Annotated in this window: 47 protein-coding genes (2 of these 47 cut by a window edge); 31 read left to right on the top strand and 16 right to left on the bottom strand. The window is 63.0% G+C overall.

Going from position 1 to position 57,671, the window contains the following annotated elements; all coding sequences use genetic code 11:
* Window positions 1-895 carry the 5' portion of a glucose-1-phosphate adenylyltransferase gene (gene glgC, locus HWX91_RS28040; RefSeq protein ID WP_030103571.1) on the bottom strand. The gene continues 371 nt to the left of window position 1, outside the view, so 895 of the gene's 1,266 nt are visible here — the first part of the coding sequence; it begins with the start codon at window positions 893-895; its stop codon lies off the left edge, out of view.
* A 468-nt stretch (window positions 896-1,363) separates the two neighbouring features.
* On the opposite strand from glgC, the gene HWX91_RS28035 reads away from it, so the two are divergent.
* Window positions 1,364-2,500, top strand: a complete 1,137-nt coding sequence (locus HWX91_RS28035; protein WP_102857383.1) for an alpha/beta fold hydrolase — start codon at window positions 1,364-1,366, stop codon at window positions 2,498-2,500.
* Window positions 2,501-2,640: 140 nt separating this feature from the next.
* Here the strand turns inward: HWX91_RS28035 and HWX91_RS28030 are convergent, their stop codons facing one another.
* A complete protein-coding gene (locus HWX91_RS28030) occupies window positions 2,641-3,636 on the bottom strand; it encodes an LLM class flavin-dependent oxidoreductase (protein WP_102857384.1) in 996 nt (331 codons plus the stop codon).
* Between the two features lie 1,107 nt (window positions 3,637-4,743).
* On the opposite strand from HWX91_RS28030, the gene HWX91_RS28025 reads away from it, so the two are divergent.
* From HWX91_RS28025 to HWX91_RS28005, 6 genes are read left to right on the top strand one after another with little or no spacing between them, the layout of a single operon-like run.
* Window positions 4,744-5,823, top strand: coding sequence for an LLM class flavin-dependent oxidoreductase (locus tag HWX91_RS28025; protein ID WP_102857385.1), 1,080 nt, complete (start codon window positions 4,744-4,746; stop codon window positions 5,821-5,823).
* 11 nt (window positions 5,824-5,834) lie between these two features.
* Complete coding sequence (locus HWX91_RS28020; protein ID WP_244144154.1) at window positions 5,835-6,698, top strand: class II aldolase/adducin family protein; 864 nt, start codon at window positions 5,835-5,837, stop codon at window positions 6,696-6,698.
* Between the two features lie 14 nt (window positions 6,699-6,712).
* Window positions 6,713-7,096, top strand: a complete 384-nt coding sequence (locus HWX91_RS40920) for a type 2 periplasmic-binding domain-containing protein (protein ID WP_244144153.1) — start codon at window positions 6,713-6,715, stop codon at window positions 7,094-7,096.
* Window positions 7,093-7,767, top strand: coding sequence for an ABC transporter substrate-binding protein (locus HWX91_RS40915; protein WP_244144152.1), 675 nt, complete (start codon window positions 7,093-7,095; stop codon window positions 7,765-7,767). The genes HWX91_RS40920 and HWX91_RS40915 overlap by 4 nt, the downstream gene beginning before the upstream one ends.
* A gap of 33 nt (window positions 7,768-7,800) precedes the next feature.
* Entirely contained in the window at window positions 7,801-8,409 is a 609-nt protein-coding gene (locus HWX91_RS28010; protein ID WP_102857386.1) for a cysteine dioxygenase family protein, read from the top strand.
* Window positions 8,406-10,007, top strand: coding sequence for a rhodanese-related sulfurtransferase (locus HWX91_RS28005; protein WP_030102573.1), 1,602 nt, complete (start codon window positions 8,406-8,408; stop codon window positions 10,005-10,007). The genes HWX91_RS28010 and HWX91_RS28005 overlap by 4 nt, the downstream gene beginning before the upstream one ends.
* 9 nt (window positions 10,008-10,016) lie before the next feature.
* On the opposite strand, the gene HWX91_RS28000 is transcribed toward HWX91_RS28005, so the two are convergent.
* Window positions 10,017-10,928, bottom strand: coding sequence for a LysR family transcriptional regulator (locus HWX91_RS28000; RefSeq protein WP_102857387.1), 912 nt, complete (start codon window positions 10,926-10,928; stop codon window positions 10,017-10,019).
* A 271-nt stretch (window positions 10,929-11,199) separates the two neighbouring features.
* Here HWX91_RS28000 and HWX91_RS27995 point away from each other — a divergent pair, with 271 nt between their 5' ends.
* The 14 genes from HWX91_RS27995 (at window position 11,200) to astE (ending at window position 27,236) form a co-directional block, all read left to right on the top strand.
* Window positions 11,200-12,111, top strand: coding sequence for an ABC transporter substrate-binding protein (locus HWX91_RS27995; protein ID WP_244144159.1), 912 nt, complete (start codon window positions 11,200-11,202; stop codon window positions 12,109-12,111).
* 25 nt (window positions 12,112-12,136) lie between these two features.
* Window positions 12,137-13,327 (top strand): acyl-CoA dehydrogenase family protein, encoded by a 1,191-nt coding sequence (locus tag HWX91_RS27990; RefSeq protein WP_102857389.1) that lies wholly within the window; start codon window positions 12,137-12,139, stop codon window positions 13,325-13,327.
* Between the two features lie 540 nt (window positions 13,328-13,867).
* Window positions 13,868-14,419, top strand: coding sequence for an outer membrane protein assembly factor BamE domain-containing protein (gene bamE / locus HWX91_RS27985; RefSeq protein ID WP_102857390.1), 552 nt, complete (start codon window positions 13,868-13,870; stop codon window positions 14,417-14,419).
* A gap of 21 nt (window positions 14,420-14,440) precedes the next feature.
* Window positions 14,441-15,394, top strand: coding sequence for a patatin-like phospholipase family protein (locus HWX91_RS27980; RefSeq protein WP_030102578.1), 954 nt, complete (start codon window positions 14,441-14,443; stop codon window positions 15,392-15,394).
* A gap of 1,098 nt (window positions 15,395-16,492) precedes the next feature.
* Window positions 16,493-17,182: an ABC transporter permease gene (locus HWX91_RS27975; protein WP_102857391.1), complete on the top strand. Its 690-nt coding sequence runs from the start codon at window positions 16,493-16,495 to the stop codon at window positions 17,180-17,182.
* Window positions 17,183-17,186: 4 nt separating this feature from the next.
* On the top strand, window positions 17,187-17,900 hold the full coding sequence (locus tag HWX91_RS27970; protein WP_030102580.1) for an ABC transporter permease: 714 nt from the start codon (window positions 17,187-17,189) through the stop codon (window positions 17,898-17,900).
* Window positions 17,901-17,980: 80 nt separating this feature from the next.
* A complete protein-coding gene (locus tag HWX91_RS27965) occupies window positions 17,981-18,772 on the top strand; it encodes an ABC transporter ATP-binding protein (RefSeq protein ID WP_046565842.1) in 792 nt (263 codons plus the stop codon).
* 37 nt (window positions 18,773-18,809) lie between these two features.
* Entirely contained in the window at window positions 18,810-19,859 is a 1,050-nt protein-coding gene (locus tag HWX91_RS27960) for a GlxA family transcriptional regulator (protein ID WP_030102582.1), read from the top strand.
* 156 nt (window positions 19,860-20,015) lie between these two features.
* Entirely contained in the window at window positions 20,016-21,251 is a 1,236-nt protein-coding gene (locus HWX91_RS27955; RefSeq protein ID WP_102857392.1) for an aspartate aminotransferase family protein, read from the top strand.
* 28 nt (window positions 21,252-21,279) lie between these two features.
* A complete protein-coding gene (gene aruF, locus HWX91_RS27950; protein ID WP_030102584.1) occupies window positions 21,280-22,338 on the top strand; it encodes an arginine/ornithine succinyltransferase subunit alpha in 1,059 nt (352 codons plus the stop codon).
* Window positions 22,335-23,372: an arginine N-succinyltransferase gene (gene astA / locus HWX91_RS27945; RefSeq protein WP_030102585.1), complete on the top strand. Its 1,038-nt coding sequence runs from the start codon at window positions 22,335-22,337 to the stop codon at window positions 23,370-23,372. The genes aruF and astA overlap by 4 nt, the downstream gene beginning before the upstream one ends.
* A 2-nt stretch (window positions 23,373-23,374) precedes the next feature.
* Window positions 23,375-24,838: a succinylglutamate-semialdehyde dehydrogenase gene (astD, locus tag HWX91_RS27940; RefSeq protein ID WP_102857486.1), complete on the top strand. Its 1,464-nt coding sequence runs from the start codon at window positions 23,375-23,377 to the stop codon at window positions 24,836-24,838.
* Between the two features lie 9 nt (window positions 24,839-24,847).
* Window positions 24,848-26,188 (top strand): N-succinylarginine dihydrolase, encoded by a 1,341-nt coding sequence (gene astB, locus HWX91_RS27935; RefSeq protein ID WP_102857393.1) that lies wholly within the window; start codon window positions 24,848-24,850, stop codon window positions 26,186-26,188.
* Window positions 26,172-27,236: a succinylglutamate desuccinylase gene (astE, locus tag HWX91_RS27930; protein WP_244144151.1), complete on the top strand. Its 1,065-nt coding sequence runs from the start codon at window positions 26,172-26,174 to the stop codon at window positions 27,234-27,236. Before astB ends, astE begins: the two co-directional genes overlap by 17 nt.
* Before the next feature lie 69 nt (window positions 27,237-27,305).
* Here the strand turns inward: astE and gstA are convergent, their stop codons facing one another.
* Window positions 27,306-27,926: a glutathione transferase GstA gene (gstA, locus tag HWX91_RS27925; protein ID WP_102857395.1), complete on the bottom strand. Its 621-nt coding sequence runs from the start codon at window positions 27,924-27,926 to the stop codon at window positions 27,306-27,308.
* 126 nt (window positions 27,927-28,052) lie between these two features.
* On the opposite strand from gstA, the gene HWX91_RS27920 reads away from it, so the two are divergent.
* Window positions 28,053-28,961 carry a LysR family transcriptional regulator gene (locus tag HWX91_RS27920; protein WP_102857396.1) on the top strand — a complete coding sequence of 303 codons (909 nt, stop codon included), beginning with the start codon at window positions 28,053-28,055 and terminating at the stop codon, window positions 28,959-28,961.
* 257 nt (window positions 28,962-29,218) lie between these two features.
* Entirely contained in the window at window positions 29,219-30,013 is a 795-nt protein-coding gene (locus HWX91_RS27915) for an ABC transporter substrate-binding protein (RefSeq protein ID WP_046565831.1), read from the top strand.
* Between the two features lie 112 nt (window positions 30,014-30,125).
* Here HWX91_RS27915 and HWX91_RS27910 read toward each other — a convergent pair whose 3' ends face one another.
* Entirely contained in the window at window positions 30,126-30,884 is a 759-nt protein-coding gene (locus HWX91_RS27910; RefSeq protein ID WP_030102592.1) for an acetoacetate decarboxylase, read from the bottom strand.
* A 298-nt stretch (window positions 30,885-31,182) separates the two neighbouring features.
* Here HWX91_RS27910 and HWX91_RS27905 point away from each other — a divergent pair, with 298 nt between their 5' ends.
* Window positions 31,183-32,559: an EAL and HDOD domain-containing protein gene (locus tag HWX91_RS27905; protein ID WP_102857397.1), complete on the top strand. Its 1,377-nt coding sequence runs from the start codon at window positions 31,183-31,185 to the stop codon at window positions 32,557-32,559.
* Between the two features lie 129 nt (window positions 32,560-32,688).
* Here the strand turns inward: HWX91_RS27905 and HWX91_RS27900 are convergent, their stop codons facing one another.
* Both HWX91_RS27900 and HWX91_RS27895 read right to left on the bottom strand, forming a co-directional pair.
* Window positions 32,689-34,146 carry an HDOD domain-containing protein gene (locus HWX91_RS27900; RefSeq protein WP_030102594.1) on the bottom strand — a complete coding sequence of 486 codons (1,458 nt, stop codon included), beginning with the start codon at window positions 34,144-34,146 and terminating at the stop codon, window positions 32,689-32,691.
* Between the two features lie 91 nt (window positions 34,147-34,237).
* Complete coding sequence (locus HWX91_RS27895) at window positions 34,238-36,052, bottom strand: putative bifunctional diguanylate cyclase/phosphodiesterase (RefSeq protein WP_102857398.1); 1,815 nt, start codon at window positions 36,050-36,052, stop codon at window positions 34,238-34,240.
* Window positions 36,053-36,349: 297 nt separating this feature from the next.
* On the opposite strand from HWX91_RS27895, the gene HWX91_RS27890 reads away from it, so the two are divergent.
* From HWX91_RS27890 to HWX91_RS27880, 3 genes are all read left to right on the top strand, one after another.
* Window positions 36,350-37,684 (top strand): EAL and HDOD domain-containing protein, encoded by a 1,335-nt coding sequence (locus HWX91_RS27890; protein WP_046565824.1) that lies wholly within the window; start codon window positions 36,350-36,352, stop codon window positions 37,682-37,684.
* Window positions 37,685-37,830: 146 nt separating this feature from the next.
* On the top strand, window positions 37,831-38,394 hold the full coding sequence (locus HWX91_RS27885; RefSeq protein WP_046565823.1) for a peroxiredoxin: 564 nt from the start codon (window positions 37,831-37,833) through the stop codon (window positions 38,392-38,394).
* Window positions 38,395-38,531: 137 nt separating this feature from the next.
* Window positions 38,532-38,996 (top strand): hypothetical protein, encoded by a 465-nt coding sequence (locus tag HWX91_RS27880; protein ID WP_102857487.1) that lies wholly within the window; start codon window positions 38,532-38,534, stop codon window positions 38,994-38,996.
* A gap of 953 nt (window positions 38,997-39,949) precedes the next feature.
* On the opposite strand, the gene HWX91_RS27875 is transcribed toward HWX91_RS27880, so the two are convergent.
* The 6 genes from HWX91_RS27875 to HWX91_RS27850 form a co-directional block, all read right to left on the bottom strand.
* The gene (locus tag HWX91_RS27875) at window positions 39,950-43,261 is read right to left on the bottom strand and encodes an efflux RND transporter permease subunit (RefSeq protein ID WP_102857399.1); all 3,312 of its coding nucleotides are present in this window, start codon (window positions 43,259-43,261) and stop codon (window positions 39,950-39,952) included.
* 3 nt (window positions 43,262-43,264) lie between these two features.
* Window positions 43,265-46,387 carry an MdtB/MuxB family multidrug efflux RND transporter permease subunit gene (locus HWX91_RS27870; protein ID WP_102857400.1) on the bottom strand — a complete coding sequence of 1,041 codons (3,123 nt, stop codon included), beginning with the start codon at window positions 46,385-46,387 and terminating at the stop codon, window positions 43,265-43,267.
* Between the two features lie 18 nt (window positions 46,388-46,405).
* The gene (locus HWX91_RS27865) at window positions 46,406-47,815 is read right to left on the bottom strand and encodes an MdtA/MuxA family multidrug efflux RND transporter periplasmic adaptor subunit (protein WP_082094258.1); all 1,410 of its coding nucleotides are present in this window, start codon (window positions 47,813-47,815) and stop codon (window positions 46,406-46,408) included.
* 375 nt (window positions 47,816-48,190) lie between these two features.
* Window positions 48,191-49,039, bottom strand: coding sequence for an IclR family transcriptional regulator (locus HWX91_RS27860; RefSeq protein ID WP_102857401.1), 849 nt, complete (start codon window positions 49,037-49,039; stop codon window positions 48,191-48,193).
* 495 nt (window positions 49,040-49,534) lie between these two features.
* Window positions 49,535-50,188, bottom strand: a complete 654-nt coding sequence (locus HWX91_RS27855) for a BON domain-containing protein (RefSeq protein WP_102857402.1) — start codon at window positions 50,186-50,188, stop codon at window positions 49,535-49,537.
* A 245-nt stretch (window positions 50,189-50,433) separates the two neighbouring features.
* On the bottom strand, window positions 50,434-51,000 hold the full coding sequence (locus HWX91_RS27850) for a phosphate-starvation-inducible PsiE family protein (RefSeq protein WP_028200681.1): 567 nt from the start codon (window positions 50,998-51,000) through the stop codon (window positions 50,434-50,436).
* 473 nt (window positions 51,001-51,473) lie between these two features.
* Here HWX91_RS27850 and HWX91_RS27845 point away from each other — a divergent pair, with 473 nt between their 5' ends.
* From HWX91_RS27845 to HWX91_RS27835, 4 genes are read left to right on the top strand one after another with little or no spacing between them, the layout of a single operon-like run.
* Window positions 51,474-51,716, top strand: a complete 243-nt coding sequence (locus tag HWX91_RS27845) for a hypothetical protein (protein ID WP_030102603.1) — start codon at window positions 51,474-51,476, stop codon at window positions 51,714-51,716.
* Window positions 51,717-51,743: 27 nt separating this feature from the next.
* On the top strand, window positions 51,744-51,896 hold the full coding sequence (locus HWX91_RS41250; protein WP_341809983.1) for a DUF6566 family protein: 153 nt from the start codon (window positions 51,744-51,746) through the stop codon (window positions 51,894-51,896).
* A gap of 7 nt (window positions 51,897-51,903) precedes the next feature.
* Window positions 51,904-53,139 carry an NAD(P)/FAD-dependent oxidoreductase gene (locus HWX91_RS27840; protein WP_102857488.1) on the top strand — a complete coding sequence of 412 codons (1,236 nt, stop codon included), beginning with the start codon at window positions 51,904-51,906 and terminating at the stop codon, window positions 53,137-53,139.
* Window positions 53,140-53,197: 58 nt separating this feature from the next.
* Window positions 53,198-53,470, top strand: a complete 273-nt coding sequence (locus tag HWX91_RS27835; RefSeq protein ID WP_025495870.1) for a UBP-type zinc finger domain-containing protein — start codon at window positions 53,198-53,200, stop codon at window positions 53,468-53,470.
* Window positions 53,471-53,521: 51 nt separating this feature from the next.
* On the opposite strand, the gene HWX91_RS27830 is transcribed toward HWX91_RS27835, so the two are convergent.
* The 3 genes from HWX91_RS27830 to HWX91_RS27820 all read right to left on the bottom strand — a co-directional run.
* Complete coding sequence (locus HWX91_RS27830) at window positions 53,522-56,353, bottom strand: ATP-dependent Clp protease ATP-binding subunit (protein ID WP_102857403.1); 2,832 nt, start codon at window positions 56,351-56,353, stop codon at window positions 53,522-53,524.
* Between the two features lie 225 nt (window positions 56,354-56,578).
* Complete coding sequence (locus HWX91_RS27825; RefSeq protein ID WP_025495872.1) at window positions 56,579-57,211, bottom strand: Hsp20/alpha crystallin family protein; 633 nt, start codon at window positions 57,209-57,211, stop codon at window positions 56,579-56,581.
* A 150-nt stretch (window positions 57,212-57,361) separates the two neighbouring features.
* Window positions 57,362-57,671, bottom strand: the 3' portion of a protein-coding gene (locus tag HWX91_RS27820; RefSeq protein WP_102857404.1) for an HdeD family acid-resistance protein. The gene runs 266 nt beyond the window's last position; 310 of the gene's 576 nt are visible here — the last part of the coding sequence; its start codon lies beyond the right edge, outside the window; it ends in the stop codon at window positions 57,362-57,364.

The following is a 57,671-nucleotide window of genomic DNA, read 5'->3' as shown; positions in this document are numbered from 1 at the left end:
GCCAGTTGCGGTCGTACAGGTCGAGCGTCGGGATGGTGGAGGCGAGGTCGAGGTTGGCTGCCCAGTAGGCGTCGATCGTGCCGACGTCGCGCCAGTAGGGCTCCACGCTCGGATCCGACGACACGCAGGACATGCTGAACGGATGCGCAATCGCCGTGCCTTGCGTGACGACTCGCGGCAGGATGTCTTTGCCGAAGTCGTGATCGGTATCGACGCTCGAGATGTTTTCTTCGAGCAACGTGTACAGATAATCTGCGCTGAATACGTAGATGCCCATGCTGGCCAGCGCCACGTCCGGACGGCCCGGAATGGAGGGCGGATCGGCGGGTTTCTCGACGAAGCCGGTCACGCGCCGGTTTTCATCCACATGCATCACGCCGAAGGCCACAGCGTCCATGCGCGGCACCTCGATGCAGCCGACCGTGCAATCCGCGCCGCTTTCCGCATGATCCGCGAGCATGCGCGTGTAGTCCATCTTGTAGATATGGTCGCCCGCTAGCACCACCACGTACTTCGGCCGGATCGAGCGGATGATGTCGAGGTTCTGGAACACGGCGTCGGCAGTGCCGCGGTACCAGTGAGCGCCTTCCACACGCTGCTGCGCCGGCCACAGATCGATGAACTCACCGAATTCGCCGCGCAGGAAGCCCCAGCCGCGCTGCAGGTGGCGCAATAGCGAATGCGCCTTGTATTGCGTGACGACCGCGATACGGCGGATGCCGGAGTTCAGGCAATTGGAGAGCGCGAAGTCGATGATCCGGTACTTGCCGCCAAAGTGCACCGCCGGTTTGACGCGCTTGTTGGTGAGCGGCCCGAGCCGCGTGCCGCGCCCGCCTGCAAGGACAATGGCGAGGGTAGTGCGTTGCAGATCGTTCAGCCGTGCCGGAGTTTCCATGTCTGTCTCCTTTGTCGGCCAGAGTTGGCGTGTTAGCGCCTGCTTTGAGCCGATGCAACATAGTTGCTGATTAGTATGCCCCGGATGGTCTTGTGCTTTTTTCGCTCCGTGCGATTGATTCGTGCTGCCAGGCGGCCCTGTTTTTGCGAGCCTGTCTGCTAGTTCTAGCACCGATTTGCCGTGAGCGAATAGTGTTGATTGTGCGGATGCCTCTCATGCGACCGCTTTGCGAACGATCAACCCTTGCACCGGCCGCATCCGTGCGCCACGACACATAGAACGCAAGGTGAGCCTCCGCAATATGCGTGCCAAACCGGCCGATGCCGTGGCGGATTTGCGCGCGCGGCAGCAAAGTCCGGCGGCGCGTCGTAGAATCGTCCGCTCTGAACGGGGTGCGGACCCTGGTTTGCCGGCGTGCGCGACCCGCATGCTTCCTCCCGCCGATTTCTCCTTGCAAGAAAACTATCGATGAATGCCCGCCGCCTGTCTTTGTTTGCCATCGTGAGCGCCTGCGTGCTGGCTGCCGCGCCCGGTGTTTTTGCCGCCACGCCGGCCAGCGCCGCGCTTGCCGGTGGTTCGGGCGGTTCCGGTGTTCCGGCTACCCCGCCGGCTTCTGCCTCTGCCGGGGCCGCTCCGGTTGCCGCCGCCGACAACAGCGGTCCGGCGTACGGCCCCGAGTTGCAGGGTTTCAACTATCCGGAGCCGGTCGGACAATACGACTTCACCTCGCAAGGCGTGGCGCTGCATATGGCCTACATGGATATCAAGCCGGTCCATGCGAATGGCCGCACGGCCGTGTTGCTGCACGGCAAGAACTTTTGCGCGGCGACGTGGGACGCTACGATTCATCGTTTGAGCGACGCTGGCTATCGGGTGATCGCGCCGGACCAGATCGGTTTTTGCAAATCGAGCAAGCCGGAGCACTATCAGTACAGTTTTCAGCAACTGGCGCGCAACACGCATGCGTTGCTCGAATCGCTCGGCGTGACAGACGCGACGATCATCGGCCATTCGACTGGCGGCATGCTCGCGATCCGCTATGCGCTGATGTATCCGCACGAGACCGAACAACTGGTGCTGGTCAATCCGATCGGCCTCGAGGACTGGAAGGCGAAGGGCGTGCCGTCCTTATCGGTCGACCAATGGTACGAACGCGAGCTGAAAACGACTGCGGACGGCATTCGCCGTTACGAACAGGCCACCTATTACGCCGGCCAGTGGCGCGCGGACTACGAGCCGTGGGTACAGATGCTGGCGGGAATGTACCGCGGCCCCGGCAAACGGATCGTCGCGTGGAATTCCGCGTTGCTGTACGACATGATCTACACGCAGCCGGTGGTGTACGAACTCGGCCACCTGAGCATGCCGACGCTGTTGCTGATCGGCCAGAAGGACACGACCGCGATTGGCAAGGACGCGGCGCCGCCCGAGGTGCGCGCGAAGATCGGCCATTACCCGGAGTTGGGCAAGGCTGCCGCGAAGGCGATTCCGCATGCGACGCTGGTTGAATTCGCCGAGTTGGGGCACGCGCCGCAGATGCAGGATCCGCAGGCGTTTCATAAGGCGCTCCTCGATGGGCTGGCGGCGGTGTCGGCTAATCGGTGAGTTGTTGCTGGGTAGTGGACTCGAACGTCACCCGGCCATGCGCTATGCAAAAAAAGGGGCGGTCCTTTGCTGAGGGGCCGCCTTTTTTACCTGTTTCCGGCGTTCTCAGGCGCCGGTCGGATTATTCGTTGCCGCTGCGGCTACTTGCCCGCGCTCAATTCTTCGCGTACCTGAGCGGCAATCTCGAACGAGCGCAAGCGGGCCTGGTGGTCGTAGATCTGTGCGGTCAGCATCAATTCATCCGCGCCGGTCTGGTCGATCACCGACAGCAGTCCTTCGCGTACCGCATCGCGATCGCCGACGATGGAGCAGGCGAGCGAATGTGCGACGCCGTTCATCTCCATCTCCGACGCTTCGAGCCGCTCCACGGGCGGTTGCAACTGGCCGGGCGTGCCGCGCCGCAGGTTGATGAACTGCTGCTGCAGCGAGGTGAACAGACGCCGCGCTTCGTCGTTGCTATCGGCGGCGAACAGATTGACGCCGACCATTGCGTAGGGTTTATCGAGTGTTGCCGACGGACGGAACTGTTCGCGATAGACCTTTAGCGCGGTGAACATGTGGTCGGGCGCGAAGTGCGACGCGAACGCGAACGGCAGACCGAGTGCCGCGGCCAGTTGTGCGCTGTACAGCGACGAGCCGAGCAGCCATAGCGGCACGTGCAGGCCGGCACCGGGGACGGCGCGAATACGCTGGCCCGGCACGGGGTCGGCGAAATAGCGTTGCAACTCGACGACGTCGTCGGGGAAGGATTCAGCGCTATTTTGCAGATCGCGGCGTAGTGCGCGGGCGGTGCTTTGATCGGTGCCGGGTGCGCGACCGAGGCCCAGGTCGATGCGGTCCGGATAGAGCGAGGCGAGGGTGCCGAACTGTTCCGCGATGACTAGCGGTGCGTGGTTTGGCAGCATGACGCCACCGGAGCCGACGCGGATTGTTTTCGTGCCACCTGCGACGTAGCCGATGACCACTGAGGTGGCTGCGCTGGCGATGCCGGTCATGTTGTGGTGTTCCGCCAGCCAGAAGCGGCGGTAGTGCCAGGTTTCCGCATGCTGCGCGAGGTCCAGGGTGTTTCTGAACGCGTCCGCGGGGGTGGCGCCGGCGATGACGGGCGAAAGGTCCAGCACTGAGAAGGGGATCATTTTCTGTTCATTTGGTGTTTTGGGCGCTTTCGCGCGATGGGGCATTTTGGCAAAGGTTTTGGTTTTGTGCTGACGGGTCGGCGATTTCCATGTTTGTAGAAGGGTTTGGAGGGGGGCCTGCTCGGCGGGGTTTGGTGGCTGTTCTTTTTTGGCGTTGCCTTTCTGGGGTTGGTCTTTTGGCCTTTCCTTGCTTTGTTATTGGTCTATTAGCGTTCCCCCTGTGCGGGGGGGCACCTACTTTTCTTTGCCTGCCGCAAAGAAAAGTAGGCAAAAGAAAGCGGCTCAAACCGCCAGCTCATAAGCGGGTCCCCCGCACAGCCGCGGTAGTGGTGCATCTGGAATCCGTGCCCCCGCACACTCCGCGTTAGCGACAAGGCGCTCATCAGCTCCCACTCCGCACTGCGTGCGTCGCGGACGGGTCTGCCAGGGAAACCAGTGGGTTTGATTCGCGTAGCGAGCAAGCCCCAGAGGCCTGCGCTGTTAAATATTCGTACTTCGAATGAAATGATGCCGGCGATAACGGTCCACCAGGTGCAGCCAGCCCCTACGCCCAGCGGGCGTGTGGGGGAAACGCGGGGACGGTTTTATGAATGGGGTATCGGCGCGCGCAGCGCCGCCGGAGGTATGACTGCCTTGTCACTGAGGCGGAGTGTGCGAGAAGACAGATTCCAGATGCACCACTCCCTCCTCCAAGCCAGGGGACCCACTTATGAGCTGGCGGTTTGAGCCGCTTTCTTTTGCCTACTTTTCTTTGCGGCAGGCAAAGAAAAGTAGGTGCCGCCCCGCACAGGGGCAACGCTAATAGACCACTAACAAAACAAGGAAAGGCCAAAAGACCAACAAGAGAAGAACGGACCACAAACACAGCAAGAAAAGGCCAAAGAGTCAGATCAACAAAAAAAGCGCCGCAACGCCCCACCTGCCAGGCAGGCAAAAAACACCAAACTCCATTACATGCAAACCCGATATAGATATGTCCGATCAATATTTAACAACCGCATGTAGCGCTGCTACCTTAACCCCCTCGAACAGAGCAACAGATCCAGCCAGAAAAGAAAAGCCACCGCCCCGCCGGGCAAAAAGACCTCACTTAGGGAGACACCCACCGTGTCCATCGAATTCATCGGCATGATCCAGACCCGCAAGGTGTCTGAAACCCACCTACCGCAAGGTCCGGTCATCGACATCGAATACGTGGAGCAATTCGCCCGCGCACACGAAGCCGCGGGCTTCGACCGCATCCTCGTGCCGCATCATTCGACCAGCCCCGACGCGCTCCTCACCGTCGCCCACGCGGCCAGCGTCACCAGCAAAGTGCACTTCATGCTCGCGCATCGCCCAGGCTTCGTCGCCCCCACGCTCGCCGCGCGCCAGTTGGCAACCCTCGACCACTATTCGGGCGGACGCCTCGCCGTCCACATCATCTCCGGCGGTGACGACGCCGAACAACGCCGCGACGGCGACTACCTGTCGCATGACGAACGCTACGCCCGCACCGACGAATACCTGCACATCCTGCGCCGCATCTGGACCGAGGCCAAACCCTTCGATCACAACGGCCAGTACTATCGCTTCGAACAAGGCTTCTCCGAAGTGAAACCCGTGCAGCAACCGCATATCCCCGTCTACTTCGGCGGCGCATCGGCGCCCGCACTCGAAATCGCCGGACGTCATGCGGACGTCTACGCACTATGGGGCGAATCGAAAGCGCAAGTCCGCGAGCAGGTCGCCCGCGTGCGCGCGGAAGCAGCCAAACACGGTCGTACCGTGCGCTTCTCTGTGTCGTTCCGGCCGATTCTCGCCGCGACCGAAGCGGCCGCGTGGGAACGCGCGGAACACATCCTCGAAGAAACGAAACGCCTGCGCGCGGCGCAGGGACTCGGTGTGGGCGGCCCGGCACAAAGCGAAGGCGCGCGGCGGCTGCTCGCGGCATCCGGCGAATCGGATCGCGTCGATGAACGTCTGTGGACCGGCGTGGCCAAGGAAATCGGCGGACGCTCGAATTCGACCGCGCTGGTCGGCACGCCCGAACAGGTCGCGGACACGCTCGCGGAGTATTACGCGCTCGGCGTCTCCACCTTCCTCGTGCGCGGCTTCGATCCGCTCGAAGACGCCATCGACTACGGCCGTGAGCTGATTCCGGCCACCCGCGAACGCATCGCGCGCGTCGAGCGCGTGGCCGCCTGAACGGAGTCACGATGACCGATCTGTCCACCGCGCTGCAAAACGCCCCGGCGTCGCAAAGTGCACCCGCGCTGTATCGCGCCCCGGATACGGCGCCGCTCCAGCGTCACGCGCCAATCCGCAAATTCTGGTTCGACGACGTTGCGCCGCGTGAAAGCATCGCGGCGGAGCGGCGCTATCGGCAGGAGCGGCTCGCTGTAGCGTTCCGCCTGTTCGCGCGCTATGGCTTCGACCAGGGGCTCGCCGGCCATATCACCGCGCGCGATCCGGAGTGGCCCGACCACTTCTGGGTCAATCCGTTCGGCAAGCACTTCAGCCGCATCCGCGTGTCCGATCTGCTGCTGGTGAATGCACAAGGGGAGATCGTGGTCGGCGAAGGCCCACTGAATCAGGCGGCCTTCGCGATTCATGCGGCAATTCACGAGGCGCGCCCCGATGTGGTCGCCGCCGCCCATACGCATTCGCTCTACGGCAAGGCGTGGTCGACGCTCGGCCGCACGCTCGATCCGCTCACTCAGGATTCGTGCGCGTTCTATCAGGACCACGCGCTGTTCGACGACTTCCGCGGCGTCGTGCTTGATACCGATGAAGGCGCGCGTATCGCCGCGGCGCTGGGCGAACGAAAAGCGGTAATCCTGAAGAATCACGGCATCCTTACCGCAGGCCCGACAGTCGAGGCGGCGGCCTGGTGGTACATCGCGCTCGATAACGCCTGCCATGCGCAATTGCTCGCTGAAGCCGCCGGCACGCCGCAGCCCATCCCGCCCGATGTCGCCGCACTCACGCACGAACAGGTAGGCCGCCCGGGCGGCGCATTGTTCGCGTTCCAGAGCTTGCTGGAAGGGCTGGTCGAAGCCGAGCCCGACGTCCTCAACTGAACAGCCCCCATAAGATGACCCAACGTTCTGATTCGCCGGTTTCGCTCCGGCGCCGCCGGCTCGTGTCCGCGCTGCCGGCGGCTGCGTTGCTCGGCGCCGCGGGCACCGGCGCGATGTCGGCAATGGCCGCCGCCAACACGCCCGCGGCCAGCGAGAAAACCGATCCGCACGTCGATCTCAGCAAGGTCCGTTTGCGTGTTGCGACCTACAAAGGCGGCGACGCTACGCTGCTGAAAGCCGCCGGCCTGGCGGATACGCCGTACACCATCGACTGGTCCGAGTTCCAGTCGGGCAACGCGATGGTCGAAGCAATGAACGGCGGCTCGCTCGACATCGCCTCGGGCAGCGAGATCCCGCCGATCTTCGCGCGTCTGCAGAACGCCCAGGTGCGTGTGTGATCGCCGTCTACAAGGACGATGTCAACAACCAGGTCGTGCTGGTCCCGAAGGGCTCGACGATCCGCTCGATCGCCGATCTGAAGGGCAAGCGCGTCGGCTACCTGCGCGCCACCACGACGCATTACTACCTGCTGCGCATGCTTGAAGAGGCAGGGCTTTCGTTCAACGACATTCAGGCCACCTCGCTCGCGCCACGCGACGGCTTCGCGGCGTTCAACGCGGGGTCGCTCGATGCCTGGGCGATCTACGGCTACAACGTGCCGCTGGCGATCTCGCAAGCGGGCGCGCGCGTGCTGAAAAACGCCAACGGCTATCTATCCGGCAATTACCTGTATTACGGCCATCCGTCGGTGCTTGCCGATCCGCAGCGGCGGGCAGCATCGGCGGATCTGCTGGTGCGGCTGCAACGTGCGTGCGCGTGGTTCGGCCAGCATCAGGATGTGTACGCGAAGGTGCTGTCCGCCGAGTTGCGCGTACCCGAGGAGGCAATCCGCTCGTTGTATCGCAATCAGAGCCAGCCACGCCGCGTCACCGGCGTCACGGCGGCGGATATCGCGAGCGAGCAGCAGGTTGCCGATACGTTCACGCGGGCGGCGGTGATCGACCGCCACGTCGACGTCGCGCCCTTGTGGACCGACACCTTCAACGCCGCGCTAGCCCACGGCGTCTAAGCGGTTCAGCTCAACTTATCTTCTGATCATTCGATGACTCAAACCTTGAGGCCGGACCGGCTGCGCGCATTCGTCGGCCGGATTGCGTCGCTCGTCGACGAACGTGCGCCCGAAGCACAGTTGCTCGACGCGGGCGGTGCCGCATTGCGCGAACTGATCGCGCACGACGACTGGTTGCCCGACGCCTTCGCGCAGCCCGATCTCGAGCGCTATCAGCAATTTCTGCTGCATGCCGATTCGCAGCAGCGTTTTTCAATCGTCAGTTTTGTATGGGGACCGGGCCAGTCGACGCCGGTGCACGATCACACCGTATGGGGTTTGATCGGCGTGTTGCGTGGTGCGGAAATTGCTCAGGGATATCGCATCACGTCAGGCGGCACGCTTGAAGAAGAGGGGCTGCCAAAGCGCCTCGACACCGGAGCAGTGGATGCCGTGTCGCCTGCCATTGGCGATATCCATCGTGTGAGTAATGCTTTTCGTGACCGTACGTCGATCAGCATTCACGTGTACGGTGCAAATATTGGCGCGGTGACACGTTCTGTCTATCCTGCCGGCGGTGGGCGCAAAACTTTTATCTCCGGTTACTCGAACGACGTGTTGCCGAATATCTGGAATGTTGCGAGGGAGTCCCTGATCTCATGAGTTTCGCTAAAGAGTTCCGTATCCGATCATTCAAGGACGTGCGCCGTGCGCTGCTCGAACGCGAGGAAATCGCGCTCGTCGACGTGCGCGAGGAAGATCCGCACGCACGCAGTCATCCGCTGTTCGCGGCCAATCTGCCGCTGTCCCGGCTCGAACTGGACGCGCCGGTGCGTCTGCCGCGCCGCGACGTGCCGCTCGTCGTATTCGACGACGGCGAAGGGCTCGCCGAGCGCGCCGCGAGCCGTCTGAGCGAGCTGGGTTATACCGACGTGGCATTGCTCGAGAATGGTTTGCAAGGCTGGCGCGAGGCGGGCGGCGAACTGTTCCAGGACGTCAACGTGCCGAGCAAGGCATTTGGCGAACTGGTCGAAAGCGAGCGCCATACGCCGTCGCTCGGCGCGCCGCAGGTGCAGGCACTGCTCGATCACGGCGCGGATGTGGTGGTGCTCGACGCACGCCGTTTCGACGAATACCAGACCATGAATATTCCGGGCAGCATCAGCGTGCCGGGCGCCGAACTGGTGCTGCGTGCACGGCAGCTTGCACCGAACCCTGCCACGCGGATTATCGTCAACTGCGCGGGGCGTACGCGCAGCATCATCGGCGCGCAGTCGCTGATCAATGCGGGCGTGCCGAATCCGGTGGCGGCGCTGCGCAACGGCACGATCGGCTGGACGCTGGCCGGCCAGGCGCTCGCGCATGGCAGTTCGCGCCGCTTCGATCCGATTGTCGACGACACACTTCGTCTTGGCGCCGCCGATTCCGCGCGCGAGGTGGCCGATCGTGCGAGGGTAGGACGCACCTCGCGCGACGAAGCACGCCGCTGGGCCGACGAAGCGGTACGCACCGTCTACCGCTTCGACGTGCGCACGCCGGAAGAATACGAAGCGGGGCACGTGCCGGGTTTTCGCAATGCGCCAGGCGGCCAGCTTGTGCAGGAGACCGATATGTTCGCCCCGGTGCGAGGCGCGCGTGTGATCCTCGCCGACAACGACGGCGTGCGCGCGAACATGACCGCGTCGTGGCTCGCGCAGATGAATATCGAGGTGTACGTCGTAGACGGCCTGAGCAATGCGGACTTCGCTGAAAAAGGCCCAGCGCCCGCGGCGCGTTATGCACCCGCGCCGCCCGAGGTCGATGAAATTTCACCGGCTCAACTGGTAGCGCTCCTGCAGTCGCCCGGCACCATCGTGCTGGATTTCACCACCAGCGCGAACTACGTGAAGCGGCATATCCCGGGCGCGTGGTTCGCGATTCGTGGGCAACTCGAAGAAGCGTTGCGCAAGCTGCCGGATGCGCAACGCTATGTGGCGACCTGCGGCAGCAGTCTGCTTGCGCGCTTCGCAGCGCCCGAGCTGGCGGCGTTGACGGGCAAACCGGTGCAGGTGCTAAGCGGCGGCACAAACGCGTGGATCGAAGCGGGTCTCGCCGTGGAAAGTGGCGAGACGCGTCTGGCATCGCCGCGCATCGATCGTTATCGACGCCCGTATGAGGGAACCGACAACGCACGCGAAGCGATGAACGCGTATCTGGAGTGGGAGTACGGGTTAGTCGCTCAGCTTGGACGCGATGGGACGCATGGCTTCCGCGTGCTCTGAGAGAAGGGTTCAGGCGGCGCGCTGCGCGCGCGCCTCCTTGAACTGCCGTTCGATCGCGGCGCCGAACTGCTCGACCGGCTGTTGCAGCTTGCCCAGCACGCGCGGATGCACGAGCCAGATATCGATGAGCGGCTTGAAGTCGCTCATCGGGACGATGTCGAGCGCGTCCGCATGAGCGCTGACCTGTAGCAACGGTAGGGGCACGAGTCCCAGGCCGTTGCCGTCGGCCACCAGTTGCAATTGCAGTTCGGTGCCGAGTGTTTCCAGATTGAGCTTGAGCGCGAGCCCCAGGCCCGTCAGCGCGCGTTGCAGGCCGTCGCGAAAGCCGCAACCGTCCGGATTCAATACCCACCCGATCGACTGGCATTCCGCCAGCGTATGCGCGCGTTTCTTCAACAAGCCTTTCTGCGCGACCACGGCCAGCTTGACGCGGCCGAGCGAGCGCGCCGACAAGGATTCGTCGAAGGTCTTGTTGCTGGGCAGCAGGATCGCGGCGGCGTCGAGTTCGCCCTGCTCGACGCGTGGCAGTAACTGGCTGCCCCAACCGGTCGACGCCCGCGCTTGCAGATCGGGGTAGGCGGTCTTGAGGCCGCGCATCGCATCGGTGAGCGCGATATCGGCAATCGTCTGTGCGACGCCGAGGCGCAGCATGCCGACCGGCGGCGTATCGGTGGCGACGATCTCGCGCAACACGTCGAGCTCGCGCTGGATCACGCGGCATTGGTCGTAGACGATGCGGCCCGTTGCGGTCGCCTTGAGCGGACGTGTATTGCGGTCGAGCAGTTCGACGCCGAGCGCCTCTTCGAAATTCTGCAGACGGCGCGTGATTGCCGGTTGCGTCAGGCCGAGCGACAGCGCCGCCTGCTGCAACGACTGACAGCGAATGACGGTGACGTAGGCGTCGATTTCGTCGATCTTCATGGTGAGCGGTGACTCGGTGAGTTCGGCAGATGCGCAGGTTTTGTGCGTTCGATGATACCCGGATCGATGCGCGCGCACGCGTTGCCGGCCAAGAAAATTCGCATATTTGCTTAGCAGAATAATGCGTTTGTCTTATACAGATGAGTGCCTTATCGTCGATGGCACATCATCCGAATGCCACGACACGATCGCCCCCATGCCGACCTTCCGCCCATCTTTGTCCGCCTCATCCGTTCTGCAGCGCGCGTTGTTCAAACCGCTCGGCGCGGCAATGTTCGCCCTGTGTGCAACTGTGAGCGCAACCCAGGCTCATGCCGCCGATTTACCGGTGCTCAAGGTCGGCGACCAGTCCTTGCAAACACGCGGCATTCTCGAAGCCTCCGGCCAACTGAAAGACCTGCCGTACAAGATCGAGTGGTTCAACTTCCCCGCGGCGCAACCGCTCGGCGAAGCGCTGAATGCCGGCGCCGTGGATGTCGGCGGCCTGGGCGACGCGCCGCTCGTGTTCGCGCTCGCGGCCGGCGCGCGCGTGCGGGCCGTCGCGGCGACCCGGTCGAATCCACTGGATCTCGCGATCGTCGTCGGCGCGCATTCGCCGTTGAACGATGCGGCGAGCCTGAGGGGCAAACGCATCGCTACCACGCGCGGTTCGATTGGCCACTATCTCGCGCTCGCCGCACTGAAGAAGGCCAACGTGCCGCTGACCGACGTCTCGTTCGTCTTCCTCGCACCCGCCGATGCGAAGGCGGCGCTTGCGTCAGGCAGCGTCGATGCATGGTCGGTGTGGGACCCGTACACCGCGCTTGGCGAAGCGCGCGATCACGATCGCATCATCGCCAACGGCGTCGGTCTTTCCGAAGGGCTCAGCTATCAGGTCGCGACCGAACGCGCGATTACGCACAAGCGCCCGCAACTCGCCGACTTCCTGCGGCGCGTGGCGATCGGTCAGCGTTGGGCGCTTTCGCATCCCGACGAAGTGGCGGCGATGCAATCGAAAGTCACGGGCCTGCCGACCGACGTGCTGAAAACCGTCTATCAGCGCGGCCAGGTGCACCCGGTAGCGATCGACGACAGCGTCGTCGCCGCGCAGCAGCGTACCGCCGATACTTACGAAGCCGCCAATGTAATCCGGGCCCATCTCGATGTGCGCACGAGCTTCGATCGCAGCTTCCCTCTGCCTTGATGATGCGGTTTCCTGGAGTTCCTGTATGAATGCCCCGATTGCCGAAAGCGCGGTGACGCGCCGTCATCCACCGCTCGATAGCGATACGTTCGACGCCTTGCTCGCGCAGCTCACGAGCGAGTTTGCGGTCAGCGCGGCCCACTACGACCGCACGGCGGAATTTCCGCACGCCAACCTGGCGCGCCTGCACGAATTCGATCTGCTTTCGTTGACGGTGCCCGCACCGCTCGGCGGCGCCGGGGCGAGCCTGCCGCAGGCGTTGAAGGTGGTGCGCGCGGTGGCGCGCGGCGAGCCGTCCACGGCGCTGGTGCTGGTGATGCAGTACCTGTTTCATCATCGCTTGCAGGGCAATCCGCATTGGCCTGTCGAACTGCGCGAACGCGTGGCGCGTGAAGCGGTGCGCGACGGCGCGCTGATCAACTCGCTGCGCGTCGAACCCGAACTGGGTACGCCCGCACGCGGCGGCTTACCGTCGACTATCGCGAAGCGCAGCGCCGATGGCTGGATCATCGACGGCAGCAAGCTGTACTCGACCGGCAGCCCTGGCCTCACGTGGCTCGCGGTATGGGCGCGCAGCGACGAGACGCCGCCGCGGGTCGGCGTATGGCTGGTGCATCGCGATACGCCTGGCGTGCGGGTCGGCAGCGAATGGAATCATCTGGGCATGCGCGCCACGGGCAGTCACGAGCTTGTATTCGACAACGTGTTCGTGCCGGCCAGTCACGCGGTTGACGTTCATCTACCTGGCGAGCCGAGTGCCGGACTCGATCCACTCGGCTTTGCGTGGATGAGCGTGCTGTTGTCCGCTGTATACGACGGCATCGCACGGGCCGCTCGCGACTGGTTCGCGCAATGGGCGGCCGGACGCACACCCGGCAACCTCGGCGCGCCGCTCGCGAGTCTGCCTGCGTTCCAGCAGACGCTCGGTCGCATCGACGCGCTGCTGTTCAGCAATCGCGTGTTGCTCGACGCAGGCGCGCATGCCGAACGCGTGACGCTCGACGAAGCGCCGCTGATCAAATACACGGTGACGAATCAGGCCATTGAGGCGGTGCAACTGGCCGTCGAGGCGAGCGGCAATCCCGGCTTGAGTCGTGACAATCCGCTCGAGCGTCATTATCGCGATGTGCTGTGCGCGCGGATCCATACGCCACAGAACGATTCGGTATTGCAGGGAGCCGGGCGCGCGGGTTTCGCAGCTTGGCTTCACGCGTGAGCAGGTATGCCTCGCCGGCAAACGAGCGGCAACGCCCGCGCGGCGCACGGCGAATCCTCTGCCGATTTGGTGTAAACGCGCACTCGTCTAAATCCGCCAATCCGTTTAGATTAACTGCACCTGGAAGGCTTATCGAGGGACCAGGGCGGCCAGACAAGCAGCGGTCTGTGATTCCGGCGATGACGCAAGGTTAGAGGCCAAGGTCTCTCGCCGCCTTGCCCGGGACCGGATCGCTGCGCGCCGTCCACGGTGCTTCGCTTCAGGTGGCCGGCTGGCCGCCGTCACATTCCCGATTGACCCAATCGACCAGACCGGCCGATTCCGGCGACGCTTTGCACAGCGTCGCCTTTTTGCTTGGGGCGCCCGTTTTCACGGGTTTTGCTCTCCCTGTCGCCATACCGCACCGCACGACCGCTTATGGCCGCGTGCCGCCCGCTCGCGGTTTTTTCCGTGGCCGGTTATCCTGTTTATTATGTAGCAACCTCTACACAACGGGATGCGGGTGGGCTGAGCGCTTCGCGTCCCTACAGGAAACTCGCTGTGAGCCTCAAATTGCTGACTGTCGTCATGCTGGCCGGGTGCGTTGCGCTGACCGGCTGCGACGACCAACAGAGCGACCGCGCCGTGCAAAAACTCAAGGACTTCTTCAACGCCGTCAAGCCGGACGCGTTACTGCTCAAGAATATGACGCCGGGCATGACCACCGAGGCGCAGATTCGCGACCAGATGGGCAAACCGGAAACCGAACGGACGTTTACCGACGGCTCGAAGCGTTTCGAATATCCGCGTGGGCCGCAAGGGCTGAACACGTACATGGTCGACATCGACCGTGACGGGAAATTGCAGGCGATCACGCAGGTTCTGACCGCCGAGAACTTCGCGAAGATTCGTGTTGGCATGACCGAGGACGAGGTGCGCCGCCTGCTCGGCAAGCCAGGCCAGGTCGCGGTGTTTCCGCTCAAGCCGGAAACCGTCTGGAGCTGGAAATGGCGCGAGCGGGGCGTGACTGAAGAGGGTATTTTCAACGTGCACTTCGATCAATATCAGAAGGTGTACACGACATCGCGTTCGGATGTGATACGTGGGCGCTAGTCGATAAAAAGCGGGGAACACATGATCCATCGACGTCGATATAACCGGATCGGGTTGGTGTTGGGGGGCGGTGCCGCGCGCGGCTGGGCGCATATCGGTGCGATTCGCGCGTTGCACGATGCGGGCATCAAGCCGGACGTGGTGTGCGGCACGTCGATCGGCGCGCTGGTGGGCGCGATCTACGCGAACGGCGACCTCGACTGGCTGGAGGAGTGGGTGTCGCGGCTGACCTGGCAGACGGTGGTACGGCTACTCGATCTGCGGCTGTCGGGTGGCTTGCTGGGCGGACGCAAGGTGATCAAGATATTCGCGGACAAGTTCAACGGTTGCTCGATTGCCCAGTTGAACATGCCGTTTGCGGCGGTGGCCACCGAACTCGATTCGGGGCGCGAGAGCTGGTTGCAGGACGGCAGCGTGGTCGACGCGGTGCGCGCTTCGATTGCGATTCCGGGGATTTTCACGCCGGTGTTTCACAACGGTGTCTGGCTGGTGGATGGTGGCTTGAGCAATCCGGTGCCGGTTTCGGTGGCGCGCGGCATGCGGGCGGACTGCGTGATTGCTGTCGATTTGAACAATGACATTCTGAATGGGCGCGATTTTGGCGGCGCGGTGGTGGATACGCCCGCGCTCGATCCGGATGCGCCGCCGCCGGGGTCATTGCGGCGTAACGGCAAGCCTTGGCCGAAGTGGCTGGCCCCTGCCGAGGCGCGTGCTTCCGATGATGTGCGGGTGCCGCCGCCGCCGAGCGCGCGGGTGCCTTCGATGCTGAGTTCGATTGCGCAGAGCATTGACATCATGCAGGTGCGGATTACGCGGAGTCGCCTGGCTGGCGAGCCGGCCGATATTTTGATTCAGCCGCGGCTGGGCGGGATGGGGATTTTTGATTTTCACCGGGCTGGGCCGGCCATGGAAGAAGGCCGGGCGGCGGTGGAGGTTATGTTGCCGGCGATTCGGGCGCGGTTGGGGATGGGGTAGGGTTTTTTTTGCCTGCCCGGCGGGTGGGGGTCTTTGTGATGATTTTTTTGTTTTTGTCTCTTGGCCTTTCCTTGTTTTGTTAGTGGTCTATTAGCGTTGCCCCTGTGCGGGGCGGCACCTACTTTTCTTTGCCGGCCGCAAAGAAAAGTAGGCAAAAGAAAGCGGCTCACACCGCCAGCTCATAAGCGGGTCCCCCGCACAGCCACGGTAGTGGTGCATCTGGAATCCGTCGCCTCGCACACTCCGCGTTAGCGACAAGGCGCTCATCAGCTCCCACTCCGCACTGCGTGCGTCGCGGACGGGTCTGCCTGGGAAACCAGTGGGGTTGATTCGCGCAGCGAGCAAGCCCCAAAGGCTTGCGCTGTTAAATGTTCGCATACCGAATGAACTGATGCCGGCGATAGCGGTCCACCAGGTGCAGCCGGCACGTACGCCAAGCGGGCGTGTGGGGGAAACGCAGGGACGGTTTTATGAATGGGGTATCGGCGCGCGCAGCGCCGCCGGAGGTATGACTGCCTTGTCACTAAGGCGAAGTGTGCGAGGCGACAGATTCCAGATGCACCACTACCGCTACTGTGCGGGGGACCCGCTTATGAGCTGGCGGGGTGAAGCCGCTTTCTTTGCTTATCTTTCTTTGCGGCGGCAAAGAAAGTAAGTGCCGCCCCGCACAGGGGCAACGCTAATAGACCACTAACAAAGCAAGGAAAGGCCAACAGACCAACAACAGAACGGACCACTAACACAGCAAGGAAAGGCCAAAGAGTCCGACCAACAACAAAAAAGCGCCGCGCACGCCCCCACCTGCCGGGCAGGCAAAACCCCCGCCCATATCTATCAAAAAAGCGACTCAAAACTTGCTAAATCGCAGCAGCGCCGACAGCGCGTACCACACCTTACAAAACCATATCCCCCACAAAACCAAGCCCCGCAGCCAGCAACCCACCCCAAACCAACAATTGCTGCACCGCAGCACAACCTTCCATCTTCTTTGAGAAATTAATTTCCGCTTGCGAGACTCCGCGCCATGCCGGATGAGTCGGGCGCCCACAACCCGCCCCCATCCATGACATCGTCAATAAAACCTGGATGGAGACACGCGTGTTCCTTTACGGCTTTGGTCCAGTGCTACTGGCCGGTACGATCCAGACGATCGAGCTGTCCGTCCTGTCGCTGGCAGCCTCCGTGCTGCTCGGCCTCGCGGGCGCGGCGGCGAAACTCTCGTTCAATCGCCCGCTGCGCGCAATCGCAACCGGCTATACGACACTGATCCGCTCAGTGCCCGACCTCGTGCTGATGCTGCTGCTGTTCTACAGCATCCAGATCGCCGTCAACAATCTCACCGACGCCCTCGGTCTGCCGCAGTTCGATATCGACCCGTTCGTCGCCGGCGTGCTCACCCTCGGCTTCATCTACGGCGCGTATTTCACCGAGACCTTTCGCGGCGCATTCCTCGCCGTACCGCGCGGCCAGCTCGAGGCGGGCAGTGCCTACGGCATGAGCGGTGCGCGCGTGTTCACACGCATCCTGTTTCCGCAAATGATGCGCTTCGCGCTGCCCGGCATCGGCAATAACTGGCAGGTGCTGGTCAAGGCCACGGCGCTGGTGTCGATCATCGGTCTCGCCGATGTCGTCAAAGCCGCCCAGGACGCCGGTAAAAGCACCTTCAACATGTTCTTCTTCATCCTGATCGCCGCGCTGATCTATCTGGCGATCACCACCGCGTCGAACCTCGTGCTGATCTGGCTGGAAAAGCGCTATTCGATCGGCGTGCGCCAGGCGGAGCTCTAACACCATGATCGATATCCTCAATCAATTCTGGCGCGCGTTCCTCTACTGGGACGGTCAGCGTATGTCCGGTCTGGCCGTCACGCTGTGGCTGCTGGTGGCGTCGATCGGCATCGGTTTTTTCATGGCCATTCCGCTCGCAGTGGCGCGCGTCTCGAAGAAACGCTGGCTGTCGACGCCGGTGCGTCTCTATACCTACGTGTTTCGCGGCACACCCCTGTATGTGCAACTGCTGCTGATCTACACCGGCATGTACAGCCTGGAATTCGTGCGCTCGCATCAGTTGCTCGACGCGTTTTTCCGCAGCGGCTTTCACTGCGCGATTCTCGCCTTCGCGCTGAACACCTGCGCATACACCACCGAGATTTTCGCCGGCGCAATCCGCTCGACTTCGCACGGCGAAGTGGAAGCGGCCCGTGCCTACGGCATGAGCTGGTTCACGATGTACCGCCGCATTGTGATACCGTCCGCGCTGCGCCGGGCGCTCCCGTTGTACAGTAACGAAGTAATCCTGATGCTGCACGCCACCACGGTCGCGTTTACGGCCACGGTGCCGGACATCCTGAAGGTCGCGCGCGACGCGAATTCGGCCACCTATCAGTCGTTCGATGCGTTTGGCCTCGCGGCGCTGATTTACCTCGTCGTTTCGTTCGCCCTGGTGGCCCTGTTCCGCCGCGCCGAGCGTCACTGGCTGGGATACCTGGCGGTGCGCACGCACTGAGCAGGCCTGTTTCGATTGAGCGGCGCGGCCCGTTGCGCGCTGTCAGATAGATTGATCCGTATTTTCAAAGGGAGAGCATCTTGCTCCACACGACTCAAACCGAAGCTTGCAAGCTCGCCGTTCAGGACATCCACAAACGCTACGGCGACAATGAAGTGCTCAAGGGCGTCTCGCTGAACGCGAACAAGGGTGACGTGATCAGCATCATCGGCGCGAGCGGATCGGGCAAGAGCACCTTCCTGCGCTGCATCAATTTTCTGGAGCGGCCGAACGCGGGGCAGATCGTCGTCGACGGCGAAACGGTCAAGACCAAAACCGATCGCGCCGGCAATCTCGAAGTGGCCGATCACAAGCAACTGCAACGCATCCGCACGAAACTGGCGATGGTGTTCCAGCACTTCAACCTGTGGGCGCACATGAATGTGATCGAGAACATCGTCGAAGCGCCGATTCATGTGCTCGGCCTGCCGCGTCGCGAAGCCGAAGACCGGGCCCGCGAATATCTCGAGAAGGTCGGCCTCGCGCCGCGTCTGGAAAAACAGTACCCGTCGCATCTGTCGGGCGGCCAGCAGCAGCGCGTGGCCATCGCGCGTGCACTCGCGATGAACCCCGACGTGATGCTGTTCGACGAGCCGACCTCCGCGCTCGACCCGGAACTGGTGGGCGAAGTGCTGAAGGTAATGCAGAAGCTCGCCGAAGAAGGCCGCACCATGATCGTCGTCACGCACGAAATGGGTTTTGCGCGCAATGTGTCGAACCACGTGATGTTCCTGCATCAGGGCCGTACCGAAGAAGAGGGCCTGCCCGCCGAAGTGCTAAGCACGCCGCGCAGCGAACGGCTCAAGCAGTTCCTGTCCGGCAGCCTGAAGTAACGCGCCGCTCGCGCGTTCCGCGTTTTACCGATAAGTGATGGCTCGCACGTCCAACCCGGCTCGCACCACCCAGGTCGCGATCGTCGCTTTGCCGCCGGTGTCGATGTCGGGCGTCGGGCCGATCGTCGACGCCCTCAATCTCGCCAATGAAATCGACGGCCGCGCGCTGTACCGCGTGCAGGTGTGTTCGTGGGACGGCCGCGCGGTGCCTCTGTCGGGCGGCGCGCAATGGCCGGCCGATGCCGCCTTCGGCGATGCGATCGCGTGCGACTGGCTGATCATCGTCAGCGAACGGTTCCAGCAATTCGCCGACTATCGCCTGTTTCTCGCGAGTCTTTCGCGGGTCGGGCAGCGCACGCCGCTCGTCACCGGTATTCATCACGGTGTCTGGTGGCTCGCAATGGCCGGGCAGTTGTCCGGCTATCGCGTGAGCGTGAACTGGGAAACCTATCAGCAGTTCTCCGAGCAGTTCGAGCGCTCGATCGTCACCCAGCAAATCTTCGAAATCGACCGCGATCGCGCCACCTGCGCGGGCGGTCAGGCAACAGTCGACTTCATGCTTGCGATGATCGGCCGCGATCACGGGCCGGAACTGGCGGACCGGATTGCCGATACGCTGGGCGTCGGCGTGTTGCGCGCGGGCGAAGAGCGGCAACGTATTCCGTTTGTGACCGCGCCGGGCGAGCGGCATCCGCGCCTGAACGACGCGCTGATGCTGATGGAAGCGAATATCGAAGACCCGCTGACCACCGATGACATTGCCGGTCTCGTCGGCGTGTCGCGGCGGCAGCTGGAACGGCTGTTTCGCCAGTATCTCGGCTCGATGCCGTCCAAATACTATCTGGGCCTGCGGCTTTCGAAAGCGCGCACGCAATTGCAACGCACCAGCAAATCGGTGGTGCAGATCAGCCTGGCTTGCGGATTTTCGTCGGCGGCGCACTTTTCGAATGCTTACCGCGAACGCTTTGGTGTCACACCACGCGAGGATCGTCGCAACTGGATCGATAAGCAGACGGGCGCGAGCGGCACCGCGGCCAGTGAGCCGCGACCGGCCGCGCTGATCGAACCGCCCGGCGAGGCGGATTAAGCGCGCCGGGAAGCACGCGAAAAAACGCGCGGTTTGCGGCTGATGCAACGCCGATCCGCCCGGAAGCTCATAGAAAGCGTCGCGTATGCGCAAGACGTATCGCGTGCGGTTTCCTACACTACGTGTATTACCTCTCACCTGTAACGAGGATTTGCCATGAACGACCTGACTGTGACACGCCAGACCTTCGATGAAGTGATGGTGCCGGTGTTTTCGCCCGCCGGGTTCGTGCCGGATCGCGGTCTCGGCTCACGCGTCTGGGACACGGAAGGCCGCGACTATATCGACTTCGCCGGCGGCATTGCCGTGACCGCGCTCGGTCACGCGCATCCTGAGCTGCTGAAGGTCCTGCACGAGCAGGGCGGCAAGCTGTGGCACATCGGTAACGGCTACACCAACGAACCGGTGCTGCGTCTCGCCAAACGCCTCGAAGCGCTGACCTTCGCCGACCGCGCGTTCTTCGCCAACTCGGGCGCGGAAGCGAATGAAGCGGCGCTGAAGCTGGCGCGCCGCGTCGCGTTCGATCGTCATGGCGCGGACAAAGCCGAAATCATCTCGTTCACGCAGTCGTTTCATGGCCGCACGTTCTTCACCGTGAGCGTCGGCGGCCAGCCGAAGTATTCGGAGGGCTTCGGCCCGGTGCCGGCGGGCATCACCCATCTGCCGTACAACGACATCGAAGCGGCGAAGAAGGCAATTGGCGCGCAAACCTGCGCGGTGATCGTCGAGCCGATTCAGGGCGAGGGCGGCGTGATCCCGGCGGATCCGGCCTTCCTGAAGGCGCTGCGCGAAGCCTGCGATCAGCACGGCGCACTGCTGATTTTTGACGAGGTACAAACGGGGGTGGGCCGCAGCGGCTATTTCTACGCCTATCAGGAAACCGGCGTGACGCCGGACATCCTGACCACCGCGAAAGCGCTCGGCAACGGTTTCCCGATCGGCGCAATGCTGACCACCAACGAACTGGCCGCGTACTTCAAGGTCGGTGTGCATGGCACGACCTACGGCGGCAATCCGCTGGGCTCGGCAATCGCGGAGAAGGTGGTCGAACTGATCAGCGATCCGAAGCTGCTGGAAGGCGTGCATGCGCGCAGCGAAGCGCTGAAGGGCCAGTTGGCGAAGCTCAACGATCGCTTCGGCATTTTCAAGGAAGTGCGCGGCAAGGGTCTTCTGATCGGTGCGGAGTTGACCGACGCATTCAAGGGCCGTGCGAAAGACTTCGTCACGGCTGCCGGCAAGCATGGCGTGATCATGCTGATGGCGGGTCCGGACGTGTTGCGCTTCGTCCCGTCGCTGATCATTCCGCTCGACGACATGTACGAAGGTTTCGCGCGTCTGGCTAAGGCGATCGACGAAGTGGTCGGCGCAACCGCTGAAGCGGCCGCCCGTTAATCAGGCGTCACACTCAACAGGAACGACGATGCTCTTCGTACGCCCCGGCCGCCTCGCCGATCTCGATGCGCTGGAACACATGGCGCGCACCGCGCAACCGGTGCTGCATTCGCTGCCGCACGACCGGCACGCGCTCGAAGCGCGCGTCGCGCTGTCGGAAGACTCGTTTCGCGCGGACGTGGATTTTCCGGGCGAGGAGTTCTATCTGTTCGTGCTCGAAGATGCGCAGAGCGGCAAGCTGATGGGCACGGCGAGCATCGTTGCCGCCGCCGGTTATTCAGACCCGTTCTACGCATTTCGCAACGACGCGCTGATTCATGCATCGCGCGAGTTGCATGTGAATCGCAAGATTCACGCGCTGACCATGTCGCACGAGTTGACGGGCAAGAGCCGGCTCGCGGGTTTTTATATCGATCCGTCGCTGCGTGGCGATGCGGCCGCGCATCTGATGTCACGGGCCCGGATGATGTATATCGCCGCCAATCGCAAGCGCTTCACGCCGGAAGTGTTCTCGTTGCTGCTCGGCGTGACCGACGACTCAGGTGTGTCGCCGTTCTGGGAAGCGGTGGGGCGCAAGTTCTTCGGGCGCAATTTCGCCGACATCGAAATCGAATCGGGTGGACGCAGCCGCACGTTTATCGCCGAGGTGATGCCCACCTATCCGATCTACGTGCCCTTGCTGCCGGAAGCGGCGCAGCGCGTGCTCGGCGAGCCGGATTCGAAGGCGCTGCTCGCTTATGAGATTCACCTCGAAGAAGGCTTCGAGACGGATCGCTTTATCGATATTTTCGACGCGGGTCCGGTCTTGACCGCGCAGGTCGATCGCAGCGCCTGCGTGACGCGCAACGAAACCCGCGTGGTGCGGGAAGCGGGCGCGGCGGCTGGCGGCTCGACGTATCTGATCGCGCATAACGGCGCGGACGGTGAGTTCCGCTGCGTGCTCGATACCTTGCCGGGCGGCCAGGCAAGCGGCGCGTCGCTGTCGCATGCGGCGCGTGCCGCGCTCGGGGTGCAGGAGGGCGACGCGGTACGCTGTGTGCCGCTGCATCAGCCGCATCAGGAAGAATCTTTGGGAGACGCACAATGATCGTCGTTCGCGTTGTGCAACGAGGCGATGTGGACGCGCTCATGCGGCTCGCGCAGGAGACGGGCCCAGGCCTCACCACCTTCAAGCCGGATCGTGATGCACTCGCGGCGCGCGTCGAACGGGCGCGCCGCACGATGGAAGACAAGGCCGAGCCGCATGAAGCCGGTTACTTTTTCGTGATGGAAGACACCGATACCGGCGACGTGGCAGGCGTATGCGGGATCGAAACCGCGGTCGGCCTCCAGCAACCGTTTTACAACTACCGCGTGAGCACCGTGGTTCACGCGAGCCAGGACCTCGGCATCTGGACGCGCATGCGCGCACTGAACATTTCGCATGACCTGACGGGTTACGCCGAAGTGTGTTCGCTGTTCCTGAGCCCGCGGTATCGCACGAGCGGCGTCGGCGGTCTGCTGTCGCGTTCGCGCTTCATGTTTCTGGCGCAGTTCCGCGAACGTTTTCCGCAGCGTTTGTGCGCGGAATTGCGCGGCCATTTCGATGCGAACGGCACCTCGCCGTTCTGGCGCGCGGTGGGCTCGCATTTCTACCAGATCGATTTCAACGCGGCGGACTATCTGAGCTCGCACGGCCGCAAGGCGTTTCTCGCCGAGTTGATGCCGCGCTATCCGGTGTATGTCGAACTGCTGCCTGAAGAAGCACAGGAATGCGTCGGACTCACGCACAGCGACACGATTCCGGCGCGCCGCATGCTCGAATCCGAAGGGCTGCGCTACGAGAACCACGTCGATATTTTCGATGCAGGCCCGGTGCTCGAATGCCATATCGCCGACTTGCGCACCGTGCGCGAAAGCGTGGTGGTGCCGGTGGAGATTGCCAATGTGCCGGCAGGCGCGCCGCAGGATGCGCCGCGTTCGCTGGTATCGAATACGTCGCTGGGCGATTTTCGCGTGGGCGTGGCGGCGGGCGTGCCGCAAGACGGCGTGTTCCGCATGAGCGCCGCCGAAGCGGCCGCACTCGACGTCAAGGCAGGCGACCCGGTACGGGTGCTGCCGTTGAAACATAAACAGGGATGATCATGAGCGAGCTTTTCATCGACGGCGAATGGGCCGCCGGCACAGGACCCGCATTCGCGTCGCGCAACCCGGGTACGGGCGCGGCGGTGTGGGAAGGCAATAGCGCCTCGGCGGACGACGTCGATCGTGCTGTGCGCAGCGCACGCCGTGCATTCGCGGCATGGTCGGCATTGAGTCTCGACGAGCGTTGCGGCGTGGTGCGCCGTTTTGCTGCGCTTGTGACGGAACGCAAGGAAGCGTTGGCCGAAGCGATTGGCCGCGAGACGGGTAAGCCGCTGTGGGAAGCCCGTACCGAAGCGGCTTCGATGGCGGCGAAGGTCGAGATCTCGATTCAGTCGTACAACGAGCGCACCGGCGAAAAACGTTCGCCGATGGCTGACGGCACCGCCGTGCTTCGGCATCGTCCGCATGGGGTGGTCGCGGTGTTCGGGCCGTATAACTTCCCTGGGCACTTGCCGAACGGGCATATCGTCCCGGCACTGATCGCGGGTAACGCGGTGGTGTTCAAGCCGTCGGAACTGGCGCCAGCCGTGGCGGCGCTCACGGTGCAGATCTGGCGCGACGCGGGCTTGCCCGCCGGCGTGCTGAACCTCGTGCAGGGCGAGAAAGAGACGGGCATTGCGCTTGCCAATCATCGGCAGATCGACGGCCTGTTCTTCACGGGTAGTTCGGATACCGGAACATTGCTGCACAAGCAATTCGGCGGCCGTCCGGAGATCGTCCTGGCGTTGGAGATGGGTGGCAACAATCCGCTCGTGATCGGACCCGTGGCCGATGTCGACGCCGCCGTGCATCACACGATTCAATCGGCGTTTCTGTCGGCAGGGCAGCGCTGCACCTGCGCGCGCCGCATTTTCGTACCGAATGACGCGTTCGGCGACCGCTTTGTAGAACGCCTGATCGAAGTGACCTCGCGTATCGGCGTCGGCGAATACAACGCCGATCCACAGCCGTTCATGGGCGCGGTGATTTCCGCGCGGGCGGCCTCGCGTCTGGTTGCGGCGCAGGAGCGTTTGCTCGCCGACGGCGCGAAGGCACTCCTGAAGATGGAGCAGCGCGATCCGAAACTGGGCTTCGTCACGCCTGCGATTCTCGACGTCACGAACGTGAAGAACCTGCCGGACGAAGAACATTTCGGACCGTTGGCGCAGATCATTCGCTACAGCACGTTCAACGAAGCGCTCGAAAAAGCCAACGATACCGAGTTCGGCCTCTCCGCCGGCCTGCTCGCCGACGACGAAGCGCTGTGGACGCATTTCCAGCGCACCATCCGCGCGGGCATCGTCAACTGGAACCGTCCGACCAATGGCGCGTCGTCGGGCGCGCCGTTCGGTGGGCCGGGACGTTCGGGCAATCACCGGCCGAGCGCGTTCTACGCGGCCGACTACTGCGCGTATCCGATGGCCTCCGTCGAAAGCGCGCAACTGCAAATGCCCGCGAGCGTCTCGCCGGGCCTTCAATTCTAAGGATCGACGATGCAAGCCACTGAAGCCAATTTCGACGGTCTCGTCGGCCCGACCCACAATTACGCAGGGCTCTCGTTCGGCAATGTCGCGTCGCAGAACAACGAGAAGTCGATTGCGAATCCGAAGGCCGCCGCCAAGCAGGGCCTGCGCAAGATGAAGCAATTGGCCGATCTCGGCTTTCATCAAGGCGTGTTGCCGCCGCAGGAGCGTCCGTCGATGCGCCTGTTGCGCGAACTCGGTTTTTCGGGCGACGACGCGACGGTGATCGCACGCGTGGCCAAAGACGCGCCCGAATTGCTGGCCGCGGCGAGTTCGGCGTCAGCGATGTGGACCGCGAATGCGGCGACGGTGAGTCCGTCGGCCGATACGCACGACGGCCGCGTGCATTTCACGCCGGCCAATCTGTGCAGCAAGCTGCACCGCGCGATCGAGCACGAATCGACCCGCCGCACTTTGCGCGCGATTTTTAGCGACTCCGATCGTTTCGCGGTGCACGAGGCCCTGCCCGGGACACCGGCGCTCGGCGACGAAGGCGCCGCGAACCATACGCGCTTTTGCTCGGAATATGGCACACGTGGTGTCGAATTCTTCGTGTACGGCCGTAGCGAATATCGCCGTGGACCGGAGCCGAAGCGTTTCCCGGCGCGTCAGACCTTCGAGGCGAGCCGCGCGGTCGCGCAGCGTCACGGTCTGGAAGAAGCGGCCACGGTGTACGCGCAGCAGAATCCCGATGTGATCGACGCGGGCGTGTTCCACAACGACGTGATCGCGGTCGGCAATCGCAACACGCTGTTCTGCCACCAGCTCGCGTTCGTCGAGCAGAACGCGGTGTACGACGAACTGCGCACCAAACTCGCCGGACTGAAGGCCGGGTTCAACGTGATCGAAGTGCCGGACGCGCAGGTGAGCGTATCCGATGCCGTGACGTCGTACCTGTTCAACAGCCAGTTGCTGACCCGCCCGGACGGCAAGCAGGTGCTGGTCGTGCCGCAGGAATGCCGCGAGAACCCGCGTGTCGCCGCGTATCTCGACGATCTGACCTCGCACACCGGTCCGATCGACGACGTGCTCGTGTTCGATCTGCGTGAAAGCATGAAGAACGGCGGCGGTCCGGCGTGTCTGCGTCTGCGCGTGGTGCTGAACGAGGCGGAACGCGCGGCGGTGACGCCTGGCGTGTGGATCAACGACAAGTTGTTCGGCCGGCTCGATACGTGGATCGAGAAGCACTATCGCGATCGTCTCGCACCGACCGATCTGACCGATCCGCAACTGCTCGCCGAATCGCGCACCGCGCTCGACGAACTGACGCAGATTCTCGGCCTGGGTTCGCTGTATGACTTCCAGCGCTGAGCACGGCATGCGGTTTGCGATGCTCGACGATTTCCTTGCCTACACACTGGCGGGCACGCGCCCCGGCGCGCAGGAAACGCAGGGCGTATGCGCGAACGGCGGCGTGCGCTGGTCGTGGCTCGACGACGGCGTTCTGCAACTCGAACCCACGGCGCTGGAGAAGGGCGTGCGCAGCGTGCTCGCTTCCGCCGGCGTGCATGGCGACGAGACCGCGCCGATCGAATTACTTTCGTATCTCGTGCGCGACATCGCGCAAGGCAGCGCCGCGCTGACCTGCCGCCTGCTGGTGATTCTCGGCAACGTCGACGCCATGCGCGACGCGTGCCGGTATCGCGACGACGATCTAAACCGCCTCTTCAGCGGACGGCATGCGCAGTTGCCGGACAGCCACGAAGCGCCGCGCGCGGCGGCATTGGAACGCGCGGCGACGCAGTTCTTCGCCGCAGCATCGGCCGAACGCGGCGCGCGCTGGCATATCGACATGCACACGGCAATCCGCGCGTCGGCATTCGAGCAGTTCGCGTTACTGCCGCACACGGGCATGCCGTTTTCGCGTGCCATGTTCGAGTGGCTCGGCGAGGCGCGCATCAGCGCGGTGCTGCTTCATACGACCAAGGGCAACACTTACTCGCATTTCACCGCGCATGCATGCGGCGCCGAGACGTGTACGCTGGAACTCGGCAAGGTGCGTCCGTTCGGCCAGAACGATCTGACGCGTTTTGCCGGTGCGGACGAAGCGCTGCGCCATCTGCTCGCGGGCACCAGCATTGCAGGGAATCATCCGGATGCGGCACTGCCGCGTGCTTTTACGGTAATCGATCAGATTACCAAGCAGAGCGACGCGTTCGAATTGCGGGTGGCCGCGGACGTGCCGAACTTCACGCCGTTTGTGAAAGGCACTGTACTCGCCTGTGACGGCGATTATCGCTATGTCGTGAGTCGCGACGAGGAACGCATCGTGTTTCCGAACGCGACGGTCAAGCCGGGCTTGCGTGCCGGCTTGATGGTGGTCGAGACGACGCAGGAGACGCTGTCCGGTCTTGTCTGACGGCGCTTCGTGGATGAAACGTTGCGCACCGAAGGCGCGCAACGTTTCATCCCATGCGCAAGGGCACGCTTAAGCCGCGTCCGCCTTCATCAAACCTTCCGCCACCATCGCTTCACGCACTTTCGGCCGCGCTGCGACGCGCGCCAGATAGGCGTTCAGATGCGGATACGCGCCCAGATCGATGGAGAGCATCCGCGCCCAGCTCAGCACTGTGAACGCGTACGCGTCGGCAACCGAGTACTGTCCGTTCAGATAATCGCGTTCGGTAAGCACGCGCTCGAGTTCATCGAAGCGGGTGGCGAGCTTCCCGCGGCATTCGGCCTTGGTCGAATCGGCGGTCTCCTGATGCCATAGCCACGGGCTGAACGTCTTGTGCAATTCCGTGCTGATATAGGTGAGCCATGCGACTGCCGCGAGCCGTTGCGGCGAGCCCGCGGCCGGCAATAGACCACGCTCCGGCGCGAGATCGGCAATGTGCTGCAGCAGCGCCGCGCCTTCGGTGTGGCGTGAGCCGTCGGCGAATTCGACGAGGGGCACATAGCCGCGCGGCGAGATCGCGTAGTAATCGTCGCCGTTTGCGAGCTTGTGCGTTTGCAGGTTGACCTTGACCGTTTCGAAATCGAGCCCGGCTTCGCGCAATGCAATGTGAACGGCCAGCGAGCAGGCGCCCGGCGAATAGTAGAGTTTCATGGTGTCACCGCTAAAAACGAGAGTGAAGTGCCGGCAGGCGCCGGTGGCAAGGCTCGTCGGCCGACAAGTCGATGTGGTAAAAGTAGCGCGGATCGCATTCAGAATAAACAGGCGGCTTGCCAAACCATGCGTGCAAAAACGCAATACGAACTGACCTCGGCAGATACCCAGACCATCCTTGCCCTGGTGCGCGCCGGCACGCTGGCGGAAGCCGCGCTGCGTCTGGGCATCGATGCGTCGACGATTTTTCGCTCCGTGCAACGGATTGAACGCGGACTGGGTCAGCGTTTGTTCGAGCGTTCGCGCAGCGGCTATCGCGCGACACCGCTTGGCGCGCAACTGGCGCGCCATGCCGAACGCATCGAAAGCGAACTGGCGGCGGCGCGCTCGACCGTGCAGGCGAGCAGCGACCGCGTGTCCGGCAGTGTTCACGTCACGACTACCGACACCGTGCTCTATGGCCTCGTGCTGCCCGCATTGCTCGATTTCGCGGCACTGCATCCGGCGTTGTCATTCGAGTTGACGGCCACCAACAGTCTCGCGAGCCTGACCAAACGCGACGCGGACATTGCCGTGCGCGCCACCCGGCGCGCACCGGATCATCTGGTGGGCAAACATGTCGGCCCGCTGCGTATCGCGGTGTTCGCCGCGAAGGCGAGCGGCATTCACGCAAGCGACGCCGATGCGCTGTCGCGCTGCGACTGGGTGACCCCCGACGGCTCGCTCGGCGATCATCCATCGATCCTGTGGCGCAAGCGTCATTGCCCCGCGGTCGAACCGCGTTACAAGACCAATAGCGTGATGGCGGTGTTCGAGATGGTGGTGCGCGGCTTTGGCGTCGGCATCTTCCCGACCTTTCTCGCCCGCGACCGGGACGATCTCGTACAACTGACGCCGCCGCTCGACGAAGCCGAATCGCAGGTCTGGGTGCTCGCGCATCCTGAATCGCGTCATCTGCCGCATGTCGCGGCGGTCTACACGCATCTTTCGCGGCGGCTCGAAGACGATTTCGTTGCCGGCGACGGGGCGCGCTGAGCGCGTGCGCAAGGGTATTTTTTTGCCTGAACGCGACACGTAATTGCGCCTTTACGCGCGGCATGACGCTTCCGTCAAACGAGGCGCGGGCCCAAGCGCCTGCCAGGCGTGCATTGGGAAGCCTGTACAATCCCGCCCGCGCGGCTGTTGCGCTGCACCACAGCGGCCGCTGGAGTTTGAATCGTATTTTTGGCGCGGCAATCATGCTGGCCCGGATTCGGCTTCGTCTTATTCAATACCGTAGAGGAACACCCGTAATGAAGATCAATTGGCGAAACATGGCCGCGCTCGCGCTGTTCGCGACGGCAACGGTAACGGCAGGCGTCGCATCCGCGGCGGATATCAAGGAAGTGCGCTTCGGTGTCGAGGCGTCGTATGCGCCGTTCGAATCGAAGTCGCCGTCGGGCGAGTTGCAAGGTTTCGATATCGACGTCGGCAATGCTGTCTGCGCAAAGCTGAAGGCGAAATGCGTATGGGTCGAGAATTCGTTTGACGGCCTGATTCCGGCACTGGAAGCGCGCAAGTTCAACGCGATCAACTCGGACATGACGATCACGGAACAGCGCCGTCAGGCCATCGATTTCACCGATCCGATCTACACGATCCCGAATCAGATGATCGCGAAGAAGGGCAGCGGTCTGCTGCCTACGCCGGCCTCGCTCAAGGGCAAGCACGTCGGCGTACTGCAAGGCACGATTCAGGAAGCCTACGCGAAGGCGCGCTGGGCGCCGGCGGGTGTCGACGTCGTGCCGTATCAGACGCAGGATCAGATTTACGCCGACCTCGCATCGGGTCGTCTGGACGCCGCGTTCCAGGACGCGGAAGCGGCCTCGAAGGGCTTCCTGAAGAAGCCGCAAGGCGCGGGCTTCGAATTCGCCGGCCCGCCCGTCACCGATGAGAAGCTGCTCGGCGCGGGTGTGGGCTTCGGCATCCGCAAGGGCGACAAGGCGTTGAAGGACGCGTTGAACCAGGCGCTCAAGGAACTGAAGGCCGACGGCACGATCGACCGCTTCGCCGCCAAGTACTTCGATGTGAAGGTGGTGTTGAAGTAAAGCGTGTGAATCGAGCGAACTGAGTGAATAAGATGCACACATGAGATGCAAACGGCCGCTGATGCGGCCGTTTGCATCTGGAGCGCCACGTATGCGGTGGCGCCGCAGCCGGTCAGCGAAGGTTAGCCTTCGGCTGATCGAGATAATCGAACGCGACCTCACCGAGTCCGAGCGTCAGATCGGCCAGAAGATGCCGGGCCTCGACGATTTCGAGGACAGGCAATTCGGCGACCGGCGCCAGCGCATGCGGCGCCAGTTCGAGCGACGCGGGACCCGTCCATGCACCCTTCAGGGTGATGTCCTGCAGGTAGTAGCGCACCAGCTCGCAAATACGCGGTGTGCCGTCGACGTGCGGAATCACCTTCAGCAGGAAGTTCGGCGCTTCGAGGCGTTTCTGTTGTTGCGCGAGATCCAGTTGCCGATGCTTGTAGCCCATTGTGCCGGTGGCAATGCGCACCGGGCCGTAATCGAGCGTGCCGACGAGTGTGTCGGTGTGCACTTCGAGCACCGGCGAGGCTAGTTTCTTCGGAAACCCCCACAGTTCGCGGCCACCGGCGATCGGCGGGTGGTCGTCCAGATACATGGCCAGCGTGTAGCTGCCCGCCACCCCGTTGTACGACACCGGGATCACCTGACCGCTTTCCGTGTAGTCGCCAAAACCGGTCGAATCCGGCATGCGAATGAATTCGTAATGCACCAGCGGCTCGCCGATCTCGAGCGGTTCGGGCACCACGGCGCGCAGTTTGTCCGGATCGGTACGGTAGGTAATGATCAGGAATTCCCGGTCGATGAAACGATATGGCCCCATCGGAAATGCCGGGCTCGTGATCGGCATCGCGAAGGCATTTGACAGCACGCTTTTGACGTCCATGATTTTCCTTGGTGGTTAGAGGCGGGACTGCGGCAAAGTGGTGCACGTGATCGAACGCTTTTGCACTGCACAAGAGTATCGTCGATTCTGCCCCGGCCTTCAGCGAGACGGGCGCTCAATGACTTCCAATTATTTCGAGATATTGCGGCGTTGACATGTCCGCGCGCGATGGCCTGCGCTAAAATCGCCGGGCGTACCGCGTACCCAAAGGGCTTCAGGTTGTGGATGTGCGCAATGGGTGCAGCGAAAACCAAAATACAGCAGTAAGCGCCGGGGCGGCGCTTTGCGGGGGAGCAGAATGACCAGCATCGCAATCGAGAATCCGAGGCAGGCGAGGGCTTCGGACGATGCGCAATTGAACGCCAGCTTCGCGCGGCAGCCGATTCTGAATCGTGACGGCATGCTGTGCGGCTATGAAATCAAGGTGCGCGCACCGGATCTGCCCGCGGCCGACGAACCCGACGCGGCGGCGGCCCATGGCGCCGATCCGGCCGCGGCCGCCGATGGCTTGCCAGGCCGCGCGCCCGAGCCGGCGCAACGCGTGGCGCGCGCCGTACTGCGCGGTCTGCTGCACAGCAATGTGCGTAGTGCGCTCACCGGGCATCCAGCTTACGTGGATGTAAGCCGCGAGATGCTGTTCGACGATTCGATTCTGCACCTGCCCGCTGAGCGCTTCATGTTTGAATTGTCGCCGTCCATGCACGTCGACGATGAACTGATTGCGCGCATTGTCCAGTTGCACGGCCGGCGCTATCGCTTCGTACTCGACGAAGTGATGCAGCCCGATGAAACATTTGCCAAACTGCTGCCCTACGCGGAAGTCGTGAAGATCGATTTCACGCACGCGTCGCCGGCACTGTTGCCCAAATTGACGAGCGTGCTCAAATCGGCGGGCAAGTTGCTGATCGCGCAGGGCCTCGATTTGCAAGCCGATTTTGAAGCCGCGCACGGTATGGGTTTCGACCGTTTTCAGGGCTACTTCTTCGCGCGGGCTCAGACTTCGACAACGCGGCGTGTCAGTGCACCGCGCCATGCCTTGCTGAATTTGCTGCAGCTCCTGTCGGGCGACCCGACCGTCGCGCAACTCGAAGCCGAACTCAAGTTGAACCCGGTGCTGGTCATGCATCTGATGAAGCTGGCGAATTCGAGCGGACTGGCAGTTGGCCACAAGGTCACGACACTGCGCGAAGCGATCAACGCAACCGGCACGAACCGGATCGCGCGCTGGACCCAGTTGCTGTTGTATGCGGACGGCCGCAAGGTGGCGTTGGAAGACGATCCTCTGCTGCAACTCGCGGCAACCCGTGCGCGGTTCATGGAGCTGGCGATCGAGCGCTTGCCCGAAGCCGGGCGCGACGAAGCCGATGCGGCGTTTCTGACCGGCGTGTTTTCGTTTGTCGATGCGGTGTTCGGCGGTTCGCTCGAAAGCACGCTGAATGTGTTGACGCTGTCGCGGCCGATCCAGGCGGGCATTCTGCATCGGCAGGGCGTGCTGGGCTTGTTGCTGAGCGCGGTCGAAGCGCTCGAGCGCGGCGCGTGGGACGAGCTCGAAGCCTTGAGCGCGCGTTTGCAACCGTTGACGGTGGAAGAGATCGCGGTGCTTGGTCTCGCGTCCGGAGCCTGGGCCGGCGTCGGGGATCACAGCGCCGACGGTCTGGAGCGGATCGAGGATTGAAGATTGAGTTCAGAGACTGGCATGCTGCGCATGCCGGCCTTTACACTTCCCACATCTGAGCGTCGCGACGTAGGGCAAATACAAAACCGGTGAGAGTGAAGCACCGTGATCAACGATCACGCCACGTCTTCACATCGTCTCCATTTCCTGCATCTGCCCCAGGCCGAAAAAACGTCCTAACTCCCTCGCCAGCTCATTCAACGCGCTCATTTCCTTCTGCGATATTCGTCGAGGCTCGTGAGCATGCGACCAGTCGCCGTAAAGCAGCGCCACTGTCTGATCGGTTTCGTCGACTACCGGCAAGAGTACGAAGGCGCGGGCATCGTCGAACGAACGTCGGAACCATTCGGGTAAGCGCGCCACCATCTTCGGGTCGCGCGCGTTCTCGATGAAGATGCCCACCGAGTTGGCGATCGCCAGATGAAACACGTCGGGCTCGAACGCGGTATTGAACGACAGCTTCGGCATCGCCGCGTCGATCTTCGGACCGAGCCCGAGGCGCGCCTTGAACGTACCGTTGCTGTGTTTGACGAACACGACAGTGCGCGCAAAACCGAGCGCCGCCAGCACGGTTTCCGCGGCCAGGGCCAGCGCCGGCGCGAGCGGGCTGCTGTCGGGCAGGCCGCGCAGATCGCCCACACCCGCCGCGATGCGCGCTTGCGGATCGAGCGCCTCGCGCGCGATCGCGTCCGCATTGGCGCGCAACTCCACGATCTCGCGCATCACGCCGTCGCCGCCTTCTTCGCGGGCGAGCGCGACGCTCATCTGATGCAGCACGTCCGGATCGGTATTCAGTGCGTAGCTGTATTGCCGCGCCAGTTCGGCGATGCGTTCTTCGCGCTCCCAGTCCGGCATGTTCTGCTGGGTCAGCACGTCGGCGACCGCCGTCGAATAGTTGGTGATGGCGCGCAGCCACTGCACCTGGCGCGGCTGTTCGACATCCAGCGGGTCGAACTCGCCCATGCCGGAGCGGATCATGTCGGGCAGGCGCCAGCGCACCGCGGCTTCGGCGCCGATTTCCTCGAACGTGACGCCGAGCACCAGCACGCAGGCATCGGCTTCGAGTGCGCCGTCGTCGATATGGCGGCGGATCTGATCCCACTCCGCGTCGAGATAGAACACCACCAGCAGCTTGCCGATCTGGCGCATCAGCGTGCAGACCACGGCTTCCTCGCCGGCGCGCAGATCGCCGCGCTCGGTCAGCTTGCGCGCGACGCAGCCCGACAGCAGCGTGCGGTTCAATTCGAGTTTCGCGTCGATGCGGCGTGGCGCGCTGTGATGAAAGTGATCGACGATTTTCAGGCCGACCACCAGATGGCCGACCGCGTCCATGCCGAGCACCATCAGGGCGCGCGACACGGTGGTGATGTTGCCGCCGAACGCCATGTACATGGCCGAGTTGGCGAGCCGCAGCACTTTTTGCGTCAGGGCGAAGTCCGACAAGACGACCTGCACGAGGCCGGTGAAGTCGAGGTCGTCGTTGTTCATCGCCGCCATGGTGGTGCGCAACGACTGCGACAGCATGGGGAAATCGCCGCGCTCGCTCATTCGCGTCCAGAGCCGGTCGAGCACCGCCGCCTTTACCATGTGAGTCCCGCAAAAGCCATACATGTTCCAAAGAATGCCACGCCGGCATCAGGCCGGCATCTTGCGCTGCACACGCGTGCTGTCTGCATCGCTATGCGGTGTGCAGGTGCAGCGTGCGCGTTTCGAATCGCTGCGCGAGCTCGTCGGACGGCAACGCCTTGCACACGAGCCACCCCTGTATGTGGTCGCAACCCATCTCGGTGAGCAGCGCGCGCTGGGCTTCCGTTTCGACGCCCTCGGCGACCAGTTCGAGATCGAGTGTCTGTGCGAGTCCGACGACCGCGCTAACGATTGCCTGATCGTTCCGGGAGGTTAGCAGATTCTCGACAAAACTCCTGTCGATCTTGAGTTTGGCCAAGGGGAATCGTTGCAGGTAAGCCAGACTCGAATAGCCGGTACCGAAGTCGTCGACTGCAAAGCGGATGCCCATCGCCGTCAATTCTTCGAGCAAACCCTTGGCGTGAGCAGGGTCATGCATCAGCAGGCTTTCGGTGATCTCGAACACGAGCCGGCGCGGATCGATGCCCGTCAGCTCGATCGCTTCGCGCACGGCGTCTTTGAAGCGTGGATCGCGGAACTGTTGCGGCGACACGTTGACGGCCACGTATTGCAAGCTGATGCCGCGTGCATCCCACTGGATCAACTGCATGCAGGCGACCTTCAATACCCAGTTGCCGAGAAAGTTGATCAGGCCGATCGACTCCGCGAGCGGGATGAACATCGACGGCGGCACCAGGCCGTGCACGGGGTGCAGCCAGCGGATCAGCGCTTCGACGCCGACCACGCCATGCGTGCGGCTGCTCGTGATCGGCTGGAAATGCAGCGAGAACTCGCCGTTGCGCACGCCGTCGTAAAGGTCGGCTTCCAGCTTCAGGCGCTCCGCGTCGGCGGGATTGTCGTCCGGTACGTAGAAGGCAAGCGTGTTGCCGCCGGCGGCCTTGGCCTGCAGCAGCGCATGGTCGGCCCAGCGCAGCAGGTGCGTGTCGTGCGCGGCGGTGTCGTTGGCGTGCCGCACGTCGGGGTAGAGTGCAATGCCGATGCTCGCCGACAGATGCACCTGCTGACCGCTAAAGACATACGGCTGCTGGATCGCGGTCAACAGGCGGCGCGCCAGCGCTTCGGCCGCGGCGGCCGCGTCCGTGCGGCTCGCGGCCGGCTTCACGAGGATCGCGAACTCGTCGCTGGCCACTCGCGCCACCGTCTCGTTCGGGTTCGTCATATTCAATAGGCGCCGCGCGGTATCGCGCAGCATCTCGTCGCCGGCATCGTAGCCGAGCGCGCGGTTCACGCGCTGATAGTCGTCGAGGTCGAGCAGCAGCAGGGCGGCCGGTGTGCCGTGGGCGTCGGCCTGCTGTTGCGCGTCGAGCAGCGCGGGGATCAGCGCCGACTGATTGGCCAGGTTGGTCAGGCGGTCCAGGTGCAATGCCTGGGTCAGGCGCTCCTCGGTGGCGCGCCAGGCGGACACGTCGAAACCGGCGATCGCGTAGCCGTCGATGCCGTCGTGGTTGCTGCGCACCACCCGCAGCTCGACCGTGATCGGATAGGTCAGCGACTTGATCAGGCCGAGCGTGGTTTTCTCGACGTTCCCCGTGGCCGTGGCGCGCGTCAGCAGCGCGTCGAGGCGCGCCACGTCGGCGGGCGCCACGAGATCGTGCAGCGTGATGGTCTCGAGGTATTCCCGGTGATAGCCGATGAAGCGCAGGCTGGCGTCGGAAACGTAGAGGAAGCGCAGTTCTTCGTCGATGTGCGCCAGCAGGTCGACGGCGCCGACCACCTGTTCCAGTTGCGCCGTGCGGCTTGCGCGTGGCTCCGGCTTGCCGTAGGCGCGTCGGCCGAGCGCGCGAAACCGGTCGATGACCGTTCGCAAGGAGCCCCGGCGGGGCGCGGTGATCCTGTTCGCTTCCATGTTTGTCGCTGGCAACCTGTGTTCGTCTGCAGGCGGTGCGGCTCGCCGCCCACCGTGTCCGGGCGGTCAAGAGGTATCAGGCCGCCCCATCAGAACAAGATAACGACCCGCGGCGGGAAATCTTTAGCGCTCGCTACAAAAAACAAACGGTAAGGAAGCGGCGGCGCGGGCGCCGTCGTGGCGGCAGCGATTCGGTTAAAGTGCAACGGCTTGGCGTCCGTTAATACGGCAAACCCGTTGTGCAGTGCCGGCTGAGACGTCGCTGCGTAGCTTTCCGAATACTTGCACCGATGAGCCATGTCTGAACGTCACTTTGCCGGGGCCATGCCCCGGCACGTCGAGGTGCTTGAGCAGGGTGCCGAAGACGCCGACCCGGCGTCCGCCGCACAGTTTGTTTATCTGGGCCGCCAGCCGATTCTCGATCGCGATGGCGCGCTCAACGCTTATGAATTGCTGTTTCGAGCCAGCGCGCATAACTATGCCGAGGTCAGCGACGACGCTCAGGCAACCGCGCAGGTGGTAGCGCGCGCGATCGGCGGGATTGGCGTGGCGGCCGTGCTGGGCCAGCACCGCGGCTTCGTCAACATCGACCGCGCGCTGCTCTTTAACGACATTGTCCATTTGATGCCGCCCGAGCGCTTTGTGCTCGAGATCCTGGAAACCGTCCAGTTCGATGCGCAGCTCGGGCGCCGGCTGACCGAATTGCGCCGCGCGGGCTTCCAGGTGGCGCTCGACGATGTCTGCGAGCTGTCCGACGAGCTGCTGGCCGCGCTGCCGTACGCCGACATCGTCAAGATCGATTTTCTACAGGCCGAGCGGTCCGTGCTGGCCCGGCTGGCCTCGACGATACGCAGCCATGGCAAGACACTGATCGCGGAAAAGGTCGAGACGCGCGAAGACTTTGCGCTGGCTCGAGAGCTTGGCTTCGATCTGTTCCAGGGGTACTTTTTCGCCCGGCCGCAGGTGCTGAGCGCGCCGCGCAACCGCTCGCCGCGGCCAGGCCTGCTGCGTTTGCTGGCGCTGCTGTCGCGCGATGCCGGGATTCTCGAACTCGAAGCCGAGCTCAAGCTGAACCCGAGCGTGGTAGTGCAGTTGCTGCGCCTCGTCAATTCGAGCGCGTTCGGGCTGGGGCGCAATATTGCCTCGCTGCGCGAAGCCATCCTTGCGACCGGCACGCGGCAGATTGCCCGCTGGGCGCAACTGCTGCTGTACGCGGACAGCGGCGAGCTGCCGTGGCGCGCCGACCCGCTGGTGCAACTGGCCGGTACGCGTTCGCGCCTGATGGAGTTGGCCGCCGGCTGGCTGCGCCCGGGCGATGACGAGTTTGCCGATGCCGCTTTCATGACCGGCATTTTTTCGCTGGTTCACGTGGTGGTCGGTAGCACGCCCGCGGCGGTTCTCGAGAAACTCGGCCTCGCGCCGCAGATTCGCGAAGCGATCGTCACGCGCGGCGGCGCGCTGGGCACCTTGTTGCGGATTGCCGAGACGGCCGGCGAGGGGGGCGATGCCGCCTCGATCGCGGCCGGACCGGATGCGCCGCCAGGTTTCGCGGCGCTCACGCCCGAGGTGCTGGCCGAGCTGAACCTGTCCGCTGCGGCGTGGTTCGGCGCGCATATTGACGAAGCGGCCTGATGCATCCTTTTCGGGGATTCTGACGTACCTAGTGTGTACGTGGTCCAATAGCGTGTGAAGATTGCTGGGTCTGGCCAAACGCCTCGGCCTCCGGCAGATGATGTCGGCCACGCGCCCATGTGCACTAACATTTCGAGGGATCGCAGATGAAGAGGAAGCTCATACCGACGGTGTTTGCCGCCGTCCTGTCCGTGGGATTCGCAGTGCATTCGCTGACGGCTTCGGCCACGCTCAAGCCGGGCGATACCGCGCCGCAATTTACCGCGCAGGCATCGCTCGGCGGCAACACTTACAGTTATTCGCTGGCTGACGAACTGAAGAAAGGGCCGGTGGTGCTGTATTTCTACCCGGCGGCTTTCACGAAAGGTTGCACGATCGAAGCGCACGAGTTTGCCGAGGCTGTCGACGAGTACAAGAAGTATGGCGCGACCGTGATCGGTGTGTCGCACGACAACATTGATACGTTGACGAAGTTTTCGGTGAGCGAATGCCGCAGCAAATTCCCGGTGGCGGCCGACGCCGATGCGAAGGTGATTGGCGCCTATGACGCCGGCATGCCGATGTTTAGCTCGATGGCTAATCGCGTGTCATACGTGATCGCACCGGATGGCAAGATCATTTACGAGTACACGAGCTTGTCGCCGGAGAAGCATGTCGAGAATACGCTGAAGGCGGTGAAGGACTGGGCGGCGGCGCATAAACAGCCTTGATGACCGGGCTGGGCCGGGTCGGGCGATGTTTGGGCTTGACTTGGCCTGGCTTGGCGGTGCGTTTTTCGCAATGGTTTCTTGCCTGAGGAGTTGAGGTGGGCTGTGCTAGGCTGATTTTTTTGCCTGGCGAGTTTGCGATGCCGATTCTTGTAGCGTTCATTGCGCTGATCGCGCTGGTGTATGGGGCTGTGCGTGCGTTTTATGCCTTGCAGGCGGCTTGGGGTTTGGCCGTGGCTGTTGCGGTTGCTGCTTTGGTTGCTTTGCTTCTGATTGCTGCGGTTGTTTACTGGTGGCGGCGTCGGAAGGAAGTCGCGCCGAATATTCGCGACGGCGATTGGACTCATGAGATTAAAGGGACCTGGGGGACGGTCCGGCTTGCTGCTGGGAAGCGGCTATGCGAGATTCGCCTTGGCGGCGAACAGGGGGCCTATATTTTTGCCGATCTGCTGGGGGCCGAGGTGCAGCGGCATGGTGCTCAGTGGCAGGTCGCTTTGACAGTTAAAGATGCCAGGCATCGGGTTTGGGTTTTGCCCATGCTGGGCGAGCGACAGGCTAAACAGTGGCGGCGGATTTTTTTGCTTGCTGTTGGGCAGGGGCTTTGAAATTAAGGGTTGGGTTTTTTGCCTGCCCGGCTGGGGGCCTTCTCGGCGCTTTTTTTGTTGGGCTGGCTCTTTGGCCTTTGCTTGCTTTGTTAGTGGTCCGTTCTGTTGTTGGTCTGTTGGCCTTTCCTTGCTTTGTTAGTGGTCTATTAGCGTTGCCCCTGTGCGGGGCGGCACCTACTTTTCTTTGCCTGCCGCAAAGAAAAGTAGGCAAAAGAAAGCGGCTCAAACCGCTAGTTCTTAAGCGGGTCCGCCGCACAGTAGCGGTAGTGGTGCATCTGGAATCTGTGGCCTCGCACATTCGGCGCTGGTGACAAGGGCGTCATACCTCCGGCGGCGCTGCGCGCGCCGATACCCGGTTCATAGAACCGCCCCCAGGTTTTTGCTCCCCCGATTTACTCAGTTCCTGACTCGTCGCTGCCTCACGGCTGCAAGCGCCACCGCGGCAGCGATCGCAAAGCAAGAGCAAAAGCGACGCACACCATTTCATTGAAGTGGGGTTGGCCAATCAGAGCGGGGGCATCTCGCCGAGGCGAAGCCGATGGCTCCCGCTGCGCGAATTAACCCCACTGGTTTCCCTGGCAGACCCGTCCGCGACGCACGCAGTGCGGAGTGGGAGCTGATGAGCGCCTTGTCGCTAACGCGGAGTGTGCGGGGGCACGGATTCCAGATGCACCACTACCGTGGCTGTGCGGGGGACCCGCTTATGAGCTGGCGGTGTGAGCCGCTTTCTTTTGCCTACTTTTCTTTGCGGCATGCAAAGAAAAGTAGGTGCCCCCCCGCACAGGGGGAACGCTAATAGACCGATAAGAAAACAAGGAAAGGCCAAAAGACCAACACCAGGCCAGACCACAAGAACACAGCAAGACAACGCCAAAGCCCAGATCAACAAAAAAAGCGCCGCGAAGGCCCCTCCCAGCCGGGCAGGCAAAACCCAAAACCCAAAACCAAAACCATTAACCCGCCGCCATCCCAGCGCGGCGCCCCTTCCTCTTCTCCCACCGCACTCGAATCCGATCCATATAGAGATACACCACCGGCGTGGTATAGAGCGTCAGCATCTGACTAACAATCAACCCACCCACAATCGCAATCCCCAACGGCGCTCGCAGTTCAGCCCCTTCCCCGTGCCCGAAGGCCAACGGCAACGCCCCAAGCAACGCGGCACAGGTCGTCATCATGATCGGCCGGAACCGCAGCAGACACGCCTGATAAATCGCATCCCGCGACGACAACCCCTGCCGGGAGGCCTCAATCGCAAAGTCCACCATCATGATGGCGTTTTTCTTCACGATGCCGATCAGCAAGATCACCCCGATCAACGCGATGATGCTGAACTCCGTCCTGAACAGCAACAAAGCCAGCAACGCCCCCACACCCGCAGAAGGCAGCGTCGACAAGATCGTCAACGGATGGATATAACTCTCGTACAACATCCCCAACACGATATACACCGCCGCCAACGCGGCCAGAATCAGAATCGGCTGGTCGGACATCGACTGCTGGAACGCCTGAGCCGTGCCCTGGAAACTGCCGTGAATCGTCCCCGGCATGCCGATCTGCGCCATGGTGTCGTAAATCGCCTGCGTCGCTGTCGATAAGGACACCCCCGGCGGCAGATTGAACGAAATCGTCGAGGCCACGAACTGGCTCTGGTGATTCACCGACAACGGCGTATTGCCCGGCCCAAAGCTCGCAATCGCCGACAACGGCACCATCGTTTCCTTTGCCGTCGAGACCGCCGCGCCCGACGAAGCGCTAGATTTCCCGCTCGCCGCAATCGAATTGATCGCCTGGTTGCGCGCGGAGTCGGCAGCAATGCTCGCCGCGCTCGATGCCGTCGTGCCCGCGGTGCCGCCAGTGGTCGCGCTCGTGGCGCTCGAGGTTGGCTGCGCAGTCACCGTGCCGGCCGGCGCATTGGTGGTCTGCGCGCCGCTCGCGCTGCCGCCCGAGGTGCTGATGTAAATCTGCTTCAGCATGTCCGGGCTCTGCCAGTACTTCGGCGCCACTTCCATCACCACGTGATACTGATTCAACGGGTTGTAGATCGTCGACACCTGGCGCTGGCCGAACGCGTCATACAAGGTGTTGTCGATCTGCGCCGGCTTGATGCCGAGGCGGGCTGCGGTGGCGCGGTCGATCGTCACCATCGCTTCGAGCCCGCCTTGCTGCTGATCGGAATTCACGTCCGCAAGTTCGGGGCGCGCCTGCAACGCCTCGGTGAGCTTCGGCCCCCACTTGTACAGATCAGGGGTGGAATCGGCCAGCAGCGTGAACTGATACTGCGCGTTCGACTGCCGGCCGCCCACGCGAATGTCCTGCACGGCCTGCAGAAAGGTCCGCGCACCGGCGACGTCGCCGAGCGGCGCGCGCAGTTGCTGAATCACCTGGTCGGCGGACAGCTTGCGCTCGCTCTTCGGCTTGAGCGACACGAACATGAAGCCGGAGTTGGTCTGCCGGCCGCCGGTGAAACCTGCCACGCTGTCCACCGCGGGATTCTTGCCGACAATCTCCATCATCTCCGAGAATTTGCCCTTCATCGCCTGGAACGACGTGCTCTGGTCAGCCTGGATGCCGCCGATCAGGCGCCCCGTGTCCTGCTGCGGAAAGAAGCCCTTCGGCACAATGATGTACAGCCAGATGTTCAGGCCGATAGTCGCAAGCAGAATCGTCACGATCAGGCGCGGATGCAGCAGCGCCCAGCCAAGCGTGCGCTCGTAACCACGCTGCATCGCGCTGAAACCGCGTTCGAGCCAGCGCCCGAAGCGGCCTTCTTCTTTCTTCTCGTGCGGCTCGCGCAGCAAGCGCGAACACATCATCGGCGTCAAGGTGAGCGAGACGATCAGCGACACGCCGATCGCCAGCGACAGCGTCAGCGCGAACTCGCGGAACAACCGCCCGACAATCCCGCCCATCAGCAGAATCGGCAGGAACACGGCCACCAGCGAGATACTGATCGACAGCACCGTGAAGCCGACTTCGCGCGCGCCGAGGAAAGCGGCCCTCATGCGCGGCACGCCGTTTTCTATATGCCGTGAGATGTTTTCGAGCACCACGATCGCGTCGTCGACCACGAAGCCGGTCGCGATCGTCAACGCCATCAGCGAGAGGTTGTCGATCGAGAAGCCCAGCAAATACATCGCACCGAACGTGCCGATGATCGAGATCGGCACGGCCACGCTCGGAATCAGCGTGGCGCGCCAGTTGCGCAGGAACAGAAACACCACCATCACCACCAGCGCCACCGCGATCATCAGCGTGCGTTCGGTGTCCTTCAGCGACGCGCGGATCGTCGTGGAGCGGTCGGCGGCGGGCGCAATGTCGACGTCGGCGGGCAAGGATGCATGCAACTGCGGCAGCATGCCCATCACTCGGTCGATCGTGTCGATTATGTTCGCGCCCGGCTGGCGGTACAGAATCACCAGCACCGAACGCTTGCCGTTGAAGAGGCCCAGGTTGCGCAGATCTTCGACCGAATCGACCACCTCGGCCACATCGGACAGTTTCACCGCTGCGCCGTTACGGTACGCGATGACCAGATCCTTATATTGCGAGGCCTTGCTCGCCTGGTCGTTGGTGTAAATCTGTACGCGGTTCGGGCCGAACTCGATCGAGCCTTTCGGGCTGTTCGCATTGGCGGCGGCGAGCGCCGCGCGCACATCTTCGAGGCCGATCCCGTAGTGCGACAGCGCATTCGGTTCCAGTTCGACACGCACCGCCGGATTGGCCGAGCCGCTCACGTCCACTTCGCCGACACCGTCCACCTGGGACAGCGATTGCTGCAACACGGTGGCCGCCGAATCGTACAACTGGCCGGCGGTCAACGTCTTCGACGTGAGCGCGAGAATCAGGATCGGCGCGTCGGCCGGATTCACCTTGTGATACGTCGGATTGCTGCGCAGGCTCGCCGGCAGATCGGCGCGCGCGGCGTTGATGGCCGCTTGCACGTCGCGCGCGGCGCCGTCGATATCGCGGTTCAGCCCGAACTGCAACGTAATGCGCGTCGAGCCGACCGAGCTCTGCGAAGTCATTTCGGTGACGTCGGCGATCGAGCCTAGATGCCGTTCAAGCGGACTGGCGACGCTGGTCGCCACGGTGTCCGGGCTCGCGCCCGGCAAGCTGGCCTGCACCGAAATGGTCGGGAAGTCGACCTGCGGCAGCGGCGCCACCGGCAGCCTGGTGAACGCAAAAATGCCGGCCATCGCAATGCCGATCGCCAACAGCGTGGTGGCGACCGGCCGGGAGATAAACGGACGCGACAGGTTCATCGCTCAGTTCCCCGCGTCGGTGGCGGGCGGCACCGGATTGCCGCGATTGAAGCGTTCGCGCACGCGGCGCGCGAGTGCGTCGAAGCCGAGATAGATCACCGGCGTGGTAAACAGCGTGAGCAACTGGCTGACGATCAGACCGCCGGCAATCGCGATACCGAGCGGGCGGCGCAGCTCCGAGCCCGCACCGGTGCCGAGCATCAGCGGCAGGGCGCCGAGCAGGGCGGCGAGCGTGGTCATCAGGATCGGCCGGAAGCGCAGCAGACAGGCCTGATAGATGGCGTCGCGCGGCGACTTGCCTTCCTCGCGCTCGGCGTAGAGCGCGAAGTCGATCATCATGATGGCGTTCTTCTTCACGATACCGATCAGCAGCACGATACCGATGATGCCGATGATGTCCAGATCGTGCCCGGTAATCAGCAGCGCGAGCAGCGCGCCGACGCCCGCCGAGGGCAGCGTCGAGAGAATCGTGATCGGGTGAATGAAGCTTTCGTACAGCACGCCGAGCACGATATACATCGTGACGATTGCCGCGAGGATCAGGAACAGTTCGTTCGACAGCGACGCCTGGAACGCCAGCGCCGCGCCCTGGAAGCGCGTCTGGAACGATGCCGGCAAGCCGATATCCTTCTCCGCCTGGCTAATCGCCTTGACCGCCGCGCCAAGCGAGGAGCCGGGCGCGAGGTTGAACGACACGGTCGTGGCCGGGAACTGGCTCAGGTGCGTGACCAGTAGCGGCGCGGGCTTCTCGATGAACTTCGCGATCGACGACAACGGCACCTGGCCGCCCGTCGAGGTGGAAGAGGGCAGGTAGATCGAATTCAGCGATTCCGTGTAGTGCTGCATCGAAGGCTGCGCTTCGAGAATCACGCGGTACTGGTTCGACTGCGTGAAGATGGTCGAGATGATGCGCTGGCCGAACGCGTCGTACAACGCGCTGTCCACGGTAGCGGGTGTGATGCCGTAACGCGACGCGGTGGCGCGGTCGATTTCGATGTAGACCGACTGGCCGTTGTCCTGGAGGTCGGTGGCTACGTCGGCCAGTTCGGGCGACTGCTTTAACCGGTCGATCAGCTTCGGCACCCACGTGGTGAATTCGCCGATGTTCGGATCGGTCAGCATGAACTGGTACTGCGTTGGGCTGACCGTGGAGTCGATCGTCAGATCCTGCACCGGCTGCATGTACAGCGAGGCGCCCGGAATATGCGCGACGTCCTGCTGCAACTGGCGGATCACCTCGCTAGCGGTGTTGCTGCGGTCGTCGCGCGGTTTCAGGTTGATCAGCATGCGGCCGCTGTTCAACGTGATGTTGCTGCCGTCCACACCGATAAACGAGGTGAGGCTTTCGACGTCCGGATTCTTCAGGATCTGCGTGGCGAGTTCCTGCTGGCGCTCGGCCATCGATGCATACGACACCGATTGGGGCGCCTGCGTGATCGCCTGGATCACGCCGGTGTCCTGCACCGGGAAGAAGCCCTTCGGAATGAATACGTACAGCACGCCGGTCAGCACCAGCGTGAGCAACGCGACAAACAGGGTGGAGCGTTGCCGGTTCAGCACCCAGGTCAGCGCGACCGCGTAGCGGGCGATCACCCAGTCGATAAACTGATGGGCCTTGGCTTCGAATCGGTGGCTTTCAGGTGGCGGCGTGTGGCGCAGGAGTTTCGCGCACATCATCGGCACGAGCGTGAGCGAGACCACGGCCGAAATCACGATCGTCACGGCGAGCGTAATCGCGAATTCGTGGAACAGACGCCCGACCACGTCGCCCATGAAGAGCAGCGGAATCAGCACGGCGATCAGCGAGACCGTCAGCGAAATAATCGTGAAGCCGATCTGTTTCGAGCCCTTGAGCGCGGCCTCCAGCGGCGACTCGCCTTCTTCGACATAGCGCGCGATGTTCTCGATCATCACGATGGCGTCGTCGACCACGAAGCCGGTTGCGATGGTCAGCGCCATCAGCGACAGGTTGTCCAGCGAGAAGCCGCACAGATACATCACGGCGAGCGTGCCGATCAGCGACAGCGGTACCGACAGGCTCGGGATGATGGTGGCGTAGATGTTGGCGAGGAACAGATACATCACCAGCACCACCAGCACGACCGACATCAGCAATTCGAACTGCACGTCGCGCACGGAAGCGCGGATCGTGGTGGTGCGGTCGGTAACGATCTGCACCTCGAGCGCGGTGGGCAGCGACTGTTGCAGTTGCGGCAGCAGCGCCTTGATGCTGTCGACCACCTGGATCACGTTCGCGCCCGGCTGGCGCTGCACGTTCAGGATGATCGCCGGGGTGTTGTCGACCCATGCGCCGAGCTTGGTGTTCTCCGCGCCCTGCACGATATTGGCGACGTCCGTCAGCATGACCGGGCGGCCGTTCTTGTAAGCGACCACGGCGCTCTTATAAGCGTCGGCGTCGGTGAGTTGATCGTTCGCGTTGATCGTGTAGTTGCGTGTCGGACCGTCGAAGTTGCCCTTCGGCGTGTTGACGTTCAGGTTTGAAATCGTGGTGCGCAAATCGTCCAGATTCAGACCGTACGCGGCGAGCGCGCGCGGGTTCGCCTGAATCCGCACGGCCGGGCGTTGACCGCCCGACAGGCTCACCAGGCCCACACCCGCCACCTGCGAGATTTTCTGCGCGAGACGCGTGTCGGCCAGGTCCTGCACCTGCGTGAGCGGCATCGTCTTCGAGGTGATCGCGAGCGTGATGATCGGCGCGTCGGCCGGATTGACCTTCGCGTAGATCGGCGGCGCGGGCAGGTCGGACGGCAGCAGGTTGCCCGCGGCATTGATCGCCGCCTGGACTTCCTGCTCGGCGATGTCGAGCGGCAGATCGAGGCTGAACTGCAGCGTGATGATCGACGAGCCGGCCGAGCTTTGCGAGGACATCTGATTCAACGACGGCATCTGCCCGAACTGCCGTTCGAGCGGCGCGGTGACCGACGAGGTCATCACGTCCGGGCTCGCGCCCGGATAGAAGGTCTGCACCTGGATCGTCGGATAGTCGACCTCGGGCAGCGCGGAGAGCGGCAAAAAGCGCAGCGCGACGAGACCGACCAGCATGATTGCCGCCATCAGCAGCGCGGTGCCGACGGGGCGCAGAATAAAGGCGCGGGATGGATTCATGCAGGAGTCGTCGTGCCTTTATTCCGAGGCTTGCGCCGCGTGTTTGCGATGATGCCCGCGTGCGCCGGAGGCGCCCGATGCCGCCGCGGCTCCGTTGGCGCCGCTGGCGCCGCGGGCACCCGACGCGCCGCGCGGCCGGTCGGCCGGGATGGTGATCTTCGCGCCTTCCTTCAGCCGGTCCGAGCCGTCGATCACGACGCGCTCGCCCACTTGCAGGCCGGATTTGATGCTGGTGCGCTCGCCGTCCACCGGTCCTATCTTGACCGGGCGCACGGTCACCGTGTTGTCCGGCTTCACGACGTACACGAACTGGCCCATCGAGCCGTTCAGCACGGCCGGCGTCGGCACGATCACTGCGTCCTTGATCGTATTCACCAGCAGACGGGTGTTCACGAACTGATTCGGGAACAACAGGTTCTTGTCGTTCGCGAAGATGGCGCGCAGCTTGACCGTGCCGGTGGTAGTGTCGATCTGGTTATCCAGGGTTTCGAGCTGACCGCCTTCAAGCGACGTCGTATTGCTGCGGTCGTACGCGGTGACCGAGAGCTTCGCGCCGTTCTGGGTCTGCTGCAGAATCTGCTGCAGGTTGTCTTCGGAAGTCGTGAAGATCACGCTGATCGGCTGCAACTGCGTAATGACGACGATGCCGTTGGTCAGGCTCGGCGTTACATAATTGCCCGGGTCGACCTGGCGCAAGCCGACGCGCCCCGACACCGGCGCGGTGATGCGCGCGTAGACGAGGTCGAGCTTATAGGTATCGACGTTCGCCTGGTCGGACTTCACCGTGCCTTCGTACTGCCGCACCAGCGAGGCTTGCGTATCGACCTGCTGGCTCGCGATGGAGTCTTGCGAGAGCAGCGTCTGATAGCGTTTTAGATCGAGGCGGGCGGTTTGCAGCAGCGCCTGGTCGCGCGCGAGGGTGCCTTGCGCGTTTTCCAGCGAGATCTGGTAGGGGCGCGGGTCGATCTGGGCGAGCACGTCGCCTTTCCTGACCATCTGGCCTTCCTTGAAATACACGTCCTGCAGCACGCCGCTCAACTGCGGCAGCACCGTGACGTTGGCGAGCGGCGTGACCGTGCCGAGCGCGGTCAGTACGACCGGCATCTCACCTTGTGTGGCGGTTGCCACGTGAACCGGCTGCGCCATGTTGGCGAAACCGGCGCCGCCGCGTCCCCCACGGGCACCGCTTGCACCCGCCGCGTTCGTGCCGCCGGGCGCGCCCCACGGATGCCAGCGCCACAACACGACCCCGAGGATAACCAGCGCCGCCACGATCAGCGCGATATTGCGGCCGCGATGACTTCTGGCTGAAGCCGGCAGCGGACCCGGAGCGCCAGCAGGCTTGCCGGTGGAGGACGGTTGGGAACCGGCTTGGGAGGCCGGAGCGGCAGGGCGTGTGGTTTCCGAAAACTTTTGTTGTTCGTCCATCGGTTCGGTCTGGTGACTGGCTTTGATGTGAGCCGCTCATGCGATTGCGCCGCCGCGACAGTTCGGCGGGCCGGCACGCAGGCGGCATGACAGGCGGTTTCGACAGCGGACGCGCCACAAATGTTCAGCGCGATGCTACCCGAGGCGCGGGACAGAGATGTTAACGCAAAGGGCCATCATGGCAGGTCGGCGGGACGTTATCGAAAGGGTGATAGCGGTAAGCCGGGCGTGCGCGCCCGCGACGGGAATGCGTGATCCTACGTTGCGGGCGCTGTAACAGTCCACCCGTCTATTTTTCGATTGATTACGAAAGTTACAGTACGCGGCGGGCGGTTGCAAATGCCGTGGCCGCCGCCGCGCGAGCACCGGCGTATCTCAATTATCCAGGCGGCGGCCGGGCGTGCCGCCGATCTCGAGAACGATCTTGCCGATGCACTCGATCAACGCCGGCGCCGCGCGCGAGATCAGCCAGTCGCGCGGGCATTGATCCGCCGAGCCACCGCAATTGACCGCATAGCGCTCGCCCGAGGGGCCGATGAATCCCAGGGCGATGGCGTTCAGACCGTCGTACCATTCGCCGGTGGCGATCGCGAAACCTTGCTCCGCGGTCTCCCGTAGGGCGGTGGTCAGACGGCTGCCGATATGGCCCCAGTCGTCGCCCTCGGCGGCCTGCAAGCCAATCAATAACTTTTCCCGCTCCGGTTCGGCGAGCGCCGACAAGTAGGCGCGGCCAACCGCGGTGCGCGCGAGGCTCATGCGCGAGCCGATTTCGAGACGCGATACCAGCACTGCCGAGCGCGGCCGGATTGCGTCGATCACTACCATGTCGAGCCGGTCGCGCACGGCCAGATGCACGGACAACGCGGTGCGTTCGGCGAGTTCGATGAGAAAGGGGCGCGCTCTTGCCCGGATGTCGAAGTTGCGCAGAAAGCCGTTGCTCAATTCCAGTACCGACGAGGTCAGGACGAAGCGCTCGCTATCGGGCAGGCGGAACAGAAACCCGGCGCTGACGAGCGTGGCGGTGATTCGCGAGACAGTGGGCTTCGGAATGCCGATTACCTCGGCCAGTTCGCGATTGCTGAGCGGCGCGTCGGCCGCGGCGACCGATCGCAGCACGGTCAGGCCGCGTGCCAGCGCCGTGACTTCGTCGCCCGAGCCGTCTTTGTCTTTGGCTGGGGCCGGGGTCTGGGCCGGGGCAGTTCGGGAAGGCGTGGGTCGGTTCATATCGTTTTTGTGGAACTATATTTCAGTTTTTTGTTCGACTTACCTGTCGGCAAGGCTGGCGAAAGGACCTGCTCGGAGCCCCAAAATGGGGCATGCACACCCATTTTTCATCAGAACATTCATTGTATCGGAATATTTTTCCGAGGCGCATGAAAGCTCTTTAGATTTTGCTTGACTTAGTCAGCATAACCATAAAAAATGGAATCTCATTTCGAAAGACGGTTTCAGGTTCTGCATTTTGAAGTTTTGAACCAGCCGTGGCTCGCGGAGTGTCTGGCCGAGTGCCTTAATAGCCCCCCGTAACAGTCCACGCAGTTGCCTGTCTCGAGCTTAGAGACCAGCGTCTTTAGTCGCGCGCCCGTCCAACTTTCGAATACCGTCTCTCAGGTTCTAGCACGGCCCTCGGAATGGCTAGAACTTTTCAAGGCGTCACGGAAACGTGACGCCTTTTTTTTTGCGCTACGGGCGGACACGAAAGTCTGCAGCCCCAGCCCGTCAGTAATCGACGGTGATCCGGTTGTCGACCTGCATCACACCGGGGGCAAGCCATGCCACCCGCTCGGCCTCCTCGCGCTCGGCCCATGAGCGGACCTTGCCGCGCAGGACGACCTTATTGCCTTCGGCCTCGACCGTGATGTGCTGTGCGTCGACCTCCGCGTTGCGCTTGAACGCGTCGTCGATCTTGCGCTTGAGGTCGTCGGGCTTGATCTTCGGCTTGACCTCGATCTCGTTCGCGAGGCCGGTTACGCCGCTCACCCGCAGCGCCGTGTCGGCGGCGCGGCGGCGCTGGTAGTCCCATTCGACTTCGCCCTTCAGCGTCACAAGTCCGTCCCTGACGATTGCCTTGATGTCGTCCGACGCATAAGGCAGCTCGGCCTTCAGTTGGGCAATGATCTCGCGCACGATCTCCGGATCGGGCCGCTTGTTGATCAGAGGCAAGCGCACCTCGATATCGTTTGCGACTCCCTTCACGCCGCGCACACGCGTCGCGTCCTCCTCGGCCTTTCGCCTTTGCCGGAAGCTGCGCGCGAAACCGGACAAGGTGACCGCGCCGTCCTTGACCGCAACTCCGATATCTGATGCATCGATGTCTGGATCCCACTTCAGTTCGTACTCCACATCGCGTTTGATGCCTTCGTCGGTTCTCATCGCTGCTCCTTGGCGGTTCGTTGACGGACTAACGCGAGCGGGCTATGCCTTGCACTGCACGCGTCCGTCCACGGTAGGGCACGCGGGGGAGGATTTTCTTCCCTGGGTCTGCGCGGTTTTTGCGCAATGCTACGATGCCTTCACATCTGAAAGCCGCGCAGCGGGGCGCAGAGATCCGACACGTTTTCGCCGTCCGCTACCCCGACGCGTACGCAGTCATGACGTGACGGGCATGGCGAGTCGGGTCACGTGTCGCGCTGCCCGCCTTCGCCGGGCCGTACCCCTTGCTGTCGCTGCGCCAGGGCCACGCGATCGCGCTCCGCTCGCACGGCGGCTGTCGCGTCGGCCGGGTCATCACGCTGCCGCATCAGCCAGTAGACGCTCCCTAGCGCCACCAGCGCAAACGCAAGCGCCGCGATCTGGGCGGGCGCACTAGCGGGATCGAGAATGATGAATTTGCGGGCAATAGCCAGCAGTGCAACCAGAAGCACCGTTTTGACCTGCACGATGTGATCGCGCCGCGCCATCACGCGCGTAATCGAATGTTTGAATTCCATAGCGATCAGCAGCGTCATGACCATGCCGAAGATGGTCTGATACACCGCGTGATCCAGCGGGTTCAGCGCGTCCGCAACCAGCAATGCAATCACCGCGCGGATCAATTGCCAGAGCGACACCAGGGTGATGACGGAAATCACGACGCTCAGCACATGCGCGACAAGCTGCTCGAATCGTTCATAAAAGGTGAGCATGTCCCACTGCAGACGCAACGCATCGAGGTCCTTGCGCAGCCAGCTTTTCTTCGTTTCCATGATTAGCTCCCGGGCGGCCGTTGCTGCGCCGCGTACGCACCGTGCGTGTGCATCGATTGCACATGCACCGTGCCCAGTTCATTCGACGGGCGCGTGACGCACATACGCTACGGCCCTACGCGTTTGCGCGGGTTCTTCGCGGCAAGTTGCCCGAAGCAGCAGTTCCATGCACTGTACCCCGACGAGCGCAATATGGAAGACGCCATTTGGGCAGCGCTGATCGGGGACAACGTCACTAACCGCTCGCACCCAGGCCCGCTCAGGATGCGCCGGCCGGTCACGGTCATCAATCGTTCATACGACCGATGCCTCGCGGCGCGCCCTCCCGTGATGCAGTCCGCGGAAGCGACCGATTGTCCAAACAAATCTGGATTAGCGACTAGACTTAAAGCATCGTTGGCGCATGCTTGCGCAAGAGGAACGCATGCGCCGTTCAGTCACGATCCGGACGAGCGACCGAGGGAGGCAGACCGATGCCGAAGACCGTTCGAAGCGCTGAGCAAATTCGCGATGAACTGCAGAACCGCATGGCGAAAATCGCCGCTGACACGCCGGGCGTTCTGCGCATGCGCATACCGCTGCCGGAGCGGCATCCGCCGGACGCATCCGGCCGCAACTGGAACATAGTGCCGCTCAATGACCCCGGCGCGGATTGCGCACATCATCTCCAGAAGGTGATCGAAGACATGCGTACCGAGTTCGTGCTTCCCGATTGACGCCTTGATACGAAACCGGAGCGGGTCATGCAAACGCACGTGTTTGAACATCGAGGCTACGAGATCGTGGTACAGCCTGCGCAGAACGCATACGGCCTGCCGCCGTTATCCTGGCGGGGCCGTCTGCTTGTGAAGCGCGAGAAACGAAAGACTGTTCTGAACCTCCTCAATGGCGGATAGCATATTCATGGTCAGGATCTATGGACGCATGCGCAGCGCGAATGGCTATGCGATACGCGACTTCCTGCATCGCTGCGACATACCGTTCGAATGGATCGAGCTGGGCAGCGATAAGGAAGCGAAGGAACTGGCGCACGTGCAGCATCTTTCCGATTCGCGCTTGCCGGTCTGCGTCTTCCACGACGGAACGCGGCTCGAATGTCCCACCGTCCGGCAAATCACAGAGAAGCTCGGCTGGTTTGCGAGTCCATCCCGTGAGGCCTACGATCTGGCGATTTACGGCGCTGGACCGGCAGGGCTGAGCGCGGCGGTGTATGGTGCGTCGGAGGGGCTGCACACCGTACTGGTGGAGCGTTTGGCTCTGGGCGGGCAGGCCGGCAGCAGTTCGAAAATCGAGAACTATCTGGGCTTTCCGCAGGGCGTGAGCGGTGCGGAGCTCGCTGAACGGGCGCGCGCCCAGGCAGTCAAGTTCGGTGCCGAAATCCTGCTGGCTCGCGCCGGCGTGCGCGCGGAATTTCTGCCCGGGCAGGGCATCGTGTATCTGGAAGACGGCACACGTATCACGGCGCGCACGTCTATCTGCGCGACCGGCGTCGCTTATCGCACGCTAGGCCTGGCAGATGAAGAGCGTTTTCTCGGCGCCGGCCTCTATTACGGCGCCGGTGCGAGCGAGGCCGCACTGATCCATGGCGAAGACGTCTATGTGGTGGGCGGCGGCAATTCGGCGGGACAGGCAGCCATGCATTTTTCGCAGTCCGCCAACCGCGTCTATATGCTGGTGCGTGACGCATCGCTTAAGAACACGTTGTCCCAATACCTGGTGGATCGCATCACGTCGGCGCCGAACATTGAAGTGCGCACGTGCACGGAAGTTACCGCGCTCGCAGGCAGTGACGTGTTGCAGGAGATCACGCTGACCGATCTGCGCACCGGCCGGCAACGCACAATAGGAACGAACTGGCTTTTCGTCTGCATTGGCGGTGTGCCGCAGACCGAATGGGCGCAGGAGGTTGGCATCGTGCGCGATGAAGGCGGCTATCTCGTGACCGGTCCCGACCTGCAGGATTATCGGGCGAACCTGAAGTGGCCGCTCGAACGCGCGCCGCTGCATCTGGAAACCTGTGTGCCTGGCGTATTCGCCGCGGGCGATGTGCGCCACGCGTCGATCAAACGCGTGGCGTCGGCGGTCGGCGAGGGTGCGATGGCTGTGGCGCTGGTGCATCGCTATCTGACTAGCGCTTGAGCGCAAGCGCAATCTTGATCCGCGCACGTCTGCGCGCACCTGTCCGAGGAGTACGATCATGACCCCTGGTTGCACGCACCTGGGCGCGGCCCGCATCCTCCACACGTCCATAAACTATTGCGAGGACTGCGTGAAGCTTGGTCAGCCGTGGGTGCATTTGAGGCTCTGTCTTTCGTGTGGATACGTCGGCTGTTGCGATTCGTCGCCCAACCGGCATGCAAGCAGGCATTTTCACGCGACCGGCCATCCGCTGGTGCGTTCAATCGAGCCCGGCGAAACGTGGATCTGGTGCTATCGCGACGAGATCGTCGCCGGTGAACTCGAATCCTGAGGGCGCCGCCCCGCACGTGCGGGCGGCGCCGCGTTCTTCACCATGCCGGCGTCACGCATGCGCCGGCTCCGACGTCTCGCTGGGCGCTTCTGTTGTCAGCGATGCTCCTTTCTGCACGCGCACAGAGTGCGTACCCGGGTCGTAGGTCATTGTGACCTTGTCGCCGTCGCGCACGTCGCCTCCCAACAGCGCGTCGGCGAGTTGCGATTCCACTTCGAGGCGGATCTTGCGCTTGAGCATCCGCGCGCCGAACTCGGGGTCATAGCCGATCTGCGCCAGGTGATCGCGCAACCCGTCGTCGAACGAAAGGTCAATGCCTTGGGCCAGCGCCGTACGCCGTACGCGCGCAAGTTGCAGATCGACGATGGTGCGAATCTGCTCCTTGCCGAGCGCACGAAACACGACCACCTCGTCGACGCGATTGAGAAACTCCGGCCTGAAATGGTGCCGCAGGATCTCCATCAACCGGTCGCGCAACTCAGGATAGTCGAGCTGCTTCGAGTCGGTCTTCATGTTGTCCTGGATCAGTTGTGAGCCGATGTTGCTGGTCGCGATGATGATCGTATTGGTGAAATCGACCAGACGTCCCTTGCCGTCGGTGAGCCGCCCTTCGTCGAACAACTGCAGCAGGAGGTTATGCACTTCTGAGTGCGCCTTTTCGATCTCGTCGAGCAGCACCACGCAATATGGCCTGCGCCGCACGCGCTCGGTGAGTTGTCCGCCTTCTTCGTAGCCGACATATCCGGGTGGCGCGCCAACCAGCCGCGCCACCGTATGACGCTCGGAATACTCGCTCATGTCGATGCGTACCAGCGCGTTTTCGTCGCCGAACACCGAAGCGGCCAGCGCCTTCGCGAGTTCGGTTTTCCCCACACCCGTAGGTCCCAGAAAGAGGAAACTCGCGGTCGGCTTGCCGGCCTCCGTCAAACCGGCGCGCGAAAGCCGCACCGCTTTGGCGACCGCGGAGACGGCCGCATCCTGGCCGACCACGCGTTCCTTCAGGCGGTCTTCCAGCCGCAACAGTTTTTCCCGGTCTTCGGCAGTCAGTTCGGATACCGGTACGCCCGTGAGCGACGAAACGATCTGCGCAATGTCTTCCGCCGTTACTTCCTGCGAGTGGGTGCCGCGTTCCTTCTTCCACGTTTCAGTCGTTTCATGCAACCGTTTCTGTTCCGCGACGAGCCGCTCTTCCAGCTCCTTGGCTTTATCGAATTGCTTTGCAGCGCTGGCTGAGTCCTGTTCCTGCCTGATGCGGCGGATGCTCGCCTCGATGTCGTGCAATGGCTGCGGACGCGAATTCGATGAAATGCGCACGCGGGCGGCGGCCTGATCGAGCAAGTCGATTGCCTTATCGGGTAAAAAACGCGCGGCGATGTAGCGGTCCGATAGTCTTGCCGCGGCAGCGATCGCCTCTTCACTGATTTTCACCTTGTGATGCGCTTCCAGCCGGTCACGCAGGCCACGCAGAATCTCGATCGTTTCCTCGACGCTGGGTTCAGGCACCATGACGGGCTGAAAACGCCGCTCCAATGCCGAGTCTTTTTCAATGTACTTCTGGTATTCGTTCAACGTGGTCGCACCCACGAGGTGCAGTTCACCGCGAGCGAGCGCGGGCTTGAAGACATTGCCGATATCGAGGCCGCCTTCGCCGCCGCCCTGGCCGGCGCCGACAATCGTATGCAGTTCATCGATGAACACCACCAGACGGTCCTGGTTTTCGATGATCTCATCCAGCACCTGCTTGACGCGTTCCTCGAACTCGCCACGATACTTCGCACCTGCCACGACGCTATTGATATTCAGTTCGACCACGCGCTTGCCGCGCAGCACTTCCGGCACCTGGTCCTGAGCAATGCGTTGCGCGAGGCCCTCGACGATAGCGGTCTTGCCGACACCGGGTTCGCCAATCAGCACTGGATTGTTCTTGCGCCGCCGCGCGAGCACTTCAATGGTGGTTTCGATTTCCCTGTCACGGCCGATCACCGGATCGAGCTTGCTTTGACGCGCAAGCGCGCTGAGATCGCGTGCGTATTTGTCGAGCGTGGGCGTGGTGGAGCGGTCCTCCATCTTGCCGTCTTCGGCACCCTTGCCGACCACCTTGACGGCCTTTTGCCGCAGCGATTGCGGCGACAGGCCGAGCTTGCGCAGCAATTCACCTGCAAAGCCGTCTTCTTCCTCGACGAGCCCAATCAGAATGTGCTCTGGTCCGACATAGCTGTGACCCAGTTCGAGCGACGACTTCAACGCATTTTCCAGCGTACTCTTGGCGCGTGGCGACACGCCGATCTGCTCGTTGTCAGCCGGCTCCTTGCGGGTGCCGCGCGGCGCGGTCTGATCGATGGTTTTCCTGATCTCTTCGGGATCGAGCTTGAATTCACGCAGGATTTCCTGCACCACGTTGTTATCGGCGAGCGCAAGCAACAGGTGTTCCGTATCGACTTCGTTCTTGCCATATTCGACCGCTGCCTGCGCCGCGGCCTGCAGGCGGTCCAGACCGCTCTGGCTCAGGTACGTCTGCAGGTCCACCGCTTCACGGGCCCGGCGATGCCGGCGTGGGCGGCCGCCTGGCTGTCCGCCCGCTGATTCGCCCATTTGCCCGTTACCGGCGCCTGTGCCCTGACTCGCGCCGCCTGGTTGTCCAGGCGTGCGTCCGATGCGTGACCGGCTGCCGCGGCCGCTTTCCATCTGTGGCCACATGTCATCGAACAGACTGTCGAACAGTCCCCCGTGAAAGAGGGACTCGAGCGGCGACAGGCGGCGCTGATTGCGCGCCATGAACTCCATGTAGTGCTCATCGCACAGCATCAGCTGACGACGTTGGCCGTTTTCGGTAATCGTGATCTGCGAGGTAGCGGGCTTTCCACAAACACTGCACTCGGCCATGATGAACTCCTTTTTCGTCCGCGAGGGCATTGCTTCCCGGGGCGGGTAATGGGTGGGTGGAAATATCTGTTCCGCTGCTTATGCCGAGGTCGCCGTGTTTGCGCGCTGGGCTCGCTGCACTCGAAACGTGGCATAACGTCCGCTTGCGGCGTGAGCCTAATCACCCGGACTGCGGAAGCGGACGAGTTGTTTCACGACAGGCCCGAGCGCGGAGTTAGGACGGTGCTATTTGATCTCGATGCGCCGCTTCGCTGACGGTTCTCCGGCCGCTTTGGGCACGCGCAGCGTCAGCATGCCGTTTTCAAATCTGGCTTCTGCCCGGTCGAGATCGATGCCCGCGGGCAGCGGCACCGCGCGCTGAAAGTGTCCAAACGACCGCTCGACCCGATAGCATCCCTGTTCTTCGCTGGTCGATTCGAAGCGCTTGTCGCCGCTGACGATCAGCATGTCGTCAATCACTTCGAGTTCGATGTCGTCGCGGGTCATGCCCGGCAATTCGGCGACGATACGCAGCGCATCACCTTCGTCCGTGACGTCGATTCGCGGTTGAAACTCGCTCGCGCTGAAGTCGCCGAACCAGCTTCCAAGTGGCCCGCGGCCGCCGAACGGATCGCGGATCAATTCGGCGAACAGATGAATCGGATCAGGTAGCGGCCAACTGGCGGGCGCAAGGGGTACCGGTGCAGCAGCCGCCATCGGTGCCCCGTTACCCGTTTGCGTGCCGCCCGACGGCTGCCCGTTTTTCGGGGCGTTTTGCTGACCGGTGCGCGACGCATCGGCGCGGCTGGATGCGCTTTGTTGCGCGGGGTGCGAGCGTAAGAACCGGAACGGATTCCATTTGTCGAGATCCAGAGGCATGTGATTCTCCTTACGTGAGATACGCCAGTGCCAGACCTGAGGTTGGACCACTTGAGATGACGGGTGGTCCATTTGACCTCCGGATGCGAGCGGCGCGGGTCTGGCCGCGGGCTTGATCCTGTAACCCGCGAGTGCCCGTGAGCGGTGTGCTTACGGATGCAGCGGCGCGTGTGGCTCGTCGATCGGGCCGCCGTGGTGCCAGGCACGCGCAGTGATGCCGAGTACGAACAGCAGTGCTCCCGTGAACAACGCATACACGCCGATCAGCCACACGAGCGCTAATGCGCCGGCGCCCGGAAAGAGCAGCACGAAAATACCGAACATGACGGACAGCACTCCGGTCAGCACCAGCATCCACGCATTGCGCAGGCGCCTGTGCAGCCGCGTTGCTGCGATCAGATCGAAAACGCCGGTGAGAATCGCGTTTGCGCCGATCACGGCGACCAGCACGAGCGCGGTA

Source organism: Paraburkholderia fungorum, from assembly GCF_902833645.1.
Lineage (GTDB): Bacteria > Pseudomonadota > Gammaproteobacteria > Burkholderiales > Burkholderiaceae > Paraburkholderia > Paraburkholderia fungorum.
The sequence above is the reverse complement of the archived record's forward strand: the minus strand, read 5'-3'. Positions and strand labels throughout refer to the sequence as shown.

Bases quoted from the DNA above. Each gene is read 5' to 3' on its own strand.
- HWX91_RS27995 (WP_244144159.1), top strand. From the start codon at position 11,200: ATGTTCGCCCTGTGTGCAACTGTGAGCGCAACCCAGGCTCATGCCGCC.
- HWX91_RS27990 (WP_102857389.1), top strand. From the start codon at position 12,137: ATGAATGCCCCGATTGCCGAAAGCGCGGTGACGCGCCGTCATCCACCG.
- HWX91_RS28000 (WP_102857387.1), bottom strand. From the start codon at position 10,928: ATGAAGATCGACGAAATCGACGCCTACGTCACCGTCATTCGCTGTCAG.
- HWX91_RS27835 (WP_025495870.1), top strand. From the start codon at position 53,198: ATGACCCCTGGTTGCACGCACCTGGGCGCGGCCCGCATCCTCCACACG.
- HWX91_RS27880 (WP_102857487.1), top strand. From the start codon at position 38,532: ATGCCGATTCTTGTAGCGTTCATTGCGCTGATCGCGCTGGTGTATGGG.
- HWX91_RS28005 (WP_030102573.1), top strand. From the start codon at position 8,406: ATGAGTTTCGCTAAAGAGTTCCGTATCCGATCATTCAAGGACGTGCGC.
- HWX91_RS27955 (WP_102857392.1), top strand. From the start codon at position 20,016: ATGAACGACCTGACTGTGACACGCCAGACCTTCGATGAAGTGATGGTG.
- HWX91_RS27885 (WP_046565823.1), top strand. From the start codon at position 37,831: ATGAAGAGGAAGCTCATACCGACGGTGTTTGCCGCCGTCCTGTCCGTG.
- HWX91_RS27890 (WP_046565824.1), top strand. From the start codon at position 36,350: ATGTCTGAACGTCACTTTGCCGGGGCCATGCCCCGGCACGTCGAGGTG.
- HWX91_RS27860 (WP_102857401.1), bottom strand. From the start codon at position 49,039: ATGAACCGACCCACGCCTTCCCGAACTGCCCCGGCCCAGACCCCGGCC.
- astA (WP_030102585.1), top strand. From the start codon at position 22,335: ATGATCGTCGTTCGCGTTGTGCAACGAGGCGATGTGGACGCGCTCATG.
- HWX91_RS27920 (WP_102857396.1), top strand. From the start codon at position 28,053: ATGCGTGCAAAAACGCAATACGAACTGACCTCGGCAGATACCCAGACC.
- HWX91_RS27845 (WP_030102603.1), top strand. From the start codon at position 51,474: ATGCCGAAGACCGTTCGAAGCGCTGAGCAAATTCGCGATGAACTGCAG.
- HWX91_RS27840 (WP_102857488.1), top strand. From the start codon at position 51,904: ATGGTCAGGATCTATGGACGCATGCGCAGCGCGAATGGCTATGCGATA.
- HWX91_RS27855 (WP_102857402.1), bottom strand. From the start codon at position 50,188: ATGAGAACCGACGAAGGCATCAAACGCGATGTGGAGTACGAACTGAAG.
- HWX91_RS28030 (WP_102857384.1), bottom strand. From the start codon at position 3,636: ATGATCCCCTTCTCAGTGCTGGACCTTTCGCCCGTCATCGCCGGCGCC.
- HWX91_RS27915 (WP_046565831.1), top strand. From the start codon at position 29,219: ATGAAGATCAATTGGCGAAACATGGCCGCGCTCGCGCTGTTCGCGACG.
- HWX91_RS28035 (WP_102857383.1), top strand. From the start codon at position 1,364: ATGAATGCCCGCCGCCTGTCTTTGTTTGCCATCGTGAGCGCCTGCGTG.
- astD (WP_102857486.1), top strand. From the start codon at position 23,375: ATGAGCGAGCTTTTCATCGACGGCGAATGGGCCGCCGGCACAGGACCC.
- astE (WP_244144151.1), top strand. From the start codon at position 26,172: ATGACTTCCAGCGCTGAGCACGGCATGCGGTTTGCGATGCTCGACGAT.
- aruF (WP_030102584.1), top strand. From the start codon at position 21,280: ATGCTCTTCGTACGCCCCGGCCGCCTCGCCGATCTCGATGCGCTGGAA.
- HWX91_RS27895 (WP_102857398.1), bottom strand. From the start codon at position 36,052: ATGGAAGCGAACAGGATCACCGCGCCCCGCCGGGGCTCCTTGCGAACG.
- HWX91_RS28010 (WP_102857386.1), top strand. From the start codon at position 7,801: ATGACTCAAACCTTGAGGCCGGACCGGCTGCGCGCATTCGTCGGCCGG.
- astB (WP_102857393.1), top strand. From the start codon at position 24,848: ATGCAAGCCACTGAAGCCAATTTCGACGGTCTCGTCGGCCCGACCCAC.
- gstA (WP_102857395.1), bottom strand. From the start codon at position 27,926: ATGAAACTCTACTATTCGCCGGGCGCCTGCTCGCTGGCCGTTCACATT.
- HWX91_RS40920 (WP_244144153.1), top strand. From the start codon at position 6,713: ATGACCCAACGTTCTGATTCGCCGGTTTCGCTCCGGCGCCGCCGGCTC.
- HWX91_RS28020 (WP_244144154.1), top strand. From the start codon at position 5,835: ATGACCGATCTGTCCACCGCGCTGCAAAACGCCCCGGCGTCGCAAAGT.
- HWX91_RS27910 (WP_030102592.1), bottom strand. From the start codon at position 30,884: ATGGACGTCAAAAGCGTGCTGTCAAATGCCTTCGCGATGCCGATCACG.
- HWX91_RS27875 (WP_102857399.1), bottom strand. From the start codon at position 43,261: ATGAACCTGTCGCGTCCGTTTATCTCCCGGCCGGTCGCCACCACGCTG.
- HWX91_RS27850 (WP_028200681.1), bottom strand. From the start codon at position 51,000: ATGGAAACGAAGAAAAGCTGGCTGCGCAAGGACCTCGATGCGTTGCGT.
- HWX91_RS27825 (WP_025495872.1), bottom strand. From the start codon at position 57,211: ATGCCTCTGGATCTCGACAAATGGAATCCGTTCCGGTTCTTACGCTCG.
- HWX91_RS27900 (WP_030102594.1), bottom strand. From the start codon at position 34,146: ATGGTAAAGGCGGCGGTGCTCGACCGGCTCTGGACGCGAATGAGCGAG.
- HWX91_RS27865 (WP_082094258.1), bottom strand. From the start codon at position 47,815: ATGGACGAACAACAAAAGTTTTCGGAAACCACACGCCCTGCCGCTCCG.
- HWX91_RS41250 (WP_341809983.1), top strand. From the start codon at position 51,744: ATGCAAACGCACGTGTTTGAACATCGAGGCTACGAGATCGTGGTACAG.
- HWX91_RS27970 (WP_030102580.1), top strand. From the start codon at position 17,187: ATGATCGATATCCTCAATCAATTCTGGCGCGCGTTCCTCTACTGGGAC.
- HWX91_RS27905 (WP_102857397.1), top strand. From the start codon at position 31,183: ATGACCAGCATCGCAATCGAGAATCCGAGGCAGGCGAGGGCTTCGGAC.
- HWX91_RS27830 (WP_102857403.1), bottom strand. From the start codon at position 56,353: ATGGCCGAGTGCAGTGTTTGTGGAAAGCCCGCTACCTCGCAGATCACG.
- HWX91_RS27870 (WP_102857400.1), bottom strand. From the start codon at position 46,387: ATGAATCCATCCCGCGCCTTTATTCTGCGCCCCGTCGGCACCGCGCTG.
- HWX91_RS27980 (WP_030102578.1), top strand. From the start codon at position 14,441: ATGATCCATCGACGTCGATATAACCGGATCGGGTTGGTGTTGGGGGGC.
- HWX91_RS27960 (WP_030102582.1), top strand. From the start codon at position 18,810: ATGGCTCGCACGTCCAACCCGGCTCGCACCACCCAGGTCGCGATCGTC.